Origin of the sequence: Lentzea sokolovensis (assembly GCF_033949975.1) — a bacterium.
Lineage (GTDB): Bacteria > Actinomycetota > Actinomycetes > Mycobacteriales > Pseudonocardiaceae > Lentzea > Lentzea sokolovensis.
In genome coordinates this window covers 222862-280532 of the sequence record NZ_JAXAVU010000010.1, presented here as the reverse complement: position 1 = coordinate 280532, position 57671 = coordinate 222862, and the positions used below count along the sequence as shown (strand labels likewise).

43 protein-coding genes, 1 tRNA gene and 1 pseudogene (2 of these 45 only partly in view) are annotated in these 57671 nt (G+C 65.6%); 13 read left to right on the top strand and 32 right to left on the bottom strand.

Annotated elements, in window-relative coordinates; all coding sequences use genetic code 11:
* Positions 1 to 747: the 5' portion of a type III PLP-dependent enzyme gene (locus tag SK854_RS23270; RefSeq protein WP_319977203.1), read on the bottom strand. It extends 420 nt beyond the left edge of the window; 747 of the gene's 1167 nt are visible here — the first part of the coding sequence; its start codon is at positions 745 to 747; its stop codon lies off the left edge, out of view.
* Positions 748 to 855: 108 nt separating this feature from the next.
* Positions 856 to 2034, bottom strand: coding sequence for a metallophosphoesterase (locus tag SK854_RS23265; protein WP_319977202.1), 1179 nt, complete (start codon positions 2032 to 2034; stop codon positions 856 to 858).
* Positions 2035 to 2124: 90 nt separating this feature from the next.
* On the opposite strand from SK854_RS23265, the gene SK854_RS23260 reads away from it, so the two are divergent.
* The 3 genes from SK854_RS23260 to pabB all read left to right on the top strand — a co-directional run bounded on the left by SK854_RS23260 (position 2125) and on the right by pabB (position 5559).
* Positions 2125 to 2622, top strand: a complete 498-nt coding sequence (locus SK854_RS23260) for a SigE family RNA polymerase sigma factor (protein ID WP_319977201.1) — start codon at positions 2125 to 2127, stop codon at positions 2620 to 2622.
* On the top strand, positions 2619 to 3479 hold the full coding sequence (locus tag SK854_RS23255) for a hypothetical protein (RefSeq protein WP_319977200.1): 861 nt from the start codon (positions 2619 to 2621) through the stop codon (positions 3477 to 3479). Before SK854_RS23260 ends, SK854_RS23255 begins: the two co-directional genes overlap by 4 nt.
* 94 nt (positions 3480 to 3573) lie before the next feature.
* Complete coding sequence (pabB, locus tag SK854_RS23250; RefSeq protein ID WP_319977199.1) at positions 3574 to 5559, top strand: aminodeoxychorismate synthase component I; 1986 nt, start codon at positions 3574 to 3576, stop codon at positions 5557 to 5559.
* A gap of 110 nt (positions 5560 to 5669) precedes the next feature.
* Here the strand turns inward: pabB and SK854_RS23245 are convergent, their stop codons facing one another.
* Positions 5670 to 6011 (bottom strand): histone-like nucleoid-structuring protein Lsr2, encoded by a 342-nt coding sequence (locus tag SK854_RS23245; protein ID WP_030476951.1) that lies wholly within the window; start codon positions 6009 to 6011, stop codon positions 5670 to 5672.
* Between the two features lie 324 nt (positions 6012 to 6335).
* Between SK854_RS23245 and SK854_RS23240 the strand changes: the two genes are divergently transcribed.
* Both SK854_RS23240 and SK854_RS23235 read left to right on the top strand, forming a co-directional pair.
* Positions 6336 to 6617: a metal-sensitive transcriptional regulator gene (locus SK854_RS23240; RefSeq protein WP_319977198.1), complete on the top strand. Its 282-nt coding sequence runs from the start codon at positions 6336 to 6338 to the stop codon at positions 6615 to 6617.
* Positions 6618 to 6670: 53 nt separating this feature from the next.
* Positions 6671 to 6744, top strand: a tRNA-Leu gene (locus SK854_RS23235).
* Between the two features lie 875 nt (positions 6745 to 7619).
* Here the strand turns inward: SK854_RS23235 and SK854_RS48265 are convergent.
* From SK854_RS48265 to SK854_RS23210, 5 genes and pseudogenes are all read right to left on the bottom strand, one after another.
* Positions 7620 to 8363, bottom strand: a pseudogene (locus SK854_RS48265) (recombinase family protein); the annotation flags it as partial.
* A 299-nt stretch (positions 8364 to 8662) separates the two neighbouring features.
* The gene (locus tag SK854_RS23225; RefSeq protein ID WP_319977196.1) at positions 8663 to 8950 is read right to left on the bottom strand and encodes a hypothetical protein; all 288 of its coding nucleotides are present in this window, start codon (positions 8948 to 8950) and stop codon (positions 8663 to 8665) included.
* Positions 8951 to 9298: 348 nt separating this feature from the next.
* Positions 9299 to 10165, bottom strand: a complete 867-nt coding sequence (locus SK854_RS23220; RefSeq protein ID WP_319977195.1) for a replication-relaxation family protein — start codon at positions 10163 to 10165, stop codon at positions 9299 to 9301.
* Positions 10166 to 10292: 127 nt separating this feature from the next.
* A complete protein-coding gene (locus SK854_RS23215; RefSeq protein WP_319977194.1) occupies positions 10293 to 11726 on the bottom strand; it encodes a type IV secretory system conjugative DNA transfer family protein in 1434 nt (477 codons plus the stop codon).
* A gap of 88 nt (positions 11727 to 11814) precedes the next feature.
* Positions 11815 to 12927, bottom strand: a complete 1113-nt coding sequence (locus SK854_RS23210; RefSeq protein ID WP_319977193.1) for a hypothetical protein — start codon at positions 12925 to 12927, stop codon at positions 11815 to 11817.
* 937 nt (positions 12928 to 13864) lie between these two features.
* Here SK854_RS23210 and SK854_RS23205 point away from each other — a divergent pair.
* Positions 13865 to 14668, top strand: a complete 804-nt coding sequence (locus SK854_RS23205; protein WP_319977192.1) for a hypothetical protein — start codon at positions 13865 to 13867, stop codon at positions 14666 to 14668.
* A 56-nt stretch (positions 14669 to 14724) separates the two neighbouring features.
* Here SK854_RS23205 and SK854_RS23200 read toward each other — a convergent pair whose 3' ends face one another.
* The 14 genes from SK854_RS23200 to SK854_RS23140 all read right to left on the bottom strand — a co-directional run bounded on the left by SK854_RS23200 (position 14725) and on the right by SK854_RS23140 (position 24691).
* On the bottom strand, positions 14725 to 15642 hold the full coding sequence (locus SK854_RS23200) for a DUF6346 domain-containing protein (protein WP_319977191.1): 918 nt from the start codon (positions 15640 to 15642) through the stop codon (positions 14725 to 14727).
* Positions 15639 to 16733 carry a WXG100 family type VII secretion target gene (locus SK854_RS23195; RefSeq protein ID WP_319977190.1) on the bottom strand — a complete coding sequence of 365 codons (1095 nt, stop codon included), beginning with the start codon at positions 16731 to 16733 and terminating at the stop codon, positions 15639 to 15641. The genes SK854_RS23200 and SK854_RS23195 overlap by 4 nt, the downstream gene beginning before the upstream one ends.
* The gene (locus SK854_RS23190; protein WP_319977189.1) at positions 16730 to 17032 is read right to left on the bottom strand and encodes a hypothetical protein; all 303 of its coding nucleotides are present in this window, start codon (positions 17030 to 17032) and stop codon (positions 16730 to 16732) included. Before SK854_RS23190 ends, SK854_RS23195 begins: the two co-directional genes overlap by 4 nt.
* Positions 17029 to 17556 (bottom strand): YbaB/EbfC family nucleoid-associated protein, encoded by a 528-nt coding sequence (locus tag SK854_RS23185; protein ID WP_319977188.1) that lies wholly within the window; start codon positions 17554 to 17556, stop codon positions 17029 to 17031. The genes SK854_RS23190 and SK854_RS23185 overlap by 4 nt, the downstream gene beginning before the upstream one ends.
* 100 nt (positions 17557 to 17656) lie before the next feature.
* Positions 17657 to 19039: a hypothetical protein gene (locus tag SK854_RS23180; RefSeq protein ID WP_319977187.1), complete on the bottom strand. Its 1383-nt coding sequence runs from the start codon at positions 19037 to 19039 to the stop codon at positions 17657 to 17659.
* A 93-nt stretch (positions 19040 to 19132) separates the two neighbouring features.
* Positions 19133 to 19681: a DUF3558 domain-containing protein gene (locus SK854_RS23175; RefSeq protein WP_319977186.1), complete on the bottom strand. Its 549-nt coding sequence runs from the start codon at positions 19679 to 19681 to the stop codon at positions 19133 to 19135.
* Between the two features lie 19 nt (positions 19682 to 19700).
* Positions 19701 to 20105 (bottom strand): hypothetical protein, encoded by a 405-nt coding sequence (locus SK854_RS23170; RefSeq protein ID WP_319977185.1) that lies wholly within the window; start codon positions 20103 to 20105, stop codon positions 19701 to 19703.
* A 101-nt stretch (positions 20106 to 20206) separates the two neighbouring features.
* The gene (locus SK854_RS23165; RefSeq protein WP_319977184.1) at positions 20207 to 20986 is read right to left on the bottom strand and encodes an ESX secretion-associated protein EspG; all 780 of its coding nucleotides are present in this window, start codon (positions 20984 to 20986) and stop codon (positions 20207 to 20209) included.
* Positions 20987 to 21354: 368 nt separating this feature from the next.
* Positions 21355 to 22257: a DUF5753 domain-containing protein gene (locus tag SK854_RS23160; protein WP_319977183.1), complete on the bottom strand. Its 903-nt coding sequence runs from the start codon at positions 22255 to 22257 to the stop codon at positions 21355 to 21357.
* Positions 22258 to 22259: 2 nt separating this feature from the next.
* Positions 22260 to 23219 carry a Scr1 family TA system antitoxin-like transcriptional regulator gene (locus SK854_RS23155; protein ID WP_319977182.1) on the bottom strand — a complete coding sequence of 320 codons (960 nt, stop codon included), beginning with the start codon at positions 23217 to 23219 and terminating at the stop codon, positions 22260 to 22262.
* Between the two features lie 42 nt (positions 23220 to 23261).
* On the bottom strand, positions 23262 to 23546 hold the full coding sequence (locus SK854_RS48260; RefSeq protein WP_406601809.1) for a zinc finger protein: 285 nt from the start codon (positions 23544 to 23546) through the stop codon (positions 23262 to 23264).
* Between the two features lie 22 nt (positions 23547 to 23568).
* Entirely contained in the window at positions 23569 to 24027 is a 459-nt protein-coding gene (locus tag SK854_RS23150; protein ID WP_319977181.1) for a hypothetical protein, read from the bottom strand.
* Between the two features lie 2 nt (positions 24028 to 24029).
* On the bottom strand, positions 24030 to 24347 hold the full coding sequence (locus SK854_RS23145; RefSeq protein WP_319977180.1) for a hypothetical protein: 318 nt from the start codon (positions 24345 to 24347) through the stop codon (positions 24030 to 24032).
* A 29-nt stretch (positions 24348 to 24376) separates the two neighbouring features.
* On the bottom strand, positions 24377 to 24691 hold the full coding sequence (locus SK854_RS23140; protein WP_319977179.1) for a hypothetical protein: 315 nt from the start codon (positions 24689 to 24691) through the stop codon (positions 24377 to 24379).
* 224 nt (positions 24692 to 24915) lie between these two features.
* Here SK854_RS23140 and SK854_RS23135 point away from each other — a divergent pair, with 224 nt between their 5' ends.
* The gene (locus tag SK854_RS23135; RefSeq protein WP_319977178.1) at positions 24916 to 25770 is read left to right on the top strand and encodes a helix-turn-helix domain-containing protein; all 855 of its coding nucleotides are present in this window, start codon (positions 24916 to 24918) and stop codon (positions 25768 to 25770) included.
* Positions 25767 to 25961: a DUF397 domain-containing protein gene (locus SK854_RS23130; RefSeq protein ID WP_319977176.1), complete on the top strand. Its 195-nt coding sequence runs from the start codon at positions 25767 to 25769 to the stop codon at positions 25959 to 25961. Before SK854_RS23135 ends, SK854_RS23130 begins: the two co-directional genes overlap by 4 nt.
* A 660-nt stretch (positions 25962 to 26621) precedes the next feature.
* On the opposite strand, the gene SK854_RS23125 is transcribed toward SK854_RS23130, so the two are convergent.
* The 3 genes from SK854_RS23125 to SK854_RS23115 all read right to left on the bottom strand — a co-directional run bounded on the left by SK854_RS23125 (position 26622) and on the right by SK854_RS23115 (position 36069).
* Complete coding sequence (locus SK854_RS23125; RefSeq protein WP_319977175.1) at positions 26622 to 28835, bottom strand: 3'-5' exonuclease; 2214 nt, start codon at positions 28833 to 28835, stop codon at positions 26622 to 26624.
* Entirely contained in the window at positions 28835 to 35164 is a 6330-nt protein-coding gene (locus SK854_RS23120; protein ID WP_319977174.1) for a DEAD/DEAH box helicase, read from the bottom strand. Before SK854_RS23120 ends, SK854_RS23125 begins: the two co-directional genes overlap by 1 nt.
* 62 nt (positions 35165 to 35226) lie before the next feature.
* Entirely contained in the window at positions 35227 to 36069 is an 843-nt protein-coding gene (locus SK854_RS23115; RefSeq protein ID WP_319977173.1) for a tyrosine-type recombinase/integrase, read from the bottom strand.
* A 43-nt stretch (positions 36070 to 36112) separates the two neighbouring features.
* Between SK854_RS23115 and SK854_RS23110 the strand changes: the two genes are divergently transcribed.
* The gene (locus SK854_RS23110) at positions 36113 to 37690 is read left to right on the top strand and encodes a hypothetical protein (RefSeq protein ID WP_319977172.1); all 1578 of its coding nucleotides are present in this window, start codon (positions 36113 to 36115) and stop codon (positions 37688 to 37690) included.
* Here SK854_RS23110 and SK854_RS23105 read toward each other — a convergent pair.
* Both SK854_RS23105 and SK854_RS23100 read right to left on the bottom strand, forming a co-directional pair.
* A complete protein-coding gene (locus SK854_RS23105; protein ID WP_319977171.1) occupies positions 37651 to 42300 on the bottom strand; it encodes a class I SAM-dependent DNA methyltransferase in 4650 nt (1549 codons plus the stop codon). The genes SK854_RS23110 and SK854_RS23105 overlap by 40 nt on opposite strands.
* Positions 42297 to 45140: a DEAD/DEAH box helicase gene (locus SK854_RS23100; RefSeq protein WP_319977170.1), complete on the bottom strand. Its 2844-nt coding sequence runs from the start codon at positions 45138 to 45140 to the stop codon at positions 42297 to 42299. Before SK854_RS23100 ends, SK854_RS23105 begins: the two co-directional genes overlap by 4 nt.
* An 822-nt stretch (positions 45141 to 45962) precedes the next feature.
* On the opposite strand from SK854_RS23100, the gene SK854_RS23095 reads away from it, so the two are divergent.
* The 3 genes from SK854_RS23095 (at position 45963) to SK854_RS23085 (ending at position 52273) form a co-directional block, all read left to right on the top strand.
* Positions 45963 to 48194, top strand: coding sequence for a DEAD/DEAH box helicase (locus SK854_RS23095; RefSeq protein ID WP_319977169.1), 2232 nt, complete (start codon positions 45963 to 45965; stop codon positions 48192 to 48194).
* A 67-nt stretch (positions 48195 to 48261) separates the two neighbouring features.
* Positions 48262 to 49668, top strand: a complete 1407-nt coding sequence (locus SK854_RS23090) for a hypothetical protein (RefSeq protein WP_319977168.1) — start codon at positions 48262 to 48264, stop codon at positions 49666 to 49668.
* Entirely contained in the window at positions 49661 to 52273 is a 2613-nt protein-coding gene (locus SK854_RS23085; RefSeq protein WP_319977167.1) for a phospholipase D-like domain-containing protein, read from the top strand. Before SK854_RS23090 ends, SK854_RS23085 begins: the two co-directional genes overlap by 8 nt.
* A gap of 54 nt (positions 52274 to 52327) precedes the next feature.
* Here the strand turns inward: SK854_RS23085 and SK854_RS23080 are convergent, their stop codons facing one another.
* The 5 genes from SK854_RS23080 to SK854_RS23060 form a co-directional block, all read right to left on the bottom strand.
* Positions 52328 to 52867, bottom strand: coding sequence for a hypothetical protein (locus tag SK854_RS23080; RefSeq protein ID WP_319977166.1), 540 nt, complete (start codon positions 52865 to 52867; stop codon positions 52328 to 52330).
* Between the two features lie 35 nt (positions 52868 to 52902).
* Entirely contained in the window at positions 52903 to 54012 is a 1110-nt protein-coding gene (locus SK854_RS23075) for a nucleotidyl cyclase domain-containing protein (RefSeq protein ID WP_319977165.1), read from the bottom strand.
* Between the two features lie 93 nt (positions 54013 to 54105).
* On the bottom strand, positions 54106 to 56337 hold the full coding sequence (locus tag SK854_RS23070; protein WP_319977164.1) for an ATP-binding protein: 2232 nt from the start codon (positions 56335 to 56337) through the stop codon (positions 54106 to 54108).
* The gene (locus tag SK854_RS23065; RefSeq protein ID WP_319977163.1) at positions 56334 to 56984 is read right to left on the bottom strand and encodes a response regulator transcription factor; all 651 of its coding nucleotides are present in this window, start codon (positions 56982 to 56984) and stop codon (positions 56334 to 56336) included. Before SK854_RS23065 ends, SK854_RS23070 begins: the two co-directional genes overlap by 4 nt.
* A gap of 253 nt (positions 56985 to 57237) precedes the next feature.
* On the bottom strand, positions 57238 to 57474 hold the full coding sequence (locus SK854_RS23060) for a hypothetical protein (RefSeq protein WP_319977162.1): 237 nt from the start codon (positions 57472 to 57474) through the stop codon (positions 57238 to 57240).
* Between the two features lie 105 nt (positions 57475 to 57579).
* On the opposite strand from SK854_RS23060, the gene SK854_RS23055 reads away from it, so the two are divergent.
* Positions 57580 to 57671, top strand: partial view of a helix-turn-helix domain-containing protein gene (locus tag SK854_RS23055; protein ID WP_319977839.1) — the 5' end (the start) only. Its footprint extends 592 nt past the window's final position; 92 of the gene's 684 nt are visible here — the first part of the coding sequence; it begins with the start codon at positions 57580 to 57582; its stop codon lies beyond the right edge, outside the window.

Genomic DNA, 57671 nt, shown 5'->3' with positions numbered 1-57671 from the left:
CGAGGCCTCGATGGCGACGGCGAAATCGTCGAGGGAAGGCGTGGAAGCCTGGTACACGGCGGGAAGCCCGCCGCCCAGGTTCACCGTCGACGTCTCGATGCCTTCCGCGCGCAGCTTCGCGGCGATCAGCGCGGCGTCGGCGATGCCGGAGTCCCAGCCCTCGACGGAGAGTTGCTGCGAGCCCGCGTGGAACGCGATGCCGAGAGGAACGAGTCCCAGCTGGTGCGCGAGCCGCAAGAGATCCGTCGCCATCTCCGGATCGCAACCGAACTTGTTGCCGAACGGGTAGGTGGAACCCTTGCTGTGGACAAGAATCCGCACCAGGACGGACGAACCGGGCGCGTGCTCGGCGACGAACCGCACGTCCTGCTCGCTGTCCGACACGAACATCCGCACGCCACGTGAGTGGGCGTACGCGATGTCAGCGGCCTTCTTGATGGGGTTGCTGTAGGAGATCGACGACGGCGCGGCGCCGCGCGCCAGGCACAGGTCGATCTCCGCGGGTGACGCCACGTCGAAGTGCGAACCCTCCGCGACCAGCGTGGCGACCACGTCGGACTCCGGGTTCGACTTGACCGCGTAGAAGATGTCGATGGACGGCAGTGCCGCGCGAATCGCCTGGTAGCGCGCGCGAATCGTCTCGAGGTCGATCACCAGACACGGTGTCGACGGGTTCTCCTGGTCCAGGAAACGCCGAATACGAGCCTCTGCCTCGTAACGCCGGTCGACGGCGAAGCTCTCGGTCATTTCCCCAGGGTTCCCCCTTCATCCGCCTCGCGGTCCGTACGCGGGCACGGCCGTCCACTCTACGGCCTTGACACCGCAATCGCGCAATCCAGTACAGCCGAGTGTGATTTAGCCAGCAGAACGCAGCTCGATCATCGTGATGTCCGGGGGCGCGCCCACGCGCACCGGCGGACCCCAGAAACCCGCGCCACGACTGGTGTAGAGCCAGGTGTCGTCCACCTTCGACAACCCTGCGGTGCTGGGTTGCTGCAGCGGCACAAGGAAGTTGAACGGCGCCATCTGTCCACCGTGTGTATGACCGGACAACTGGAGGTCGACGCCGTGTGAAGACGCGTCGGCGACCTGGACGGGCTGGTGTGACAACAGGACTACGGGGTTGTTTCGGTTTCGTCCCGCGAGCGCGCGGCCGAAGTCCGGGCCGTCGTCGTAGGACTTCCCGGTCACGTCGTTCACGCCCACGACCTCGATGCCGCCGGCGATGGTCAAACCCTCGTTGCGCAACGGGTTCACGCCGAGCCTGTCCAGCTCCGCGATCCACTGCTCGTGCCCGGAGAAGTACTCGTGGTTACCGGTCACGAAGAAGCTGCCGTGCTTCGACACCAGGTCTCGCAACGGTGCCGCCGCCTCGCCCAGCTCGGCGACGGTGCCGTCCACCAGGTCGCCGACGATCGCGACCATGTCGGCCTGCTGCTCGTTGATCATCCGCACGATCCGTTCGGTGTGCGAACGCCCGAGCAGCGGCCCGAGGTGGATGTCGCTCACGACCGCGATCCGGAAGCCCGACAACGACGACCGCAGCTTGTTCAGCGTCACCGGCACGTTCAGCAACTGCGGGTCGCCCAGCGCCTGCGTCATGCCGTACCCGACGACACCGCCCGCCGCGACGCCGGAACCGATCGCCACCGAGCGCGCGATGAAGAGCCGCCGCGACGGGTCCGGCACGACCTCCACGGGCTCGACGGGAGCGGCGCCGGCGGCCACCGGCGTGAGCGTGGCCCGCTTGAGCAGGATCCGGCGCGGAATCTCCGCGACGCCGAGTGCGATCGCCAGGTAGAACAGCACGGCCAGCCACACGAACCCCGGCCAGGCGAAGAACTTCCCGTACTCCGGCGGCACCCTGCGCGTCACGACCAGGGCGCTCATCAGCATCACGAACGCGCCGATGATCGCCACGGTGCCGATGCGGCGCCCGAGCGTGCGGGGGAGCGTCGTGTTCACGACCAGCCGCCGCCACAGGTACAAATGGCCCAGCGCGACCGGGACGCCGAGGAGCAAAAGGAAAATCACGACATCAGTATGCGTTTCGAGAACTTCGTGCAACCCGCCAGGCCCCAGGTGGCGTGACTAACCCGGCACCGCAGATTAGGGGGAAACCTGATGAGTGATCGGGACGCCGCGTTCCAGGAGTACTTCGCGGCCCGTTCCGACGTCATGCGCGGCACGGCGTACCTGCTGTGCGGCGATTGGCATCGCGCGGAAGACCTCGTGCAGCAGGCCTTCACCAAGCTGTACCTGGCTTGGCGGCGGATCGAGCGGCACGAGGCGTTGGACGCCTACACCAGGCAGATCGTGGTGCGGACGTTCCTGTCCGAGCGACGGCGCGGGTGGTTCCGGTTCGAGTCGGCGAGTGACGACCTGACCGACTCGGCGGCTCCGCCGGGCGCCTACCCCGAGGAACGGATGGTGCTGCTGGAGGCGCTGGCGAAGGTGCCTCCGAAGCAACGTGCGTGCCTCGTCCTGCGGTACTGGGAGGACATGTCCGTCGAACAGACGGCCTCCGTTCTCAAGTGTTCGGAAGGAACCGTAAAGAGTCAGGCCGCGCGGGGGCTGCAGACGCTGCGCGGCCTGCTCTCACAGCAGGAGAGGGTTCGATGAACGAACAGGACCTCAAGCGAGCTTTTCAGGATGTGGTGGTGGCGAGCAGCCCGCCGCCGTCGATGGATCCGGGCATCGCGCTCGACAGGGCGCACAAGGCCCGGTCCAAGCGGCGGGCGTCGATCACGGGGGCCGCGGTCGCCGTGCTCGTGGTCGGTGTCGGGCTCGGGTCGGCGTTCGCGCTGAACCCGCAGAGCACGAAGGACTACCTGATCGGCGCGGGGCAGAGCAGCAGCTCCAATCCCGGCAAACCCGGCATGCCGGACACGCAGTGGGGCGAGCAGTGGCCGGTCGGGCAGTCCGACCGGACGGCCACCAACGGGCCGCAGGCCGACCGCGGCACGCAGCTGCTGAACCTGGCCAAGGCGTCCTTGCCCGCCGGGTACGACGCGCCGGATCTGAAGTACAAGGATCCCTCCATGTACGGCGGCATGCTCCGCGCCCAGGCGCAGGTCTCGAGCAACAAGGGTGAGACGCCCGAGATCTGGGAGTACACGGCGTACGTGCCGGTGCGCAAGGACGACAAGGTCGGTCAGCTGACCGTCATCGTGACCATGCCGAATCCGAAGCGCCCGACGAATCCGTGTGCGGTGCCCAACGGTGTGCACGGCATTGCGGGCTCCGACTGCAAGATCTACGAAGTCGCAGGGAACCAGGTCGGGGTCGCCTCTCCCGTGAACCCCGCCCAGGGCAATGCGACGACGGCGTCCTACCGGGCGGCCAACGGCTGGACGGTGACGATCACGCAGGAGGAGGAGTACTCCTACAGCGGGTATCCGAAGCTGGACAGGCAGCCGTTCTTCGCGCCGGAACTGGCGGCGCTCACGGCGGATCCGAAGTTCCTGCTCGGTAGCTGAGTTCGCGTTCGAGTCCAGAGGGCGGTCACGATTTGTGGCCGCCCTCTCTCGTTGCTCCGATCGGGTGTTTTGCCAGGTAGAGTGCCGTCCTGGAATGCGAACCCTGCTCATCGACAACTACGACTCGTTCACGTTCAACCTCTTTCAGCACCTGGCTGAGGTGAACGGCGCCGAGCCCGTGGTCGTCCACAACGACGACCCGCGCTTCCGGCTTGCCTCACTGCGGTCGTTCGACAACGTGGTGATCTCTCCCGGACCCGGCCGGCCCGGCAATCCCGCCGACTTCGGCATTTGCCGCGCGGTGATCGACCACGCCACGATTCCCTTGCTGGGCGTGTGCCTGGGACACCAGGGCCTGTGTCAGTCGTACGGCGCTGTCGTGGGGCCTGCGCCCGTGCCGCGCCATGGGATCGTTTCCGCTGTTACGCACACGGGCGTCAACGTGTTCGCCGGGCTGCCCTCGCCGTTCGACGTCGTGCGGTATCACTCGCTGGCTGTCACGGATCTGCCTTCTTCTTTGGAAGCCATCGCGTGGAGCGAAGACTCCGTGCTGATGGGTGTGCGCGCTCTCGACAGACCTGCGTGGGGTGTGCAGTTCCATCCCGAATCGATCTGCACCGAATTCGGTCGCGAGATGCTCGCGAACTTCGCCGCGCTGACCCCGACCAGGACGGCCGCGGTGCCGGAACCGGCGCTGGTTCGTTCAACGCCTCAGAAGCGTCCTGTGCACGTCCGGAAGCTCGCCGTGGCCGTGGACGCGGAAGAGGTGTTCGCGGCGCTCCACGGGGCCTCTGAGGCCGCGTTCTGGCTGGACAGCGGGTCAGGCGGGCGGTTCTCGTTCATGGGGAATGCCTCCGGGCCCCTCGCCCGCGTCGCCCAGTACTCCGTGCAGGACCAGGTGCTCACCCTCGACGGAGTGCCACGGCCCTGTCCTTCTTTCTTCTCCTGGCTGGACGACGACCTGACGGCGTGGGGTGTCGAGCAGCCCGATGTGCCGTTCGACTTCGCCCTCGGGTGGGTCGGGTATCTCGGTTACGAGCTGAAAGCGGAGTGCGGCGGCGACTTCACGCACCGCGCGGAGCAGCCCGACGCGTCGTTCGTCTTCGCGGACCGTGCCGTGGTCATCGATCACGTTGATGATTGCGTCTATTTGCTCTCGCTGACCGATGACACCTGGTTCGGCGAGGTTTCGGCTGTTCTGCGACAGCTCAGGCCATTGCCGGAGCCTTCCCGGCCGGTCGTGTCGGAGGTGACGTTGCGCCATCCGCGCGCGCACTACCTGAAGCTGATCAGCGCGTGCCAGGAAGCGATCACGGCGGGGGAGACCTACGAGGCGTGCCTGACGAACATGATGTCGTGGCGTGCGACGCTCGACCCGTGGGACACATATCGGCTGCTTCGCGCCGCTAATCCCGTTCCGTTCGGGGCGTTGATGCGTTTCGGTGACCTCTCCGTGCTCAGCACGTCACCCGAACGATTTATCCGGGTGGGCCGAGATCGCGTCGTGGAGTCATCGCCGATCAAGGGGACGCGGCCGCGAGGTGTTGATGCGGCGGACGACGAGATGTTGCGCACAACGTTGGCGCGATCGGTCAAGGACCGCGCGGAGAACCTGATGATCGTGGACCTCGTCCGCAACGATCTCGGCACGTGCGCGGAAGTGGGTTCGGTCGAGGTGACGCGGTTGTTCGACGTCGAGACCTATGCGACCGTACACCAATTGGTGAGCACCGTGCGGGCCAGGCTTCGGCCGGACAGTTCTGCCGTCCGATGTGTTCGAGCCGCGTTTCCCGGCGGTTCCATGACCGGTGCGCCGAAGATCCGGACCATGCAGATCCTTGATGGCTTGGAAGCCGGTCCACGTGGGGTGTACTCGGGAGCGCTCGGTTACTTCTCGCTCAACGGAGCCGCGGACTTCAGCATCGTCATCCGAACGCTGGTCGCGAACGGGGACCAGGTGAGTTTCGGAGTCGGCGGAGCGGTCATCTCACTGTCCGACCCTGACGAGGAATTCGAGGAGACAGCGGTCAAGGCCGCCGCGGTGTCACGCCTGTTCGGAGCACACTTTCCAGGTCGTTGATCCCGCGTTCCGGGGATAGTGTGAACGAACCGGGATGTGTTAGATCTTTGGGGTTAACACGTCGGCCGGCGACCCGGCCGACGTGTGGAAACCTCGCTTGTTCACGCAGGTCAGGAGGCGTGCGCTTCCTGGAACTGCACGACCAGGTTCTGCGGAATACGACCGCGGTCCGAGATCTGGTGCCCCTGCGCGCGAGCCCAGTCACGAATGCGCTGCGCCTCAGCCTTGTCGGTGGCCTTGACCGTGGACTTGCCGGTGCCCTTGCGCTGCTTGCGGCCACCCGCACGACGGGCCTTGCCGACGAAGTCCGCCAGCGACTCGCGAAGCCGCTCCGCATTTCCCTTCGACAGGTCGATGGCGTACTCGACACCGTCAAGTGCGAAGGTCACGGTCTCGTCGGCTTCTCCGCCGTCGAGGTCGTCGATGAGTTGGACGACGGTCTGCTGTGCCACTGTTCCTCCGTTGGGTACTCACATAGCACGCGGATCCTCGACGTAACCACGTGCTTCGACAACACCATAGTCCACACGAGGAAAAACGGCGAACCTTTCGCCGCTAAAATGTGACCGCAACCGCCCGGTCGGGGCATTTACCCGGTAAACCACACGGGTGTTATGGGTCCAAAATGTGGTGCTACTCGTCTCACTTCGGCCCGTTGCTGGGCTTGCCGGACGCTTCCCCATTCCAGCCGACGGAGCAGCGTCGCACATAACGCACCCCCATCCGGTGCGGGTATCCTCGACATACCCGCCAGGGGTAGGGAAGGTCAGGGGCCGATGCACGGGTACACCGCGGACAAGGACGCATACCTCAAGCGACTGCGCCGCATCGAGGGACAGATCCGTGGTCTCCAGCGCATGGTCGAGAACGACGAATACTGCATCGACGTCCTCACCCAGATCTCCGCGGCCACGAAGGCGCTGCAGGCGGTGTCGCTGGGGTTGCTCGACGAGCACCTGAAGCATTGTGTGGCCCAGGCCGCCGCGGAAGGTGGTCCGGTGGCCGAGCAGAAGCTGGCGGAGGCGTCGGCGGCGATCGGCCGACTCGTTAAGTCCTAGGGGTCCCCAGCAAGAAACTCGGTTGGGTGATCCGCTACAGTTCACCCAGCTACGCCCCCGTAGCCCAATCGGCAGAGGCAGCGGACTCAAAATCCGTCCAGTGTGCGTTCGAGTCGCACCGGGGGCACGTACAACGTCCACACAGGAGCCCGTGACCATGCTGGTCACGGGTTTCTGTGCGTCTTGGGACATTTCGCCGATCCTTTCCGCAGCTCCGGCGATGATGGTGAGCCGGTCGGCCGGCAGTTTGATGGTCAGAGTCACGTAGTTGCTGTCCGGATGTAGCCGGATGGTCAGCTGGGTGGTGTCGAACAGCTTCCGCAGCAGCTTCTCGGGTGCTTTGGCCAGGTCAATCCGCAGCTGTGGGAGTGCGTCGATCAGGTTGACGTCCTCTTCACTGGGTTTGGTGGGCTCGGCCTCGTCGATGGCGTCGAGTTCCGTGACGGCGGCCAGAGAGGCCTGTTTCTCGGTTTCGAGGTCGTTGTACCTCTGGCGCAGTCCTCGGCTGAACGGGTCATCGGGATCGCCGCTCTGTGCCTGCCGCAGGATGGTGTCCTGGCGGCGAGCGATCTCGGCAATGCCGCGTTGCAGTCGCTCTCGCTGGGCCTGTCGTTCCTGGGTCTGCCGGTCGTCGACTGTGGCGAGTTCGGCGGCGAGGATCGCTCGGCGGTGTGGGCCGAAGACCCTGTCGGCGTAGAACGCGGCAATCGCGTCGAGCAGCTTGCTCTCGCGGATGTAGACCGTCTTGGCGTGGTTGGGGTAGTTGTCGGGGCGGCCGCGGTTGTTGTTGCGTGGCCAGCACAGGTAGTAGGCGCGCTCACCGCGCTGGCTGCCGAACATCCGACGCCCGCAGGAGTCGAACACCATGCCGCGAAATACGTACGTACGGGTGGTCTCGGGGTGGCTGTTCAACTCGTTGCCGTCGCGCGAGCCCCGCTTGACCTGCCTCCGAGCGTTGAGCTCGTCGAACATCCACTTCGGAATCAGCGGTTCGTGCGCGGGCTCGGTGGACCACACCCACTTCACCGGATCGTTGATCTTGCCGTGCCGAGAGCGGGAGGCGCGGCGGTTGAACACCTGATAGCCGGTGTACTTGGGATTGCGCAGGATCTCGTAGACGCTGGTCTTGCCCCAGGCCCCGCGTGCCCGGACCTTGCCGGGCGGCACTGGTGGCGGGTACTTGGCGGGTTCGGCATTCAGACGGTCGGCGATGGTGTCGTAGCCGAGACCTTCGTGATAGCGCCACGCGGCCATCTGCGTGACAGTCTCGCCCTGCAGGCCGTCGGGCTCGAGCCGTGTCTTGGTCTGACCCTTGACGGCCTTGGTGGGGTTGGGGTGGCGGTAGATCTTGGCCTTGTAGCCATACGGCGGTTTGCCGATGTTCCAGCCTTCGCGCACGTGCGTGCACAGTCCACCCCAGGACTGTTCGAGGGTGTTGAGGACCTCGTACTCGGCCACCGACTGGTTGATCCGCCGCTGCAGAATTCGCTGCGCCCGACTCCCTGCCAGTGTGATCGGTTCGTTGGAGGCGAACAGCGGGACCTCGACTCGCTCCAACTCCCGTTCGATCGAGAGGCCCTCGAAAGTGCGGCGGGCGACTCGCGAGACGCTCTCGCAGATCACGACATCGAACCGGCGGCCTGGATGCGTGGCTTCGTCGAGAAGGTCGGCGACTCCACCGTCACGAGCGATCGGGATGTCGTAGCGCTCGTAGTTCTCGCCACGGCCACGTTGGTCGAGTTCCATGCGACCTGACTCGACGTCGTAGAAGTGAGCGACGATCACCCACGACTCAGGGATGGCGGCCTTGCAGTTTCCGAGCTGCCGCAACATGGACTGGCGCGGATCCTGCTGGTCGTCTGTGGACGTTCGAGCAAGGAAGGCGACTCGGACTTCGTTGCGCAGCAAGGCTGTCGGCATGCCGAGTGGTGAGACCGCGTAGTCCGACAACCCTGACGGCCCGGACGGCACCACAGTGAGCGCCGCGGGGAACCGTGCGGCCAGTGCCGGTGCGGGCGGGTCTATTTCGGGGTTGTTCGGGGTGTTCATGCAGCCTCCCGCTCGTCGGGCTGTTCGGCGCGTTCCTGGGTCATAGCCCAGTCGAGAAGATCGTGGATCACGGCGTTCAGCTCGCCGCGCAAACGATCGCCTTCGGCGCCACTCATGTAGCGCACGTGACCGGAGAAAGTCCAGTTCTTCGTGCGCTTCCCTGTCCCATCATACCGCCAAACCACCTGTTCAGGGATGGCATGGGGTGGGATCTCGATGTCACCATCGGGTGCTTTTCGAGGCAGGGGAACAACAATTGCCTCGTCGTGCGGTTGGGGGTCCATCGTCGGCACCTCCAGATGCCGTGAGCACGCTCCTGGTGCGCGTGATGTCACGGGCGGTTGTTCGGCAGGCCAGGTTGTGGCGTCGAACAGGAAAGCCAACTGGTGGGCCTCGACTCCCCGACTGCACTTCGGCACCCGTCGGGGCCGGCGATCACCGGCTGTGTGGTCGCGCTCCGGACGTTGTTGCCCTTGGTACAGCGAGACAAGCTGCGAGACTGGCCGAGACCAGCGAGACTCGGTGTCTCGCTGCGATCTCGGCGTCGTCTCGCTGTCTCAGTGCTGGTCTCACCTGAGGCGAGACAGGCGGGCGTTCGACGCGAGTCCGGAACATGTTGTGGGAGAAGAGTTTCAGGCGGAACGAAGGTGGCAGTCTCGAACATCCTCCAACGGTTGCGTGCGGCGTGACATGAGGTTGGAGAGCGAGCGGCGGCGTCCATGCCCAGCTGGTAGCCAGAGCTCGTCCACGATGGATGGTGTGGCGGGCGTGATGCGGTGGTTGGGCGGGGCGAGTTGGTCGGTGGGCAAGGTCGCCACGGGCACGGGTGTCTTGTGCGGCCAGCGCTGTGCGAGGCCGACGTGGAAGTTGTGTTCGCGGCTCGTGCTCGGGAGCTGGAACAGGACGGGCTTGCGGATGCCGGCGTCGGCCAGCTCGGCGTACTTGCCGACTTTCTCCACCAGGGTCGTGATGGGTTCGGTTCCGGTGTCGTGTTCGTAGAAGAACGCGAGTGTGCCGTCGGCAGCGGTGTATTCACCGTAGGCATCAGGGCGGACGATGCCTGCGCAGGTTTCGGCGATCTCGTTTTCCGGCCACCACTCGCGCAGTGCGCACTCGGAGTGGTCTCGGGTGTGTCCAGCCAGGGTGGCGAAGAAGTCGTTAACCCCGAGCCGGTGTTCGGTATGAGTGGAGTGCGCGAGCCGAAGCACGGTTTCGGTGACCGTAGCGGGACGCGGCAGTGCGGCTCCGGTGGCGGCTGCGTGCACGACCGTGCCCACGGGGCCGAGGGTGTAGCGCCACGGCTGGGAGCCGGGCCAGATGTCACGGCGGAAGCGGGCGAGCACGCCGCGCTCGTGGAGTACAGCGAGCCGGGAGCGGGCGTGGGAGTAGGAGCCGAACACCAGCCGCGCGAGCTGCAGTGCGGTGAGCACCCGATGCCGCGCCAGGTAGGAGATCACCTCGGCATCGCGGGCGGTGAGCCCGCGCGAGTGCGTGAGCATGTCGGCCCGGCTTGCCGGGCGGATCTCCACCCTTGGGGGTGTGTGCGGATGTATCGATGAATGTCGGGAGACGCGCACTGTTCCTCCACTTCTGCCGTGAGCTGCGGAAAGGCCGGTGCCGGGGCGGTCAGTCAGTGGGCCAGTCATAGGTGACCTGTTGAGTGGCCGGTGGCTGGCCCGCTGAGTAGCCCGCTGACTGACTGGGCAGATCGGCACCCAGTCGGGAGGCACGCGGCGCGGTGCCGACGTGCCGGCGGCGGGCGGAGCGGGCGCGTTGCTCGGCGGACAGGCCGCTCCGTTTGCGTGCCGTGGCCCGGAGCTGTTCAGCACGCCCTGGGACAGCAGGCGGCAGCGGTTCCGTAGCGAGCGTGAAAGGTGGCACGTCGTGTCCGTGGTGGACGGTGCGGGCCAGGACCTCGAAGGCGGGGCGCCGGGCGAGGTCACGTTCGTCGAAATAGGGTGCCACGTGCCGGACGAGTTTGGTTGCGTCGTTCGGGGAGATGGTGAACAGGATTTTGTTGCGGGCGTTGGCATCCACCGCCTCCCGCACATCCGGCGGTAACTGGGCGAGGTGCTGGTGCGCCAACACGAGCGAGAGCCGGTAGCCGCGTGCTTCGGCCAGCGCGTCGTCCACGCCGATCGGCATGTGCAGGAAGTTGTGGCACTCGTCGACAACGATCGTGGCGTCCCTGCGGTCTTCCGGCGCCAGGGTCGCGCGGCGAGTGGCCGCGGACCACAGCCCAGACAGCAGCAACGACCCGACCAGCTGGGCGGCGTGCTCGCCGATCTCGCCCTTCGGTAGCCGGGCGATGAGAATGCCGCCGTCGAGGATGTCAGTGAGGTTGATCGTGGAGGCCGCGGTGCCGAGCAGGTCGCGGGCGAACCGGCGGGACAGCACCGACCGCAGCCGCGACAGCACCGGCCCGGCGAGTTGGTTGCGCTGCCCCGCGGACAGGGCGTCGTAGCCCTCCCAGAACCCGTCCAGTCCCTCCGGCTCCCCGTACTTCGCGAGGATGGCGTGGCGGAACTCCGGCCGCGTCAGTACCGGGATCACCTCGGCCAGCGTGGAACCTGGTCGCCGCACCAATGTCAGGCAGGCGGCGCGGAGCACGTCGTCCATCCGTGGCCCCCACCATGCGGCGTACAGGCGGCGGAACACACCGACCACGCTCTCGGCGGCCCACTCCCGCCCGGCCTCGCCGTCTCGTAGCGCCGTTTCGCGGTCTCGCTGGGCAGTCTCGGTGTCTCGTCTCGCCGTCTCGCCGGGGTGGTCGAGCGGGGCGAGCACGTTCCAAGCTGGCGGTGCCTCGGTTTCGGTGGGATCGAGGATCACCAGACGGTTCCCGCATGACGCGGGGAGCCGGTCGAGCACGTGGCGGGCCAGATCTCCTTGGCAGTCCAGCAGCACCACGCCCCGCCCGGCGTCGGCCTCGGCGAGCACGTGGTTGGCCAGCCAGGTGGACTTGCCCACCCCGGTCACACCCTGCACGTGGACGTGGTGGCGGGCGTCGGCGACCCGCAGCCCGATCACGTCGGGCGGGCCGTCGTTGGCGACTCCCAACAGCTTCGGTGTCTGCCGGTTCGGATGATTCGCGGGAACGAGCCGCAGGCGCGTCGACCTGTGTCGACCTGCGGATGCTTCGTCGCGTTCAGGCTGCGGCATCTTGGCCTCCCTCGGGCTGTTCAGGCCGACGGCGGGGATGGAAACGGGGCAGGTCGCGGCGGGGCCGCCGGACACGGGCGGTGGCATCGGCGATGCCGTACTGCGCCGGCTGGTCGGGCAGATGCCACAGCGCGGCGGCCTCGTCGAGGGTGACCAGGAACCGGTCCTGGCGGCGTCCGGGCAGCCGCTGCACCAGCTGCCGTTCCGCGCGGTGGACAGGGCGAGTCCCCAGGATCGCCGCAGGGGCGGCGAGGTCGTAGCCGTTGACGAGCGTGTTCACCGCGCGCCGCCGCAGCCGTCGCGACACCGGAGAGCACACCGCCAGGCGCAAGGTCGCCTGCAGATGCGGGCCGTGTGCCTGCTTGGTCGCGATCGCCTTGCGGTACGCGGCCACCGCCGGATCCTCCGGCGTGCTGGTGGCCGCGGCAGTCTGGTGACTGGCGGCCGAGCCCTTGCCGAGGAATACGTCCGCGATAGCGAGGATGATCACGAACGGTGCTTTCAGGAAGCCGAGTGCGATCCGCGCCCACCACGGCCGGCTCCGGTCGCCCCGGGGGCGGCCGGTGCGGGCCACGGACACGATGAGCTGCACGCACGCGCTGTCCGTCTCACCGCGGTCGGCCAGCGCGGCCAGCACGCTGTGCAGCCCGTCCACGTCGGCGGCCTGTCGCCGTGTGGCGCGCGTGGGGTCCAGCAGCGGCGCCCACGGGCCACCGCGCGGCAGCACGTGCGCGGCCGTCACTCGCCCCGCACCATCACGGTGCGCCGTGGGTGGGGTGTTGGTGATGGTGGCTCGGGCGCCGGGCCAGCAGCGGCTGATCACCTCGGCAACCGACGATGCCGACAACGTCGGAGGCACCCATACTCCTGCACGCATTCCGGTGGCGTCGGCGACGAACTCCACGGCCAGATGCCGCGGCGCCAGCCCACGGCGGGTACGGGACAGCAGACCTGCCAGCGCCCGCCACAGTCCGCGCGCACCGTCGGCGGGCATCACCGCGGGTGGGGTGATCTCCACCCACGATGCCTGCGCTGCCGCCTCTGTACGGGCTCGTCGCACCGCCACGGCGAGCAGCGCGCCCACCGTCAGCGCCGCCACGGCCGCCACTACCAACAGCGGCCACCAGACTTGGATAGTGCGCCAAGCCCAGCCCGAGGCGTAGGACAACCATGCCCACAGGTTTGGCGGATCGCACAGAAATGACCCCACTGGCGAGTCCACATCCGTGCACCCGTCCGATGTGGACGGGGCAGGGGGCGGCCCGGCTTGATGATCAATGATTCGTAGATCGCGTGATGACATGGCGTCTCCACCTCCACGGTGCGCGAGGATGCGTCGTGTTCGCTGGGCAGCCGTTCGCGCGACGGTGCGCCGCGATGCAGAGAGCCCCGCACGGATTCGTGGCGCGGGCATGTCGCAGCGGCGCGGTGTCGGCGGACGAACACGAAAAGATCAGGAGCGCAGCCAGATTCGGCAGGGACTCCACGGTCCTCGAGGAGGGCCGGCTCCAGATAGCCGGGGCATGAACTCCTCTACCGTGTCTGGCGTCACGCCCGATCAGGCGTGACGCCGCATCCCTGCGCCTACCGTGGCGCTCCGCGTCACCGGGACACTCGACTCCAAGCGCCCCTACAGCGGGGGCCGCCCGGCCGGTCCATCGGCGACGCCTACCTTGTGATCACTTGCCCTGTGCGATAAAATCCTCTCGGCGGAACCTGCACATCAAGCGATCTGAGCTAGGACCTTCTAAGGTAACCTGGGATCGGAGCAGTGTTCAATACCCCATTCGGGTGAATGCTGGGCGCAGCTGCCTGCGTCATGGGTGTCGCACGCCGACCATCGCATCGGCCCGTGTCGAGGCGGTCGAAATCTCAGGGTCTGCGCTCAGCGGCACGGCGTCGACGATTCGGGGATCTGCCTCCAGTTGGCCGCCCGCCCAGTCCTTTGCGTCCCTGCCTGATTCAAGCGCAAGAGCTGGTTCTGGCCGCTCGGGTGCGAGACTGGTCGAGGACGTTACGACTCAAAGGAGTTCGGCGTGGCCTCTGATGCCCTCGAAGGACCGATCCCGGCGTCGAGCGGACGGGGCCAGTCGATCCTCGACCTGCTGGATAAGGCCATCGGCCTGCAGACACCGCTGGTGCGCAAGAACATCGCCCGTGCCCGCCAGCGCAACCCAGAGGCGACACCGGCCGAGGTCATCCGCACCCTGGAGAAGATGTACGTCAGCGCCCTGGCGAGCACGGGGGCCGCGGTCGGGGCCACCGCAGCCGCACCTGCCGTCGGCACCGGGGTCGCGCTGGCGCTGTCGGCGGGCGAGTTCTTCACCTCGCTCGAACTGAGCACCCTGTTCGCGCTCTCGGTCGCCGAGGTCCACGGCGTCCAGATCGACGAGATCGAACGCCGCCGCACACTCGTCATGGGGATCCTGCTCGGCGAGTCCGGCTCCGCGACCATCGGCAAGGTCGCCGAGCGCACCGGCCAGCACTGGGCCCGCCAGCTCGTCACCAAGGTGCCCATGACGACGCTGAAGCAGATCAACCGCGTCCTGGGCAAGAACTTCATCACCAAGTACGGCACCAAGCAGGGGATCATCGTGCTCGGCCGGGTAGTGCCGTTCGGCATCGGCGCGGTCATCGGCGGCGGCGCCAACGCCACCGTCGCTGCCCTGGCTGTCAGAGCCGCCCGGCGCGCGTTCGGCCCGGCACCGCAGTCATGGCCCGAGACAGGGCCGGAGCCCACACCCGAGTCCCCGCACGAGACACCGCCGGAAGTTGTCCCAGGGATCGTGCTGGAGCCTGAACTGGAGTCGAACCCAGGATCAAGACCGCAGACCGGCTGAGACCCCGTCCAGACCGGCAGGCTCCTGCCACCCGTGCTCGTCACACCCAAGAGTGTTCACGCGCTGCTGGTGCTCTCGCGGGCGTACGTCGCCTGGCTGAATTGCCCCATGGCCACATGGATGCGGGTGGCCTCCTCCGTGCTGAATCCACCGATCTTCACGACTTCGCCGTTGCGAGGCTGGATGATCAGAGCCTGGCGGCGAGTCAGCTGCACCTCCTGAATCTCAGCCCAGCTGAGCTGCGCGCCGCGCCACTCCAGGCCCTCGGGCGAGATCGCGATCATCGGTCCTCGCACAAGCCGCCACGCGACGTTGGCGATCACGAGGACAACCACTGCCCAGGACCCGATCGCTACACCTGTAGCGACGGCGTCGTCCTGGAACGCCGACGAGTTGTACACGAAAACACCAACACACCCGAGCAGAAAGACGAAGAACAACCACACCCGTCGGCGCCCGGCAAAGACACGAACCGTGCGATCGGGTTCCGTGGGGTTGTCAGGACGTTGATAGCGCACCGGCTTGCGGCGGGACTTGCGCCGCTCCGGCAACAGCCGCCACGCGACCGCGATGTACACGTAGAACCAGAGAATGCCGAACGGCAGAAGCAGGACCATGCCCCACCCCGCGTACGGGCGCACCGGATACAGGTCACCGCGGTTGAACCCTTCACCGGCCACCTGCTTGCCGATGAGATCGGGCCGGAGGAAGCCTCGCGCCGTCGTGGTGACGACGTTGCCGTTGACCTTGTTCGTGACCGTGGCGCGGCACTCGTACACGTAGCCGAAGCCGCGCAGCGTCACCGGACCGTGCCGGTCGCACGACGTGGCGACGATGATGTGACTGGCGTCGCTCAGGTCTTCGGTCTCGACCTTGTCCGAGAAGTAGTTGAAGATCGTCGCGCCGAGCAGGTACCCGAGAACGGGGATGACCAGGAACGCGAAGATCCGGTGCAGGATGCGGACGGCTTTCATCCGCCCCGAGCTTCCTTGCGGTTCTCTTCCTGCTTCTTCTCTTCCTCGGCCCGCAGGTCGCGCCACGTTCTCCAGCCACCGCCGTCCTTCGCTTCGTCCTCCCAATCACGGAACTTCGTGGACTCCTTGGTCGCCTCGATTCCCAGCTTGGGCAGGAACTCGGCGGGAGCGGTCTTGACGCCGTCTACCGCGACCTTCTTGGCCTCTCCGTACGCGTCCTTGGCCATGTCGGTGACGGAGAAGTCGGTCATGCTTCGCCGGATGTCAGCGTCGATGCCCTTCTTGAGCACGTTGACGAAGTCGTCGCCGCTCTTGGAGAGCGAGGTCTTGGCGTTGACCAGGATGTCGTCGAGCTTCTTGAACAGCCCACCGGCGTTGCTGAACGCCTTGGTGAGCCTGCGGCAGGCCTCCAGAGCCTTGTTCGCCCACTTGACAGCGACGGGGACGCACTCGGCGATCGCGCCCGCGAGGCCCGCGCCGGCCGCTGCGACGGCGGGTGCCCATCGGAGGCAGATCGAGATCAGCTTGCCGATGGCGTCGGAGATGATGTCGCGCACGATGTCACGGACGACCTTGAGCACGATCTTGCACGTCCGGACGAGGCTGGCAATCCCTCCGGCGGCGGTCGCGACGCCCGCGTAGGTGTCGGCGCGATCGACACCGAAACCCCGATACTGATCGCTGTCCTTGCCGGTCCACCCGGTGGTGTCGTTGTTGACCCAGTTCCTGAGGTCGTCCGAGGTGTCCTTCAGGTGGTCGGACACGGACTCCCAGGTCTTCGCCATGCCGTCCAGGGCTTCCTGGTCACCGATGAGCCAGTCCAGTGGCTCCTTCAGAAACCAGACGTGCTCGACCAGCCATCCGAAGCCCGCGCTGAACAGCGCCGCCAACGGATCGACGAGAACACCCGCCACTCCGGCGACCGTCGCGCCCGCGTTGATCAGGCCTTCTGCCCAGTTGCCGCTGGAGAAGCCCTTCACCGTCTCGGTGGCATCATGGAAAATCCCCGCGCCCTCCGTGAACGGCGTCTTCTCGCCGGTGTTCACGAGGTAGTTCTGGCCTGGCGTGGGCGCCGGTCCCATCGTGGTCATCGGTCGTGCATCCCGTCGAAGATGTCGGACTGCGCCTGCTCGTGTTCCTCGATGTGCTTACGCCACCCGTCGAACCGCTTGACGTGGTCGCCCGAGGCGTCCGCTGCCTGGCGCATGGTGTCCATCGCAGCGTTCTGCGCGCCGGTGCAGAGAGCCGCGAGTGGGAAGCCGAGCTTGCCGAAGGCCTCCATGTTGGACACGACCTGCGCTGCGCTCAGCGCGTAGTTCACCTGCTGGCCGACGTTGTTGAGCTTCGTCGCGTGGGCCTGCATCTCAACCAGGTCGATTCGGTAGGTCATCGCAGGAACCCCTTGTTGCTGAAGTCGTCGTCGTCATCCTGCGGCGGACGGGGCCGCTGCGAGCGAGGCGGCACTGGTGGGGGAGGAGGCGGTGGCGCGTCGTCCTCGATCGCACCGAGCCGCGGTGGGCCCTCGCCGTACCCGCCACCTCCCGGCATGTACTGCGGCGGAGGTGGCGGCTGGGCACTGCGCAGTTTGTCCATCATGAAGTGCATCGCCTCGGAGTCGGCGCCGAGCATCGGCGACATCGCCTCCTGCACCGTCGCGGCCACCCGGCTCTGCGCGGCCTGCAGCACACGCAGCACCTCCTGGGCGACGATGTCGCCTTCCTTGCGCTGCAACGAGTTACCCAGCTTCAGATCCACGAGGTTGCCGGCATCGTTGACCGTGACGACGATCTGACCATCAGCGCTGCGTTCCATGACACGCAGGTTCGCCAAGGTTTCGCGTATCGCGTCGCTTTTGCGCTGGGCTTCAGCCAGCTTGCCCTCGTACTGGTTGAGGATCTGATCCGGGTCAGTCATCGGCCCACTCGGTCCTTCTCGTTGTTCTTCTCATCCAAAGGCGCCTGAACGCTCTACTTTGGACAGTAATCGGAGGTAGGTCGCAGCGCCTGCGACGATGTCATTCTCCGAGTACCGGAGGGGCGACGAGCGTGTCGTTGCCGAAGATCTCGTCCGGATCAGGTTCCAGCAAGTAGGACGGAGTCGTTCGCTCGAGATCCTCATCACCCTTGCCTTTGGCGCCGCCGGCTCCCATGCCGCCCATCGCGCCGCCAGCGGCACCGCCGCGGCCGGCCGCTCCAGCTGAAGTGCCGCCGCCACGCCCAGCGGCGCTTTCGTTTCCCGGCATCACACCAGCCGAACCGCCGGGGCCGAACCCCTTGGCAGCGTTGGGATTACCGAGGGCGGCACCGCCTCCCGGCAGTCGGCCGCTGCCCACGCCTCCGCCACCGCTACGACCACCAGGCCCGCCACCTGGCCCGCCACCAGTTCGGGCGTTAGGACCACTCTGGGAGCTCTTGTTACCAAGCAAGGGGCCGCCGCCGAGATTGACGTTGTTGCCGCCAAGCTGGTTGTTGCCGCCCTGGTTACCCAGGTTCGGGCTGTTGCCCCCGAGATTGTTGTTGAGACCGCTGGTGTTCGTGGTGCCAGGGTTCTGCGTCGGCGGCGCCGTCCAGGACGTGTTGGTGGTGTCGTTGCTGAGCTGTGGGGGTGGCGTGTTGCCCTGACCGGTGAAGCCTGGGTTCGGCGCGATCGGTGGCCTGCCAGGGTCACCCGGATCCTTCGGCGGGGTGGGCGGCGCGGGCGCGAAAGCCGGCTGAGCCGCGGCGGTCTGCGCGACCGTGCGGTCGTAGGTCTCCACCGCCCTCGCGGCCTGTTCGTGATCCTTCTGCTGTTGCTGGAACGCGGCGTTGTCCGCCGCTGCCTGCTGGACGAACTGAATCGGATCGGTGATCGACATCAACCGCTCCCGCGACGCCGCCGCGTTGTACGGCTGTGCGGGTGGTGGCGGCACGTTGTTCTTCGCATCACCAAGTGCCCGCGACTGCTGCGTGAACAGCGTCCCCGCCAACTGCGCGGCGGTACCGGTCTCACCAGCGCGGTTGCCCATGTTCGCCAGGGCCTGCCGCGCACCGTCACCGGCCTTGCCAGTCCAGTTCGTCTCGCTGTCCCCGATCGCGGCGGCGACATCGTTGTTGAACGTCGTCAGCTCGTTGCCGATCTGGGTCCAGATGTCGCCGATCTCGCCGATCGCACCGGGATCGACCCCGTTGTTGACCGAGTCGTGCAACTGCTGGTGCGGAATGCCGATGTAGTGCGCGTCCGGCTGAGAGGGAGCGGAGCGAGTCAGTACCTGGCCCTTGAGCTGCGCTGCCTGCGCGTCCAGCATGTCGTCCACCCGGCCCGACGCCTGCACCAGACCAACGACCACACCTATCAACGGGCCGTAGCGCACCTGCATCTCGGCATTGACCTGCTCCTGCACCTGCTGACCGGTCTGCACCTCCGAGTGCCGCTGCACGCCGTAGCGCGAGTGCACATCGGACGGTCTTCCTGGCGCTCCCTCGTTCATCCCCCGCACCCCTCTCAGCAGCCGCTACGGCAGCTTCGGCTCAACAAGCTCAGCAATCTGCAACGCGCGCGGACATGGGTCGCCTTGACCGTTCAGCACTACATCGACACGCGACGACGACGACACACCTATGGCAACGATGCAACTACCGCCGGCCGCAACGAACTTCTTGGCCTGATGGCCGCCGATGGTCAAATCGGCAACCTCACCCGGTGCCTGAACCCCTGCCAGACCGACATTCGTCCGAGTCCCGACGGAGAGGCTGGCTAGCTTCGGTGAGAACCCGCAAGTCTGCGAGGAACCAAGTTTCTCCGGTTTGGGGTCCTCCTTTAGCGGACCCATCACCTGCTCGGCCTCACTCCGGGTGAGCAGGCTGCAGGGATCGGTTTCCGCCAGCGAGCCGCTCGGCTTGGTCGAGGTTGGCGAACTCGTCGTGTCCTGGCTGTTCGTGCTGGAAGCCGAATCACCGGTGCCCGGCGTTGGCTTGGGGTCACCTGTGGTTGACCCGGTGCATGCGCTGACAGCGACCAGGACGGCGGCGGCCAGGCTGATCAGGACGATCCGAGAGTTCACGAGTTGCTTTCCTGGTTGATCAGGCCGACAGGGTGGGGCCAGCGGCCTTGCTGATGCCTTGCTTGGCATCCTGGTCGGCGGTCTGGTATGCGGCCATTGCCTTTTCCACGTCGGAGCGCATCTGCTCCAGGTCTTGCTTGAACTTCGTCGCCGCAGTGATAAACCCTTGCGCAGGGTCGGTGGCGACGCTGGCCAGAAATGGTTTGTACACCTGCGCGGCTGGAGTGGTGCCCAGCGGCGGCTCCTGACTGAGGTAGTCAGACTTCGAGAGGGCATTCGTCACGCCCTCGTACATTTTGTCAATAGCCTTGATCAGGGCCTGGCCACCGGACTCGTTGACACCGACGCCCGCGGCGACCGAGGCTGAGAAACTGGCCGCCGAGTCTCTGATCCCCTGCATACCGGCAAAGAACGCCTCCGGCATGACCAATCCCCTTCCTAACGCTGCGTCGCCTCACGGTAACAAGTAGTCGCAGCCCTGTCCGGCGAATCTGACGCATCGCGCACGCCGTCGGTTCCTCTGAGTTACCGGTGCGAACTGATGATCCTGTTGAGGTGGCGATCGAGCGCGGCCTGGTCAGCGGGGGTGTAGGTGGCTGTCAGTCGTCCGTCCGGGCCGGTGGCGGGGATCACCGCGTACCTCCCGACATCGGTGTCCAGGTAGCTGATCGTCCCCAGTTCGGTCTCCTGCCCGTTGCGGCCACGTGCCGAAACCTGCAGGTAGCCGGCGCCAAGCCGTGGGCGGCGCAGAATCTCCTCAGCAGCCGCCCGCTGCCCGCCCGGCGACGGCGCGGCCGCCTTCACCGGGGTTCTGAAGGTGTGTTCGGAGAAGTCCTCTTCCACCCGCCGTCGACCAGCTGGCGTCGAGGTGTCGGCCACGGTGACCGAGACTCCCGGACCGGGGCGCATCGGAGGTAGCAACCGCACCAGACGAGGCACGGCCGCGTCGGGCTGGCAGATCCGGAAGACGATCGTGTTGTCCCGCTGCTCCGCGACCACGCCCGTGCGGTCGTCGGTGACCGCGAGTGCCACAGGCTGCGTGTCGCCGGCAGTGCCTACCAGCGCGGTCACAAGGTGCCCACGGGCGAATACGTGCAACGCTTCCACCAGCTCCGGCACAAACTCGCCGTCGCGGACCAGTCCCCGGTCGATCAGGTCCCGGTGCACAGCCTCGACCAGCCGGACCCGATCCTCACGCGTCGCGCCGTGATGCGGTATGGCGAACGGGAACCGCCGCAGATTGATCCGCAACGCCTCGCTGAGCACATCCAGCGCTGCGAACGAACAGACGATCTCCCCCGACACTCCTGTAACCACCTCTCGCTGGCCGCTCCGCTCCCCACGGTGCGTGACCGCGCGACATACTGCCAGTTGAACACTCATCAGCAGAGTGTTACCGCACCGATCTTGTTGAAGATCTCACCCAGTCGGCGCAGCCGCTCCGCTCCGCGACCGCCCAGGGCCAATAGCCACCTACATGAGCTTGTGGTCTGCAAATCGACATGATCCGCTTCAGCCATTCACCCGATTCGGGGCTTGCGGGCCTCGTCGCGTGTCGCTGGACCAATGGACCCGCTTACTGGGACGCGCCTACCTAATTACCCGCAGTCTCAAAGACCTGGACATCAAGGCCGATGATGCGATGCCTGTTGCCAGACCAACACCTCGATTTTCTAAGCCGGCGGCGGAAACGGCTCAGTCGAGGGTGCTTCTGCGGTTGCTGCCAGGTCGCGACCAGGATGCAAGGCCTCGTACAGACGGGTAATCAACGCCGTCGAATCGGCCTCGTTCAAGCTCTGTGCCTCGAGCGCACGGACGACCGTCGCGTAGCCGTCGATCGCGTCTCTCGCCTCGGCGAGGAGGCTGGAGTTCTCGGTCTCCACCCACACCAGCGACTCGTACTTCGCGAAGGTCAACTGCGTGAACGGCCCCGCCAGTCCGGCATGCGCACCGTGTGCCGCAGGCACGATCCGAATCCTGATGTTCGGCCGGTTCGCCATGAACATGAGGTGCAGCAGTTGCCCGGCGTGTACCTCGGCGCCGCCGACTCGGAGGTGCAACGCCAACTCGTGGATGAAGACCGTGCACTTCACGTTGCGCCGGACCATTTCCTGCATCGCGAGCTGCGCCTGCACCCGCTCCGCCAGCTCGTCTGCCGGCGCCGTGGAGGATGCCCGTAGCACCTCACGCATGTAGTCAGCCGTCTGCACAAACACCGGCACCATGTGCGTGTGCCAGCTGATCAGCGTCTTGGCCACCTTCAGGTGCTCGATGACCGTGCGCAGTCGGATGGGCGAGCACGTGCCGTGCTGCTGCCACCAGCCGCGGATGTGAGTCTCGCCGTAGAGCGACAACAGGTGGACGATTTCATCGGCGTTCACGCGGCAGACACCCAGTAGCACGGCGACCTCAAGCTGGGTGGCGCCACCCTTGCCGTTCACCACGTCCGAGACCTTGGCCTCGTCCCAGTCCACGATGTCGGCAGCAGCGCGCGAGGTCAGGCCTGCGCTCGTGATGGCTGCCCGCAGGCCAGTACCGAACTCACGACCACGCGCGGTGGAGAACCGCTTCGGCATGTTTAGTTCCCCGCCCGATCGGCAACCAACTGCAAGTGTCGCTGCTGATCTCCAGAGTCGTTATCTGGCAATGGATCCCGAAGTCGCAGTGAAGCTTCGTTGAGCAGGCGCGCGGACTCTTCCTCGGATCGCAGAACGCCATCGAGTACAAGCAGTGCGCGCTCATAAGGGTCGCGTTCGGCCGCGGACTCAAGCCAGGTGTCACCGCCGTGCAGAGTGCGCAGGAGGACGACATCGTCGAAACGCTTCTCGACGAACCGCATCATCGTGAACGACGCGCCTTGGCCGAAGTACAGCCCTGCGTCACCGTCCACAACTCCGAACTCGAACCCAGGCAGTTCGCTCAGCTCTTCCAAGCGCTCCAGCTGGTCCGCCATCACCTGCGCGCCACCGACGCCGCCCTCAAGTAGCGACTCGGGCACGATCAGCCGCACATGCAACCGCCTCGGGCTGCCCGGCCGCGCAACGTCCTTGGCGTCCATCCCCAGGCGTTTCAGGACCTCGTGCTGCAGCGCAAGATCAAGTTCGTTGACAGCAGCCCCGGACTCCAGCAAAGTCGCGTGGTAGGAGTCGACGCGCACCAGCTCAGGCAGCACGTCGTCCGCCACGATCACCAGCTCGCTTGCCTCGGCCATGACATCCCAGGGCGTCCACGACAGCCGCGCCCACGCGTCACCGTTGATCCGATCCCACATGCCAGGGTCGACGGCCCGCTGCGCCACGCGAACACAGAGCTCGACTTCCTCGTCGGACGCGCCGCACACGGCGCCGATCGCCACCACTTCGAGAGGAGACATACGCAAAACGGCCCTGCAGAGTTGTGACAGCTTGGCCGCCGAGAAGCCGACTAGCTCACCCAGCTCTGCGAGTGACCAACCACGTTTCGTCCGCCAGCCCAGCACGGTCCGGCTCAACGCCCGGACTTCCAGACTTGCTCTCCCGGCGACCAGATTCAACGCCACGTGCCATCAACCTGTTCTTGATTCGTGAATCCATTTTGACGTTCATGTCTGGTGGCGTTGGGCTGCCCAGGGCCGCTGCGCCAGACCTGTCTGCCGCCGCCACTGTCGATCGCATTGCGGGCACTCGCTCCACAACCCGTCCGGGTACTTGGGCGGCGTCTTCTCCGGAACCACAACCTCAGCACCGCACAGCGCCTCTCCGCGTGCACCCGGAGCCGCCAATGCCCGCGGGATCGCATGTCGTGCGCCGAGGTACGGCAGCCAGCGGAAGGGGCGGGGCGGCGTAAGACCTTTCACCGCAATGACTTTGCGTTCCGGCGGTGTCATTTCCGGTCGGGTGCACACACGATCACCACTCCTGGAGGGCCGCGTGTGCCACGGTCGTGAAGTCAGGAACTTGCACACCACCTGGTTCGGTGATCCACCGCAACCGATGCGTCCCGAACTGGCTGGGTGGCAGATCGACGCACCGCCCGGCCAGGACATGATCGATGCCCTGTTCGGCTATCTCCGGTAGAGGGGGACCGGCGTGCGACAGGACGAGGAACACCCAGCGCACACCGTGGTCGTCAGGCGACTCGAACAGCGGGACCGTGTCTCCCAGCGCGGTTCGCACTTGCTCGCCGAGTTTCTTGGGCATATCCAGCGCGTCGATCCCGCATCCGGACACCAGCCACACGCCAGCGCGGAATACACCCACCGTCCATCCGTACTCGTCCTGATAGGACTGTGCGGCGGCCTCGAACTCGGTCTGAGGTCCCTCTCGGACGCCGATGCCGAGACGAATTGCATTGCGGGGCAAGGACATGGTCACCTTACGATCGCGGGTAGGAGAAGACGGGGAGCCAGCCGCGACATCGGTAGTGGCAGGTCGTCCAGGCCGTCCAGCACGTCGGCGAGCGTGCCCGTGGCCAGCCAGCACGCCCGAGGACAACCCCCGCCGACCATCGACTCGGTGAGGAACCGCCCAGCCTGGGCGTCGGTGTCTGACCTGACCCGCAGCACGTCGAGCCACAGGCCGTGGCAGAACGAATAGATCAGCTCCACCAGCTCATGCGGCGGGTCGGGTGAGTGGACCGGGTCGAAGGACCAGCCCCGCACTTGGTGCAGATGCCGCAGGCGCTGCATCTGCGTGACCGCATCAAGAGCGCGGGCGTTCACAACTCGGCCCTCGTCAGGGCGTGACGGCCATGGCTGGTGGGATGGAACAGGGCGATCTGGGCTTGTAGGAACACCCGGCATGGCACCCGGCGTCGCCGCCACCACCGGCCCGCTCGGTGGCACTGGCGGCAGTGACCGTTGTCGTCCGGGATGTGCCCGCCGAACAGTGCGTCGAAGGCGTCGACGATCAACGGCAGGTCGTCGCGAGCGATGACCAGTGCGGCCTCGTCGCCGCCGCCGGCGGCCACGTTCTTCACGGTCGCCAGGTAGCTCTTCACCCTGCGGTGTAGCTCGTCGAACACCACGTCCATCGCCCTGACACTCCTTCCGTCGAGCCTGGGTGCCCATGGCGGGCACTTCTGCTGGGGCCGACGGGACTGCAGGGGCGCTTCACCACCACGTGACGGCCCGGCCATCGAGGCCAGCAGTCCCGCCGACCCATGCAACATATATCGTGCAATAGCACGATTTCTATCGCCCAATCGGGTCGCTGTAGAACTGTTGCATGGGAGCGTGCAGCGTTAGTCTCGCCTGCATGGCAGCACCAACTCGGGCGAAGAAGCGTCTCGGCGATCACCTCGCGCGATTGCGAGACAGCGCTGGCAGATCTCTCGCGCAGACGGCAAAGGAACTCAAGACGTCAGACAGCACCATCAGCCGGTACGAGTCAGGACACGTGCTGCCGAACTGGGCGAGCGTCGCCGCCCTGTGCGCGTCCTACGACGCCAGCGACGAGGACCTCGACGCCGCGGCCCGGCTGTGGGAGAACGCGAGCGATGAACCTCCGCGCGTGCGCCTGCCCGCAGGCTCGACCAAGGCGTTCCGCACGTTCGTCCGCGCCGAGCTCGAAGCCGACAAGGTGCGCACCGTTCAGTCGCTGGCCGTGCCCGGCCTGATCCAGGTGAAGTCCTATGCCCGTGCTATCGAGGCGGCTGCTCACCGGTTCTACAAGCAGGATGTGCGGCTCGACAGCCACGTCACCACACGACTCAACCGCCAGAAACGGCTGGAGAACGGCGAACTGCAGCTGCACGCGCTGATCGACGAGGCGGTTATCGAGCGCGAGGTCGGTGGTCCGGATGTGATGGAGGAACAGCTTCACCGCCTGCTGACCGTGGGCGCACGAGCAAACGTCATTTTGCAGATCATCCCCAAGACCGCCGGTGCCTACGGCAGCATGTCCGGGCCGTGCACGATCATCAGCTTCCCGAGTCCGGTCGATCCGCCGGGCGTTTACCTGGAATACCCGGCCGGAGGCGCGTGGGTGGACAATGAGGCTGACGTAGTCCGCTTCACCACCATGTTCGACGACGTGAGCCTGGTCGCGTTGTCGCCCACCGAGACGGCAGCGCGCATCGGCCGACAGATAGGGGCGCTTGGCAGACAATGAGCAGCAGCAACTCCATGTGGCGCAAGAGCAGCTACTCGGGAGGAGCCGGCAACGAGTGCGTGGAACTCGCCGTCAGTACCGACGACGTCGGCGTCCGCGACTCCAAGAACCCGCACGCAGCAACGCTGCGGTTCCAGCGCAAAGCGTTCGGCAGCTTCATCAACGATCTGCGGAACGGAACAGGCCCTTAGTAACAACCGCACAGGACGGACGGCCGGTGGGCAGTCCGTCCTGTGCTTGGGTTGCAGCTGTCACTGAACTCCGTCTTCGACCGCTCCGCGACCTGTCGCGCCCTGCTCCCAGGTGCGCTCCACGACCGTGACTTGTCAGGGCCGGCCGCCCAACGCACGACTGTGCGGGCTCCTCGTCACGCTCGACCGTCTTGCCTGTCGCCTCCGTGGCTGGTGCCCGCCTCAAGGGTGTCTTGCTGATCCCGCGCCGCCGGACGACTGCCTTGATCGACACCCATAAATCCAGCCGAGACGATGCATCTCTGCCCAGTACTCCTCTCCCGCTGTGCGCTTTCTTCAGTCAGCAGGTCTCTTTCATGCTCGTCGACAGACGCACTATTGGATGTGCGACCACAACTGGGTCAGCAACGCCAGAGACCGGCGTCCGAAACACCATCTTGATAGTCGACCTCAGCGCAACACTTGACGAGTTCCATCGCCAATCAGGTACGCACTAACCTCAAATAGTCGGGCCAGGGGTACTCGCGAACGCTCAGCAGGCGGCGTCGTGGCGCATTCGGCTCACGCTGTCCGCGCGAAACCCGGCCGTACGAAAGCTTTAGATTGAGGACGCGTTGGGATAACAGTCCCCGCGGGTCGCAAAGACGACTTCGCAGACACTTAGCGAGGAGCACTGCTAGGTAGCAGTTTGCTCGGATCACCCGCCCAGAGGATCACGAGCTCATCGCGTGCACGGGTGGCAGCCACGTAGAGGAGCGACTTCTCGCGCTGAAGGATGTCCTGGCGATCGGCGTCGGTGACGTTCTTCAACGCGAACGGAGCAGGTAGCGCGGCAGCGTCCACCCCGAAGATCAATACCCGGGTGAACTCCATCCCCTTTGCCCGGTGCATTGTCATCACGACGGGTTTACCCGATGGGACGGCCTTGTCAGACACGAAGCGCGCTGGCACCAGCCGCTCGTCGAGCGCCCGCACCAGTTGCTCCCCGGCCTGCTCGGTCCGAACCAAGATGCCAATCGTCTCCGGGCCCTCTCCGTCCTTGAGTTCCTTGAGCCAGTTGCCGACCACTGTTGCCGCTTGATCGAGTTCGTCGGTGAGATTCGATGCCGATATCCGTCGTGGGGCCGGGCCGAGGCGAGCGGAGCGGTATTCGCTGGTGTCCTCAGCTCCGTCTTCAAGATCGGCGAAGTCGGTGCCGGTCAGAACACTCACGGCGTAGCGGAGGTTCTGCTGTGTCGTGCGGTAGTTGAGCCGCAGCCGCTGTGAGCGCCCAACGATCTTGATGCCGTAGTGGCCGAGGACGACACGGCTGCGGTAGATGCGCTGGTGGGAGTCCTCCGCGATGAACAGGTCGTCGGGGCCGTCAGCCACGAGGGCTCGGAGGAACTGCCAATGGGCTGGGCTCAGGTCCTGACCCTCGTCCACGAGAACGTGGTCGGCCGGCCGCGCTCCGGAAGCGTTGAGAATCCAGGCGGCGATCGAGGCCGTCTCGATGAAGTCGACGCTTCCATGGATTCCTGCATTGAGCCGATAAGCGCTTATCACGCTCCACACAGCGGTGCGCGCGTTCCGATCCAAGGGAACGCCCCGGCCCGGCCTGCGAACCTTCGCATATCCCTCAAGATTCGTGACCCGGTTGGGAAGGACAACGAGGTCGTACTCGGCCTGGAAGAACACCGGGCTCTTCAGCTGACTAGGGAGCTCGTCCCCGTTGGACGCGATGGCGTCCCGCCACGCGTTGCGGTCCGTGACCCGCGCGATCTGACTGGTACGAGCCCCGAGGACCGCCTCGACGGCCGGTGCGACGCCGGACCCACCTGATTGGACAACCGCTCGCGCCGCCGCATCGACTCCACGAACAAAAATGCCGGGATCGCCTAGCTTCTCCGCGATGGGCAGCGTGGGATCGAGGATCTTCAGGTCGCGCTGCATGGCGTCGGCAAGCGTCTTGTTGAACGTGGTGAGCACGACACGCGCCTGGGGGTTCTTCCTCGCGAGGTTGCGCGCGCGGTGGAGGAGTACGACGGTCTTGCCGGTACCGGCGCCTCCGGACAACCGGAACGGACCACGCCAGGACCGCTCCGCGTACTTGCGCTGCTCGGGGTGCAGGAACACCCGCCAGGCGGCGAAGTTGGTGTCCTCGATCGCCCGTCGCAGTTCCTCGTTGTCCTCGATGAAAGCGAACTGGAGGCGAGCTGCGGGGTGGTGTAGTGCGGTCGCGAGAGCGCTGTCCGAATCTTCCGCGAGTGCGCTGTCCTCCTCGCCGATCGCCAGTGTCTCCTTCACGGCTGTGATGGACAGGCCCGCACTCAGGTCGATGAGCGCCACTCCCTGCCAGCCGGGGACCTGCTGGGCGAGGTCTGTGATGTCCTCCGCCTCGCGGCACTCCATTGCCAACTCGGCGATGTGAGGCGCGAGGCCCAATTCGTCGATGAGGGCGTCGACGGTGAGACCCCGACGAGCGAAGAGCGGTTCGACAGATTCGGCGTTCGGTTCAGCTGTCCCGACGCTCGGCGGTGTCACGGGTACGACCGGAGTATCCGAGAACAGCAGTTCGGCGATGCCGTTTACGGGGTTGACCTGCAGCTTCGTCTTCATCGCGAAGTCGATGGCGGCGTCGTGCGGCCACACACCGAGGTAGACGTAGATAGCTGCTTGTTCATGCCCCTGCACCTTGAAGAGCACCGCACGCCAGAAGTCGTCGACCCGCCCTGTCCGCACGCGAGGATCGACCGCGCGGAGGATCGGCTCGATGTGCAGTCCTGGGAGGGAGTCGTTCTCAGCGAGCTTGGCGAGGAAGTTGTAGGCCCTCCCGCGCACTGAGCCGTCGATCTGGGGCGCGTGCTGCTGGGGGCCGAGAATGATCTGGGGCACTACCGACCTCCGACTGTTGCGAGCACGTGCAGGATGGCTTCCGGCTCCGCTTCGACGAGCGTCCAGCCGTCTTCGGCGAGTTCGTCGCGATCTTCCTGCTCGAGGTGGAGGTTCACCGCGACGCGGAGGGCGGGCCACGAAATGTCGATCGGCAGGCCGGAGGCCGTCTCGAACCCGAGCTCTGGTGCTGGGGCGTCGGTCTTGGCGAGTTGCGCGATCATCGACTTCTCGGCCTCACTCACCGCGGATCGGTAGAGCGCACTCCACGGCTCAGGCAGTTCGACACTGCCAGAAGCGGTCTTCGCCGTGGGTGCGGTCGCGAGCGAGTACGCCGTGACCTCGTAGGGCTGGTCGCGGCGATTGAGCAGGTTGGCCAACCTGATCCACTCCCGCCATGCGTGCTTGTGGTCCTGTCCCAGGCGATCGTCCCGGTCGTCGAGGATCACGACGACCTCGGTCCCGTTGCCCTGCGCCGCGATGTTGCGCGCGACTGCGGTTACCGTGTTGTGCCGCCACATCCAAACCCGACGATCACCGGCCATCGGCAGCACGGCGGTGTCGTGGGCCGACCTAGCGAGGTCCGCGAGGTTCTCCGCACCGGAGGCCTTTCCGACCTGCCCGGAGCCCGCCAGCAACAACGGCACGGCCTCGGCGAGGGCCGCGATCCCATCCGGATCGGGCCGGCTGATCCACTGCACCAGGAAGTCGATCGGACCGCCCCTGACGATGTCGAGCAGTCCCGGCTTGAGCTTCCCGTTCGTCGCGGTCACGACCTGGGGCCAGCGCGCCTCGGAAAACCATTGCGGTGGTGCGGAAGTACCAGCTTCGGCGTCGACCAGGTCCTGCCAGGTCAGCCCCAGCACGACGTAACCCTGATCACGAAGAGCCGCCCGTTTGGCCGCATCGTCGGCAATCCGGTTGATGACCGGGCTCGCGTGGAACTGCCACCCGTCGCAGAAGAGAGCGAGGCGGGGGACGTTCTGGTCGTTGCTGTAGAACACGAAGTCAGGCTTGACGGCGCCCAGAGCCAGCTGTGGCTCCATCACCCAGGTGCGGTCACCACCGGGGTTGATCGTCCACCTGTTGCCGTTGGGGCCGGGCTGCTCCAGCACGCTGGCCCCGAGCCCCTCGATGAGTCGCTTGTGGAGCAGCTTGCGGAACTTCTGCTCGATGTGTGTTTCGGGATCGTAGGCGGAAGTCTGCTTCTCGGTGACTTCCCAGCTGAGACGCCCAGCAGGTGCGCCTTCGGACGCCCCGGCGAGCAGAATGGTCCTGAGGTGACGCTCAGCGGCCACGCGCGAGACGTGCTTCTGGGTGAAGCTGTTGATGAACGGGGAGAGGCAGCGGTGACATGACGCCCGCCCTTCGTCCTTGCACGGGCAGTCCCGGACCAGGATCCAGGCGCGGAAGAGCAAGGCATAGAACCGTGCGGGGTCAGCCAACTCAGCGAGGTATCCGGTGCCGCCGGGAACTGTGTCGTGGATGAGGATCGCGTCCCGGTTCTCGGTGCCGTCGCTGAGGTAAGGATCGACGATCTTCTCGAACGCCAGGTGGTCGGGGGCACCCCCGAGGTGCTCACGCAAACCGAGTTGCAGTGCGGCCAGAAGACTTGGAACGGCGAACCGGTCGCCGATCGAAATGGTCGCGGGCAGTTGGATCACGACCGCTTCGGTCCGAAGAGTGCGTGCCAGCGCTACCCGGCGAATACTCTCCTGGGTCGTGTTGCGGTAGCCACACCACGGCCTGTGCTCGGCTGCGGAGTTCTGGCCGGTGCGCGAATCGACCTTGCCGCAACCTGAGCACACCCGGAACAGTGGCGCGGCGTACTCCTCGCCCGACAACACACGAGGGCCTGCTCCAGGATCCGACAGCTTGCCGACATTGAGCCACCGGATGGTCATGTTGGTCAGGTGTTTGAGGCCGAAGGGATAGTTCTCGATGAACCACTGATGTCGCGGTTCGTCTACGTCTGCCGCCGTGACGATTTGGAAGCTGGTGCGCTCCCTCTCGTCGCGCCCGTCGTCAATGGCGGCTTCCTCCCGGCGCATCGCGGACGACACCCGCTCGAGCTCGACGACATCGATGATCTGCCGGACGTCAGAGATGGCAGGATCGCCGCAACGCGGACAAGCCGTGGGCCGACTACCCCCGTCGAGTGGGCGACCGTATCCGCAGGACGGGCAGAACACCCAGCTGTGGATGGCCTCTCCCTCGGAGCCGAGATCGACCGCGTCGATCTGGATCTTGTAGCCCCTGGCGTAGAACGTGGCGCCCGGAGCGAACTCTCGAAGAGCCGCCGACGCTCCCCGGTTGAAGGTCGCAGGTTCGGACATGTACTCCTGGGTGTCGGGGTCGATCCAGCTCAAGGTCACGTCGAGCGTGACGGAGTCATCGAGAAGGGTGTAGTTCGGGAAGATCCCTTGCTCTTCGAGTACGCCGATCCAGTAGTCGCCCTGCAGGTCGGCCAGCTGTTTGCGCGCCAGCCGGAGTGCGGCTCGCGCGGTTCTGAACGCGACTTTGTCGTCCTCGGTCGCGGCGGGCAGTGCAGCCCGTTCCTGAAGTTCGGGAAGACTTGTTTGAATCTCCCGAATGCGGTGCTTCAGGGTCTCGACCTCGCCGGCCCAGTGGTGGCGCCGTGCGTGGAGATGCACCGAGAGCTGGCTCGACAGCGGGCCTGATACAGGTGTGGCCCACTGTTTGAGCCTGGAGCGAGCCTGTTCAGTCAACGTGTCAAGAGACGAGAGGAACGCCTCCAGGCTGGCTGGCGACTCAGCTCCCTCGATCAGCGCCCGGAGGAAGCTTTCAGGGTCGACAGATCCGATGGCTTGCGTGGCTGAGGTCGGATGGGGCGCGTCGACGGAACGGGCAAGCTGGTCAGCGACCGAGGCGAGGTACTGCCTGCGGAGGATCTCCTCCGCGTCGATGTAGGTCGCGGGTGGGCGCACCTGCCCGTTGACGACGGACAGCGGGTCGCCAAGGCGGGGCAACTGTTCACCGCGGCCCGAGACGAAGGCCAGGTTGAGAGCACTGCCAGTGAGACGACCGGCGCGTCCCACTCGCTGGAGGTAGGAAGCGACGCTCCTGGGCAAGGAGGCCAGCATCACGGTCGACAGGTCGCCGATGTCGATGCCCATCTCCAACGTGGGGGTCGCGACCAGCACGTTGGGTGCTTGCGGGTTCCGTGAGCTCGACTTGAACTGTGTTTCGTAGTTGAGCCGGATCAGGTCGTCGAGCAGGCTGGTGTGCTCGCGGGCCACGACTCGCGTGATGTCGAAGGCTTGGTAGAGCTGCCGGTAGAAGTTGTCGGGCTGGCCTACGGCTCTGATGAGCGTTCCATTACAACGGGCGACGAAACAGGGAAGCCCATCGAGTTCCTCGACCACGCGATTCGTGCCCGGAACCTCGGCGCCGCACACATCGCAGGCCAGCAGGTAGCGGCCGCGCCGATACCCCTCGTCTTCGACGGGGCCGACCAGGACGCCGCTTTGCGGAAGCTCGTAGACCTGTCCACCCGAGTTGGTGTTCACCGTCTTGATGACATCGAGAGCAGCGAGCTGGTTCAGCAATGCGACCGAGAGCGAAGCACCCTCGTGGGGTGTGCAGGTCAGCACACGGGCAGTCCACACCGCGTACCAGCTCTGCGATGAGCCGACCGAAACAAGGTCGCTATCCCGGACACCACCACCGCCTCCTGCTCGGGGATAGGCAGGTGCACCCCGCCCGCGCGGAAAGGCGGGCATGCCGTCAGAACGGGGACGACCACCCCATATCGAGTAGCGACGGCCGTCCTCAACCTGGTACTTCCGGAACCACTCGTGCTCGATCGCGCCGTCGGTGCGCATGCGTTCCACCACACCTCGAACCCAGCCGATGCGCTGGTCGTCGGTCAGTCCCATGCCCTCGAAGTGCTCGGGCCCCACGGCCTTTTCGACCTCAGTGGCGACTTTGAGCATCACCGCACGCGAGATGTCGACTTCGGCAGCGAGGCTGCCTGTGAGCTCCAGGGTGCGGCCGACGCGGGACTGCAAGCCGAATTCGAGGACGGTGTCGAGCACCAGGCGGCGCTTCACGCGGCGCCGTACGGCGGCAGGAACCTGGCTCTGCTTCTCGCGTCGCCAGAAGGCCTCGAACTGCGTGCGATCGGCGAAGTCCGGCGGAATGAGGCGGTAGCGCAGGTGAGAGTCGTCCCCAGCCTGTTGCAGTGCCCGGTCGACGAGTACGTCGAGGCTGACGAGGGCGTCGCCTACGGCTCCTCTTAACACGGCGCGAAGGGTGAGGCTGTGGGAGCGGCTCTGAATGAACCCAGCTCGGTGGGCTGCATCTTGGACGCTGTCCGTGAAGATGAGCGCCTTCTTCTCGCCCTTGTCGAGCTCGTTGCTGCCGAAGATCGTCGACAGCGCAACTGACAGCAGCGTTGCGATCGCCGAGCCGAGAAACCGGATGCCGTCCTTCTGCATGCAGGACGGGCAAGTGTCATTGACGGACAGGGAGCCGGCCAGGGGTCCGGTGTGCGCAAGGACGGGAAGCACGCGACTGGCCGCGACCTCAGCGTCGTCCTCCGGGCGCTCCGCGAAGACGCGTCGCTCAGTGGTGTGGAACCAGCTGAGACGTGGCTCGTCGGGGTTGTGTTGGCCACTACGGTCGCCCGAATTGGCAGCTTCGGCCTCGGCTGGAGCGTGAATGAGGACGCGGAACTCCTGGTCGTCGGTGAGTCGCGCGAGCCTGATGTCGTTCGACTCGGCCGCAGTGAGGTCGAAACCTCCCACCGGCGCCCGCAGAACAGCCCATCCGGAGCGCCCGCAATGTCGGCAGAACACCGCAGGGAACGCAGGGGCGCCTATTCCTTCGGCATCGAGCGCGGAATCGCCGAGATGGGTGTCGTCTGACCAGAGGTACTGCGGCGAACCGACGGCGACCCGGTCGATGCGGGTGAGCTCGCGTACCCAGAGGTGCAGGTCAATCGAGAGCGCGGCGCGACCCGCGACCTTGCGCACATGGCTCAGCGCGGCACAGAAGAGCAGGACGAACGTCTCGGCGGTCTGGCGGGACTGCTCGTCGGTCACGAATGTGGGGAGCAGATGCTCGGCCAACTCGCTGATGGGGCAGGCCCGTTCGGCGAGTCCCGTGAGAGCGTGCGTGAAGGGATGGGCTTTCGCGAGTGTCAGCAGTTCCTCGGGCGTGGCCCTGGTGAGAACCGGAGATCCACCCGCCGTGGTGACGAAGAGCCTGCCCAGCACCGCCTCGGCGATCGCGCGACCATCGGTGAGTCCAGACGCGCGCTCGACGGCGTTCTTGACGGCTTCGTGATCGACGCGCGGCTCGATGCGAGCCGCATGTCCCTTCCACTCATCGACCGTGAGGCGCGCCTCGGTGACCACTGATGACTCGTCGAACTCCTCCCCGAACACCGTCCGGGCGAAATCCAGCATGGCTTCGGGGTCGCCCTTGTCGCCCAGGGTGGCCGAGGTCGCGACCGGGGTAATGATTCCCAGCGGACGCGCCCGCTCGATCTCGGTGAAGGCATCGGCGGACCAGTAGGACTTCAACGCCAGCCCGAGGCGCCGCAACAGCATCGACACATCGGTGCCCTGCGCGCCGTCGTAGGTGTGGAACTCGTCCAGCACGAGATACTGCAAACTCGTGGCGCTCTTCTCCCAGATCCTGGCGTCCGCTTCACGCAGCAACATCTGGTCGAGCATCTTGTAGTTGGTGAGCAGAATGTCGGGAGGATCGCTGCGGATCACCTCGCGGCGAGTGATCAGACCGTCCTTCGAGACCTTCGATCGTTGCGGCCCCTGCTCACCAGTGAAGATCGCAGCAGTCACTCCAGCAAGTTCTTCGTGTGCGCTCAGGAGGGCAGCGAGTCGTTGTGCCTGGTCGTTGGCGAGTGCGTTCATCGGGTAGAGGATCAGCGCCTTCGTTCCGGCGATGCCCCGACGCCTGGCCCGTACCACGTGATCGATGATCGGATACAGGAACGACTCGGTCTTGCCCGACCCTGTGCCTGTGGTGACCAGCGTGGGTAGCGGCCTTGACCTGGGCTCTCCGAGGTCGAAGCTGCTCAGGCGTGCGAACGCCGCCGCCTGATGGCCATACGGCGTGAATCCTTCGTACCACTCCAGCGTGTCGCGCCAGCCCTCGTCTGCGGCCTTGAACGGCAGTCGGACCCGCAGGTAGGGGCCTTTGAAGATGCCGTTCTCCCGATTGGCGAGGAAGTCGACCAGCGCGACGCGCGCTTCTTCGTCGGCAAGAGCGAACGTCGTCGACAGGTAATCCAAAATGCCGTCTTGAACTGCCGGCGCCTGGATACCTGGAAGAAGCTCGCTCATCGGCGGAAGTCTAATGGTGGGCCCGACAGTTCGGGCCCGTATGCACTCAATCGCAACACTGTTCAGCCGTCTCGCCACCGACGTGAGCGATCAGCTATCGCTTCCCGAACCTTGCTGTCGTCGACCGCTACGTACCGCTGTGTGGTTGCGAGCGACGAGTGACCCAGCAGGGTTTGCACCAGTCGGATGTCTCGGGTCTGCTGATGTACCTCCGTCGCACAGAGGTGGCGAAGTTGGTGCATGGTCGTGCCGTCGGCGAGAGCGCGGGTTGCCAAGGTCCCAACCCAGTGCGGCGACAGATGACCGCCATTTGGACTCGGGAACAGGTAGCCCGGTGGTGCCTCACGGAGCAGCTGAGCCAGGTCTTCCGGGAGCGGCAGCACCCGCTTGCGTGACCCTTTGCCGTGGACAACGAGCGCCCACCCGACGAGGTCTCGGACAAGGTCGTTCTCAGGGTGGACCTGCGCAACCTCGCCGCGGCGCATGCCAAGTTCGTTTGCGAGCCGGAGTATGAGGACGATCCGTTTGTCGGCAGCGCGCAACGCCGTGACGACGGTGGCTGGTGCGGCTGGCCGAGGCTGTGGCTGCTCAGGGCGGATCATCGGCAGTACGTCCGCGATGTTCTCAGTCGTCCGCCCGGTGCTGATGCCCCAGGCCCAGAATCGACGAAACGACGAGCGGACGGCGCGTGCCGTCTCCCGCCTCCAGTCGTGCCTCCCCGTCCATTCCAGCAGGTCGGAACGAGCGATCTGCCAGGGCTCGGCGGCGAGCTGTGCGCGTGCAAGGCGGCGCACGTGATAGCCGCGCAGCTCGATCGTCTGCGCCGACAGGCGCATCGCCTTCATCGCGACGCGCCAGGAATCGATCTCAGTCGCCCACGCGGGGCTGACGACGTTGTTGGTCACCCTGCAACTATCAATAGTCGACAGCGCGTAACCAACAGGTTCAGTGGGCCTGATCCACCTGGAGTCGCACTTCACCGACGAGAAGGCCGGCCTGCTGCGCGCCGAGACCTACCGCCGGCTGCGCCGCCACTGGCAGTTCATCAACGAGCTGATCCTGTTTGAGATCGAGCACCACAAGCGCTACGGGGTGAACATCTACTCGGCCAGTCGCGAGCCGCATTTCGTACAGGCAGCATCGCTGTATCACCCAGACATGGTCGAGCGGTCGCTCAGGCATGACGGTTCAGGCGTTGAGCCTGGCATCAAGGACCCCGACGGCAACTGGGACCAGCGACCGCATTCCTCACGGATTGTCCACGTCAACCGCGACACGCTGACCTCCTGGCACGCAGTCCTGGAGACTGACGAGATCCCAGTCGGCCAGACCCGCATGGTCTACGCCGTGAACCAGTCGACGGCCGACGTACTCGACAAGCTTGCACAAGCCCCCCGGATCGGGTCACTTGGACTGCAGTTCTCCCGCGGCTGGGACGAGAGCATCGACCGCAAGAAGGGTTTGTTCGATGCGGAGTGGGGAGTGCCTGAATTCTGGGGCGAGGTCATCCTCCAAGGTCCACACCTGCACGTCGCGACCCCGTTTTACAAGACTCCGAACCCAACGATGCTGCACAACCAGGACTGGACTACAACCGACTTCGAAGCACTCGCGACTGACGCGATCCCGGCAACTGCGTACAAGCCCCGGGGAGATCGCGGCAAGTACGATGCGGCCTACACCCACTGGACATCCAAACCAGAGGGGTCAGTGATCGCCGCCCGCGACCACTTCCGCCTCGCCTGGCGCAACATGGCCGCCAACACAGGCGAACGCACCCTCATACCCGCACTCATCCCTCCTGGCGCCGCGCACGTGGACGGCATCTACTCGCTCGCTGTGCCAGCTGACCCTCGGGTCCTCGTGAGCCTCGCAGCCTCCATGTCCTCTTTGATCTCTGACTTCGCCGTCAGGGTCGCGCCGAAGTCGACGATCCGGTCAGGGACCGCATCGCGGCTACCTCAGGGATTCACCGATCGCACGCGCTCGGAACTCCTCCTGCGAACCCTCCGCCTCAACTGCGTGAACTATGCCTACGCGAAGCTCTGGGAAGAGTGCTTCGATACCTCTTTTCGCACCGACGAGTGGGCACCGGGCAGCGCCGACTCGCTATCGACACGCATCGGTGAGGTCGGACCGGAGTGGACACCGGAGACTCCACTGCGAAGGGCTGTGGATCGTAGGCAAGCGATCCTGGAAGTTGATGCACTCGTCGCGCTGAGCCTCGGCATCACCGCCGACGAGCTGTGCACCATCTACCGCACCCAATTCCCCGTCCTGCATGGATACGACACCCGCAGCACCTACTACGACGGGAACGGGCGCCTCGTACCATCCGCTATCCTCACCCAGTGGCGTCGCCGAGGAATGAATGACGGGACTTACACGGACGACGAACTCGCGGAGAAACATCGGGGCAGCGGCATTGCTTACCAGTACGTCGTTCCTTTCATAAGGTTGGACCGCGAGCGCGATCTTCGAGCTGCCTATGCCGAATTCATGCGACGAGTCACGAGTCGATCCTGAAAATCTGCGAAAGCGACCTGCATGTCCGCCTCGCGGTCCAGAACGAGGAGAGGCGGCACGAACTCGTGCTCAACTCCCGAGCCTGCATGGCGTGCGCGCAGCAGCTCTGTCGACGAACGGGTTGCGCACTTGCGCCACTCACTCACGATGCTTGACGGCACGAGGCGTCCCATCGCGTCGTAGAACTGGGACCGCTGGTCATAGCCGTAGAGCACAGGGAACTGCGTGCGGTAGATCGTGCAGAGCTCCTTGATCTCGATGCCAAGCGACATGGCTACGAGCACGTCGAGCTCGAGCAGAGCCTGGCGACGATCCACCGCCCGGCGAAGAGGAACGCCGGCCGACCACAACACGTCCACCTGGGCAAGGTCGGGCCGTCCGGAATAATCGAGCCCGCCTGTCCACTTGTCGCCGAAGAATGCGTCATCGAAGCAATCGGACCAGAGATCCGCGTAGGCGTCAGTCAGGCAATTGAGTCTCAGTACTCGCAACAGGATGAGCGGGCGAAAAAAGTCGTTATTGGTAAAGGGCAGTCGGTTCAGCGTCGATGCTGAGATCGTCGACTTCGGAGCAGAGCGGACCGCGAAGTCGTGGATCAGCGAGGAAGTGAACCCGGCAGCCATCGTCAAGCTTCCAGCGTCACCCGGCAGCCCCACTGCGGAGACGGTGTGGATGTGCGCGGCGCCAGGAGGGATGAGTGCGGGTATGAGGGTGCGTTCGCCTGTGTTGGCGGCCATGTTGCGCCAGGCGAGGCGGAAGTGGTCGCGGGCGGCGATCACTGACCCCTCTGGTTTGGATGTCCAGTGGGTGTAGGCCGCATCGTATTTGCCGCGATCTCCCCGGGGCTTGTAGGAGGTCACGGGGACAGCGTCGGGTGCCAGGTCCTCCAGATCGACCTCGGTCCAGTCGGTGTTGTGGAGCATGGATTCGTTGGGCGTCTTGTAGAACGGCCTGGCCACGCCGAGGTGTGAGCCCTGGAGGACGACCTGATCCCACGATTCAGGCACACCCCACTCCGCATCGAAAAAGCCCTTCCCACGATCGTTCTTCTCATGCCAACCAGGCGAGAACTGGAGTGCCAGCGAGGAGAACCTCGGCGCCGCGGCCACCTTCTCCAAGACGGTGGCGGTCGACCGATTGACCGTGTAGACCATGCGAGTTTGGCGAACCGGCACGTCATCTGTTTCAAGGACAGCGTGCCACGACCCCAGGGTCTCCTGAGTCACGACGATGATTCGCGAGGCGTGAGGACGTACGTCCCAGTTGCCATCAAGGTCCTTGATACCGGGTTCGACGCCCGAACCATCATGCTTGATCGACCGCACGACGGTGTCCGGGTGGTACAGCGACGCCGCCTGAAGGAAGTACGGCTCCCGGCTCCCCCCATACACGTTGATGCCAAATCTCTTCTGATCCTGGATCTCGAAGAGCTTGAGTTCGTTGATGAACTGCCAGTGGCGGCGCAGCCGGCGGTAGGTCTCGGCGCGCAGCAGGCCGGCCTTCTCGTCGGTGAAGTGCGACTCCAGGTGGATCAGGCCCACTGAACCTGTTGGTTTGGCGGTCCTCCACGTGTGCTCCATGAAGCACCGGTAGAGATCGGGCTGCAAGCCGACGAGGTGGGGATAGTGCTGCGCAGCACCCACGAATGCCGCTGTCGCAGCGATGTCGGTTGTCCCATCGAGCACCAGCTCGCGCGCTCCGTCGATTGAGAGAGCGAACTCGCGATGCGTCTTGTCTTCATCGGCGGTCGACTTGGACTTGAGTTGCCACCACGGGTCGGCTTCAGCCAGCAGGGCTTCGACGTCGGAGCGGGGCCGGACCCACGGCGGGTTTCCGACCTGGAGGTCGAAGCCGCCCTGGGCGAAGATGGGCGCAAAGGTGAGCTCCCAGTGGAAGAAGCCCTGCTGGGCGGCGACGCGCTCGGCCGCGGCGAGCCAGGGGTGTTCGTCCAGGAGTTTGGTCACGTCGACGGCCATCGCGAAGCCCAGGTCGCTCTCCTCAGCCGTGCTGAGGTCCTTCCAGGTCGCGGCCGAAGCCAATGACAACTGGCTTTCCTGCGCCTTCTTCACCTTCCCGACTCGACCAAGCAGGCCTCGCAACGTCTCGATCCACTCGTCGAGCGACGGGGGCGCCGTCGCCTCGGTCAGCGGCCAGAACCACATCGCGCACCAGGCGTCCATGACGCGGCGCAGCCGTTGGTAGGCGCCATTCGGGTCAGCCAGACTTTCCTCGATCTGTTCGCGGGAGACGGCACCGCCGACGGTGAGGCCCTCCGCACCCCAGACGTCGATAGACCGGCGGATCTCACTCTCGGCGATCGTGAGGCGCCGCCACGCGAGCTGCCACAGCGCTTCGACACGGCGGCCCAGGCCGACAAGGGTGTCAATCTGAAGCTTGCTCGGCTTTACCAGGACCTCTTTGCGCCATCGCTTGAGCTTGTCGAGTGCCTCAGATCCAAGTTGCTTGGCTTCCTTGGCATTGATGGCCGATCCCCAACCGTCGGCCGGCAGCAGGAAGTGGTGGATCTGGCCGCCTGCCGCGCTTTCACGTCCCGCACGTACGTCGTCGGGAAGCTCAGTGAGTGAGATCGCGCGCGGCGCGTCCTTGAGCCACGTCTTCTTCTCCATCTGCAGGCGACTGAAAACGGCGTGCCGGGCACCGATGAGGGAGTTGCCGCGACGCAGGTGGAGGCCGAACCACGGGGCTTGCAGGCCCGCCGTCATCGTGTCCAGCCAGAGCGAGATCTCAGCTAGTTCGACCGCGGTGGAGTTGAGGTCGACTCCATATACGTTGTGCAGCGCGAGGTACGCCTTGACCTTCTGGAGTTCTTTCGGATAGTCCTCTGGTTCGATGCGTACGCCGAGTTCGTCCTGACGGCGGCTGAGGTATTCGGTGGCGAGCTGACGCACAGCCTCGATGGCGAAGGCTCCCGAGCCGAGCGCGGGCTCGCAGACCGTCAGCGAAAGGATCTCCTCGGCCGGCGTCGCGGTGTCGTCCTGGTCGAGCAGTTCTTCCAAAGCCTGGCCCACGGTGAACCGAGTCAGCACCTCAGGTGTGTAGTACGACGCAGATTGCTGTCGCTCACGCCCTGCCAGCCGGAACACGAAGGTGCCCTTGAGGTGCAGCACAGGCTTGCGTTCGCTGGTAATCGGGTCTTCGTAGCGGACGAAGTCCTTGTCGTCGATGCTGCTCGCGCGATCGACCGGCACCAGCCAGGATCCCTTGGCACCGTCACCGCCCTTGGCCACTTCGTACAGATCTGTCTCGGCGAACCGTCCGGTGTAGGACATTAGGCCTTCGTAGACCGCGCCGAGCTGATTGATGCCGAGTTCGGCGTACGAGATGAAGCCGCGGTCGCTGCCTTTTTTCTCCTTGCTCAGCAACAAGTGCTGGAGAACGCGCTGCAGGTTGGCGTTGCCGAGCTTGACCTCGTTGATGAGCGCGATGGCTTCAGGCCGGAAGAGATCGGCCTTCAGCGAACGGAAGGTGAGAGCTTGCAGCAGCCCCTCATCCTCTCGCACTTCGGCTGGTGTGTAGCCCTCGTCGACGAGCCTGAACAGGACGGCCAGCGATTCGTAGAGGTGCGTACCGATTTCCGCCCTGGGCGACGTCAGCGACGTCTGGATGAGGTCGCGAAGACGATCGAGGCTGTAGCCCTGCTCGTACTCCGGCGCGCCGGTCGGGAGTACGCCGAGTTCAGGCGAGGCCTCGGCATACAGCAGGAAGAGAATTCGGTACAGGAACCGCAACGACTGCTTGGCCAGCGGTTGTGCTTCCGCAGGCGGCAGCGGATCGAGCCCGAGGGACTTCCGACGGGTCACCACGTCGTTGGCAATGATCTCGATGGAGAGGCGCACACCTTCGCGGAGGTCCCGCGAGACACCCACCGTGTGTTTGATCGACTCGTCCAGCGCGGCATGCCACCAGATGGAGCCTTCGGCGTCCGGTGCGAGGGAGTCGGCCGACAAGCAGGTCAGCGCGAGGTCGGTCTCGCCGCCCTTCTTGTCGTCGTTGCGTTCACAAACCAGTTGCAGGTCGATGGTGAGATATCGGCCTTCGGGCCAGCGTTCACGTTCGGCGATCAGGGCAACACGACCGGCCAGAACAAGAGCGAAGTCTGGAGAGTCCTCGGACACGAACAACGTCGACAGCAACTTCGACACCGAGTGGAGTTGGGAAGTGTCGTCGACGTCGTACGGCTCGGCGAGCGTCGCTGTTTCCCTGTCGAGCAGCTGCTCGGCTGTCTCGATCGGCTTGGCCGCCACCAACGCGACTGTCGGCCCGTCCGGAAGGCTCACCTGCCGCACGAATGTCACCGGACCGCTAACGGTGCTAGTGAGGCCCAACGCGTTGAAGCCGAGGACGTCGATGAGGTCCTTGTGAATCTCGGTCGCCAGGCCGGCGTCGTCTTCGAGGGAGGTCATCCGCGACAGCAGGGAGCCACGAGTGGCGACAAAACGGGAACGGACCGAGCCAGTGTCCTGGTGGCTGTCCCACTCCTTGCGCCGGCCAAGGGCCTGGGCGCGGAACGACTGGGCGGTGGCGTCGGTCGTGAAGTAGTGCTCGCTGATCCAGTCTCCGCTGATCAGGATGGCATCGCTCGCGCTCACTGGGCACCTTCCTCCGGAACGACGACGAGCAGTGGTCGGACGAGGCGCTGGTCGGGAAGCAACGACTCCGCGATTTCCTTCTCGCCGGCGACGAGCGAGCGGCGCTCGCGGATCTCGGAGCGCTGCACAAGGGCGTCTGCCTCGTCATCCCACCTGTTGACCCGATCCGCCCAAGCTTCGACACGTGCGCGGGTCTGCTGTTCAGCGGCGTCAACCACCGCTGAGAGAGTCTCGCGAGCCTGCCTCACCGCAGGACCCACGTACCGGGTCAACGCCTCAAGGTCACTCGGCGCACCGGAGTTCACGTGAGCCTGGGCGATGCCCAGAGACTCAAGCGCACTGCGCAGACTCGAATGCGGTTCGCTCAATGCCAATCGGTCCGGTGCGCCCCCGACAAACTTTGTGAGCATGAACGACGAGGCGACGATTTGGCCGCGCCGGTTGCTCAGGGTGCCGTGCAACAGCACCGACACCTCCGCGACGGGACCGTGCACCGCGAAGACCTGATTCCGCCCCAACTGGGCAAGCGCGCGGTCGGCCGCCCATTCCAGAACCGGATGCAAGGGCGACAGGTAGTGCGCCTCTGGCCAGAGCGTGTGCTGACCGGCGCCCCGAGCCGCCTCCAGGGCCGCCTTCCCGCGGTGCGAGGTCGTCGCGAGGCGTAGCCGCTCGATGACCTGCCGGTCCTTGATGTAGGACTGCGGCAGCACTTCCAGGCGCTTGCGCAGGTCCGGTGATGGCGTCAGGTCGGCGATCTGGTGCGCGGCCTGTTCCTTCCACGACACTCCGTCGGGCCACGCTCGTCCTGGGGTTTCCAGCACCTCGTCAAGGGTGTCGCGGAGGAAGTCGAGGTCGGCGTCGTACACCGTGGTAGGCCCGTCGCCGTCGGGCCGGGTGTTGGTGTGGTCGGTGTCTGCGATGAGCCGGGCGAAGAGGTCGTCGAAGCTGTCGCCTGCGCCGACCTGGTCGACCTCCTTGATGGTGTCCTCGAAACTCTGCTGGCCGGCCAGGATCTTTCTGATCTCCTCCTCCTCGGTCTTGACGTCGTGCTTGCCCATGAGGGAGGCAGAGTCGCCGAGGACCTTGTGTGCCTCGTGTTCCCGCTCCATCAGCCTGGTGAGCACACGCAGGTCACCGATGGAACTCTTGACGTCGGGATCGAGGAGGAGCGTGGTGATCCGCGGCGGGTGCTTCTGTCCGTACCGGTCGATGCGGCCGTTGCGTTGTTGGATGCGGATGAGCGACCAGGGGATGTCGTAGTGGACCAGGTGGTGGCACTGGAGGTGCAGGTTCACCCCTTCGGAAGCGACGTCGCCGGTCACGAGGACACGGATCGGCGACGACTCCTGCTTGAAGGACTCGACCACCGCCTGCTGGTCGGTGTCCGTCAGGCCACCATGCAGTATCTCGACCGCGGCCCGTGTGAAGCCGAAGTCCTCGCACAGCCTGTCGCGCAGGAAGTACAGCGTGGGGACGCGCTCTGCGAAGATCACGACTCGCGTCGCCTTGCCCTTGCCAACGCCGATCTCGACGAGGTGGGCACGAATCGCGTCGTACTTGGCTGTTGGTTCGTGCAGACCCCGCTGTGCAAGGTTTTCCAGGCGCTTCAGCGCCATCTCCTCCGCCCGTGCGGCTTCCGACAGGTCGGAGCCGAGCCGCTTCCGGCGTTCAGACGCCGAAGCCAGCAGCGCGGCCGGCGAGGACAGCGATGCCTTGACGAGCGTCCAAGGGAATAGCGAGGAGTTCGGACCCGAGTAAGGACTCCTGCCACCCGCCGGATGGAGCCAGACCTCGTCGAGTTCGCGAGCGATCTCGTTCTCGATCGCGGAAGCTTTGACGATCTTGTTGTCGGGCGGGAGACGTTCGGCCCAGTCGCCACCCACGTAGCTCGCGACTTCTTCACTGTGGCGGTGACGCCGAATCACCAGACGCTTGACCTCGTCTTCCACCAGGTCACCGTCCGGTGTCACCGCGCTCGGCTCCAACATGCGGATGAGCTCGGCGAACGACTCCTTGCGACCGTTGTGTGGAGTGGCCGAAGCCAGGACGAGGGCATCTGTTCGGCTCGACAGCAACCGAGCGAGGCGGTTGTTCTGCGAGGCACCGGTCACGTTGTGACTCTCGTCGATGACAACGGCGTCCCAGTGCTGCTTGCGCAGATGGCTGATGTAACGGTCGCTCTTGAGAGTGTCGATCGAGACGATCACACGCTTGAAATAGGCGAAGGGGTTGCGGTTCCCAGGCAGCTTCTGCCGGATGCGCTGGATACCCAAGGAGTCAAGTCGCACGAACGGGAGCGCAAAGCGCGTCCACAACTCGAACTGCATCTGCTCGAGGACATGGCGAGGCGTGACAACCAAGATGCGCTCTCCACGGCCCCGACGGACGAGTTCCGAAAGGATCATGCCGATCTCGAGCGTCTTGCCCAGACCTACAGCGTCGGCAAGCAGGATCCTGGGACGCAGGTTCTCGGGTGACAGCGCCTTGCGCACTGCTGCGAGCTGATAGGGCAAGGTGTCAGCAAGAGCCTGGGTCGCGACCGTCAGGGTCGGGTCGGTGATAGGGACCGCGGTCTTGCGCGCCATCGCCTCCAGCCATAGGCGGGAACGGCGATGACCAGGCGAGTCGTCAGCGACGACCTTGGCTTCCTCTGGTTGCAGCAGCTGGATCTCGGGGTCAAGTGCCGTCGAGAAGGTAGCCGAGGTGTCCCGGACCAGTTCGGAGACTCCCTGCACGGTCACGAACCAGTTGCCATCGTTGGCGCGCTCCGCCCGCGTGACAAGCCACTCCTCGTCCCGAATGAGCAGCACCGAACCGGGCGCGGGAAACGTGTCACCCATTGTGGCTCATCCGTCCTGCGCTCCTCATACGAGTTGAATCCAAATAACGTGCTAACTCTATCGAGCGACTTGAGGCAAGCCGCAGCTGGAAACGCTGGGCGCCTCAAGTTGGCAGCGACGCTGCCAGGTTGTCGGTGACGTTGAGTAACGCCCTTGATGTGTCGGCCCTCAACTATGAGATCAAGAACCTGGTCAGCCTGGTGTCCAAGTGGCTACGCGCGACATTTCCGAAGTACAAGGCGTTACAGAGGTACGCCGAGCAAGGGCAATTCCTGCGCCGATCAGGTGTACACGGTGATGGTGGGCATCGCTACGGGCCTCGTAACGACTACACCGACACGAGCACGCCCCTCGGTCGTCTGCCTCACTGCATGAAGGGCGACGAGGTACTGAGCGTGAACGACGGCTCAGCTCGCGTCGTTCTGGAGACGGCAGATCTGGGGCTCATAGTGGCTGGACCTGGTGCTTCGATGAAGCGGAACGCAACTGGGACGCGGTCGCGTCGCTCGGGCTCGTCTGCACCGTCGTCATGCTCCTGCGAACCACGGCCATTGCCACTTTGACCGGCGGGGAGGGGGAATCCACGAGCTTGCCACCGTGGCGCGTTGGCTGGGGCCACGGGTACCGAACCTACGCAGCGCCGCGGACGTACACGGCGCTGCGTAACAAGGTCGGGCGAGCAGACCCGCCAGACGGAGGCGGCGTGATCTGAGGCCGCAACTGGCTCGTCGATGACGGTGGGCTGCGGCATATGCGTTGTAACACCGCGTAACGAATGGTCGATGCTCTTTCTCGACGACGGGTGCGTCGGGGAGGGGACAAATGGGAGACGACGTTGACCTCGTTGCTGCCAAGCGCAAGGTCGGTGGCGCCGCTCGTCAGATGCTGGAGCACGCACGGGCGCTGACGGACCTGGTCGATCGCGCTGCCGCGGCGCCGGCCGAGGTGGAACAAGCGGTTCGCCATCGCGTCGGCGAGTTGCTGAATCAGCAAGCCACGAACAACCTCCGTCAGCTTCCCGCGGCGAAACTGCGGGAGGCCGTCCGCAAGGGCGTGCGGTTCGGGGAGTTGGAGAAGCACTTTCAGACGGTGGCCGACGTGGTGGCGGTGCCGCCGTCGGTACTGCAGACCGTGCCAGGCATCGGTCCGTCGTCCGCCCAAGAGATCCACCAGGCATCTCGGCAGCTGGCCGCGCAGATACGGGGCGAGGTGTCTGTTCGATTCGACCCTGATCGGCCTGGCCGGGGCGAGACCCACCTTCTGGGGTTGCTCGTGGCATGGCGTGACACGCGAGTCGCCGCCACCGCGCTGCATGCGTTGGCCACCAACCTTCGACCGCACCTGCACGGGCTCTCTGCCGCCGCGGAGCCGACCGGCTCGCGGGCGAAGATGCTCTTCTCCGGCAAAACCGCGCGCACTGCTGCTCTTACAGACCTTGCACGGCTGGAACAGCTTCTTGCCAGCAGTAGCGCGACGGGTCTGCATCAGCGCGCGAGCGCGGTGCTGCACCTCGCGCAGTCCGGCAATCGCCAGGCCTCTGAGGTGTGGCGCGAGTACGAACGCGACGCAGCGGCCATCAACGCTCTGCTGGCCACCGTCCCAGGCGCTATCCGCGCGGCCGACGACGACGCGTCGCACGGCTATGCGCCGGCCGAGCTGGTCAAGAAGATCCAGGCGGTCCCGCTCAACACCGACCGGCTCAAGACCATGCTGCGGGGCTACCAGGTCTTTGGCGCGCAGTACGCGATCCTGCAGGAACGGACGATCGTCGGTGACGAGATGGGCCTGGGTAAGACGATCCAGGCGCTCGCGACCGCTGCTCATCTCGCGGCGAACGGACGTACGCGGTTTCTGGTCGTCTGCCCGGCCAGCGTGCTGATCAACTGGATCAACGAGATCGGCAAACACACGACGCTGACCGCGCACGCGTTGCATGGCGCGGACCGAGACGGAGCGACGCGAGTGTGGTTGCGCCGAGGCGGGGTCGCCGTCACGACGTTCGGAACCGTCTCCAAGTTGCCGCTCCCCGACGAGCACGGAATCCAGCTGCTGATCGTCGACGAAGCGCACTACATCAAGAACAAGGAATCTCAACGCTCACAGGCCGTTGCCACGCTGGCAACCGATGCCGAGCGGGCTCTGTTCCTGACAGGAACGCCGATGGAGAACCGGGTCGAGGAGTTCCAGTCGCTCGTCGACCACCTGCGGCCGGGCATCGCCTCCTCGCTTGACCGGTTCGGACGGATCACGAGCGCGACGACCTTCCGGCGGGCTGTCGCGCCGGTGTACCTGCGCCGCAACCAGGAGGACGTGCTGCAGGAGCTGCCGGAGTGCCTGGAGATGGAGGACTGGGTCCAACTGTCCGACGCAGACGAGCGCGTCTATCGAGTGGCTGTCGAGTCGCGGAACTTCATGGCGATGCGGCAGGCCGCCTACGCCACGCCGAACCACCGCGATTCGGCGAAGATGGTGCGGTTGCTCGAGATCATCGAGGAGTCGAAGGACAACGGGTGGAAGGTCATCGTTTTCTCTTACTTCCGCGGTGTCCTCGAAGCGGTGCAGCAAGCGCTCGCCGGCAACACGGCGGGCGTGCTAACCGGGTCAGTGGCAGCGGGCAAGCGACAAGAGATGGTCGACGAGTTCTCCCGGATCGACGGGCATGCGGTGTTGCTGAGCCAGATCGAGGCGGGCGGAGTGGGGCTCAACGTGCAGGCCGCCTCGGTGGTGATTCTTGCCGAGCCGCAGTGGAAACCCAGTACCGAGGCACAGGCGATCGCACGTGCTCACCGCATGGGGCAGACCAGGAAGGTGCATGTGCATCGGCTGCTGGCCAAGGGTTCCGTGGACGAGCGGATGCTTGAGATCATCGAGACGAAGCAGCAGTTGTTCGATGAGTACGCCCGCAAGAGTGCGGCCAAGGAGGCCGATGCTCGCGCGATCGATCGTTCTCTGCATCAACCGGTCGACGTGACACGAGACGAGGCGGTTCCCGCTGAGCAGCGGATCATTGCCTCCGAACGTCAGCGGCTCGGCCTCGACCCGAGCGCTCGGTGATCGCATGACCGTGGAAGGGCCGGCTTGGACCGCGCCAGGTCTACGTACTGGAGCGGGCAAGTACCCCATGGCCGTCGAGCAGCACGTCATGGCCCTGGCGGCGCGTCTGGTACCGGGAGTGACCACCGTGACTCCGCATGCGCGGTACTACGCGTTGCACACGCTGGCCGCGGCGGAAGCCGAAGAGCGTGCGCTCGATCGCCACCAAGCACAGGACTTGTTGCGGCGTATGGAGGTCGCACTCGCAGCCGTGTCGTTCGTCCACCACGACGGGAAGGACACTAGCCTCGGACGTGCCCACGGTACCGACTCGTTGGCGGACCGCTTGCGGTCACGGACGTTGTCCATGCCGGAAGCCGCAGTGGCGGGCAAGGGCGGCTACGTCCAGGCCAGTTGGGGATTCTCCGGCGCGTACTTCGGGTCCGAGCTCATTTTGGGCCTGCTCGACGAGAAGCGAGGTCCCGGTCCGGCATGCGACGTGGACGTGTTGCGATCGGCCTTGGGCGAGATGGTGGACATCGCCGGGCGAGACGAGATCGTCTTGAGTGATCTGGCCGACTACGGTCACCTGTGCATGTGCTCAGCGGTCGGTGCGCCGGATGGACGCTGGCTGGCGCGACTCCTCACCGGCAGCGATTCCCGCACGCCAGATCAGGAGCAGACACAGGCGCGGAGAGACACAATCCGACTGATCGCACGCATCGTCGACACCCACTCGGTTGCGTATCTGACGCGCGACGTGGGCGACGTTCTTGCGTTCGGTGACTTCCTCGTACAAGACGAAGAGACCACGCGCAGCCCTGTTTCCGCGGTCTGGCGTGGACTCGTCCTGCGCAACCACGCGGTGGGAGCGTGGCGGCGCCTGTGGGCCTGGCTGGTCGACGAAGTGGAGGGACTCACGCACATCTCAGATGTTGCTGACGCGTTCGCCGACCGTCTGCCGACTGGTTCACTCGGTTCCTTCCTGGACAGCCTGCCGGCCACCACCCTTCCCTCGAGTCAGCCGGCCGACGCCGAGCGGCAGCTGTGGAACGGCTATGACGCGCCTGACCGTGACCTGGCGATCTTGGCCGTCGGTGCGCACAGGGTTGACGAGCTGACCGGCGACTCGCGTGACGTGTTCGCGGGGCGTCGGGATCAGGAGCTCACACCCGCTTGGTTCGCCGCATTGCTCGCCGATGCCCGGTCGATCTCGGCCAAGGATTTCGGCGTCAGGCTGACCGAGATCTTGGTAGCACGCAGTGAGCGCGTAGCGCTGGCGAAGACCCGGCGTCGTGCCGACGGCACTCTGTGGTTTCCAGCGCGGCTGCGTGTACTGGAGGACGGCTGGCTCTACCGGGTGGGCGAGGAGGGGCGCGGAGACGTGAACATGCGGCTCGACCGGTTGGGCAACGTGCTGGCCGGTGCCGGCGTACTTGCGTGGAAAGACGGCACGTGCACCGTGACAGCCCTGGGGAGGGAGTTGCTTGCCTGAGCGCGACGATCCGCAGGAGTTCGGCGCCGCATCACCGCTTACCTGGCTGTTCGCCGAGGAAGGTCACGGAGATCGACAGCTCGAGCACGCGCTCTTCCTCAGCTTCACCCTCGATCTCGGCTTCTTCGAGGCCATGGCGCTCGGACCTCTCCGAGCCTCAGGCGCCCGCGTCACAGTCGTCGGCGATGCGGGGATGAGCCGACCCGATCCGCGCGCGGTTCGGCAAGCCGGGCGCTCCTATCTGGCGGGGCTTGCGCAGTGCCCAGGCGCCTTCCATCCGAAACTGGTCGTCCTGGTGGGGCAGCAGCGATGCCTCACCGCGATCGGCTCGGGCAACACCACCCTCGCGGGATGGCAGAACAACGCCGACCTGTGGACGGTGTTTCACGGCACGCCCGAAGGCGCACCGAGGGCGATCTCGCAAGTTTCCCGTTGGATGCGCGACCTTCCGAAACATGTGAGATTGTCGGCAGGGGTCGCGGATGCCCTCTCTGCCGCCGCATCTCATCTTGAGATCTTTCCCTCCGCGGATGGCCCGCTGGTACTGGATAACCTCGACCGTCCGTTGCTGGACCAGATTCCTGAAGGGCCAGTCGACGAACTGCGCGTGTCCGCACCCTTTCACGACCCTGGCGCTGTCGCGCTCACGGCGCTGGTCGAACGGTTGGCACCGGCGAGCTTGAAGGTCGCCTTTCAGCCTGGCATGACCGTCCTCGACGGCTCCGCGTTGTCGCGGGTGCTGCATGACAACAACGGCGAGCTGATCGTTGATGACGAGGCCAGATACCGGCATGGGAAGCTGGTCGAATGGTCGATCGGTGACAGGACCTTCACGTTCACCGGCAGCGCGAACTTGTCCTCGGCGGCGTTGTGCAGAACACCTGCTGCAGGCGGAAACTGTGAGCTGGCGGTACTTTCCGAAGTACCGCGATCGAAGATGCCGGAAGGGCGCTCGGCCCTTCCTTCCGAGGTGGCATCGCAGCGGTTCGCAATCCGTGCGACGCGGAAGGAGGGACCAGCCCTTTTCGGCGTAACCCTGATCGACGGAGGAGTTCACGTCGAGCTCGTCCGGTCTCTGAGGGCACCGGGTGTGCTGGAACTGTCGCCGGCGCACCTGCCACCGGATGACTGGAATCAAGTGGTTGACGTGCCAGCTGGAGTATTGGAGCTGGTGGTTCATGGCGAAATTGCGCCGGGCAGCAGGTGCAGACTCGTTACCGTCGACGACGAAGGCGCGCGGGCTGTGAGCGAGGTTGTCTTCGTCGTTGATCCGCAGACGGCCTCACAACGACCCGCTCACGTTCGGACACAGAAGCGCACGACAAAGCCGGACGAGCTTCTTGCGGACAACGCCCTGCTCGAACAACTCATCGCGGACCTCGTGAGCCTGCGCGTCGGCCTGGTCGGCAATCCACCACGAATGGCCTCTGCGACGCGCACGCCAGGTCGCTCATCCTCCGAGACTGCTGGAGAAGCTGAGTCCTGGCGCTCCTACGTGGACAGATGCAGTGGCCGCCTTGGACTGCCGTTGGTCAATTTTGCATTGGGGCGCCGCCTCGATGAGGAGACAAGTGCTCCTGGCCCCAAGGCCGTGTGGTCGGAGAACCTCTCTGGCGACGACGAGGAACCTGGCCTTGAGGACGACAGCGCTGAGGATCTTGCCGATCAGGCCGCAGACCACTCCGAGAACGAGCAGCTACACGAAAACCCTGGAAGCCCCGATCCGGCCAGACGACGGTGGCTTCGCAGGTCAGCGAAGGAACTCGTCGAAGTCGTCGACAGCCTCGGCCCCATCGAACGGCTGCTCGCCACTCGCCTGTTGCTCACGATCACAACCATGGGAGCCTGGCGATCTGACGAACTTGAGTGGTTCCCCTTCGTTGCGACGACACTGACCGCACTGGGCCGAGGCGAGGCTCCGCCAGCCGATGTCGAAGCGCAGACAGGCAGTTTGGTCGCCGTTGGCCTGGCGCTGTTGCGGATGCATGCGCCGCGGCACGAGCAGACTGATGAAGCGATGCGGTACCGCGAGTCAGCCGAGTCGATCGCACACCTTCTGCCTGCCGCAGAACCCGACCTGGTCACCGAATACTCGGCGAGGCTGACGATGCGATTCGGAGGACTGGTCGACACCGAATCCGTTCTGGCACTTGCCGACGAGATCGTGCAAGCCGATCCGATGTCGGACGCAGTGCTGGCCCTTCACGAGCAAGGCCGGCAGGCACACGTGGACAGTCCTCTCGTTCTGCACGTGACCGGCGACCTCGGCAACCCGGCTATTGCAGCTCTCGACGCCATCGCGGCCGTGGCCAGTGACGAAGTCGTCGGAGCATGGGCCAGCAACAGCGAGGGACGCTGGACCCTGTTGGTATGGCGTAAGCCGGATCTTTACCGAGTGGAGCGAGACAAGAGCGGACTGGTGTTATGGCGGCAGTACCGCCTCGATCGACGCCTCTCTCCGGCTGCGCTCGCCCGCGCTCGGGACTTCGACCTCGCGCAGAAAGTACCTCGCCGTGCGCTGATACAACCGATCCCAGACGCCGTAGAACTGATTCGTATGCTGGGCCTCGATCCGACGACGCCGCCAGTCTGTCCAATGGTGTGAGGTCCTGTCCTGTGACAGGTTGCTCGACAGTTCCGGGTCTGCGGGCCTGTCAGGTCAGTTCTCCAGCCAGGCATCGAGCGCGTCCGACTCGTCGAGCAACGTGAGTCCTGGCGTATGCGCAGCGAGGCTTCTCGCTAGATCGGTGGGGAGGGTCAGGCTGACTACCACGAGCTCTGGGATGCCTGCGCGTTTGGCTTCCGTGTGCAGTCTGCGCACGGTTGCCGAGTCGAGGGCGAACGGAGTCCGTTTGATCGCGACGGCGACTCGGCGGTTTTCGTTCTCCAGCACGAGGTCGAACGTCGCGCGTTCGGCTCGGACGGCATGCCAAGAGCTATTGCCGCTGAGCCGGTCCAGCAGGTGGGTGCGGATGCGGGTGACGTCGTCGGGGTGAGCTGAGCTGGCCGTGCCGTTCAACGCCTCGGCGAGGCTATCGGACACCTGTCGCCTGATCTGGCCTGACAGCGCGCGTTCCGCCCAGACCAGCGGGGCGAGTAGCAGCACCGCCGCACCGAGCTCGAGCGCGACCGACTGGGCGTACCCGTCGACGATCCCTCCCGTTACGACGGCGACCCCGCCCGCGATGGACAGCGCCATCGCGAAGCGGGTGCCGTTCCGGCGTTGCCGGGTGTTCATGCGGACAAGGCCTGCGGCTCAGCTGGCACGATCGCGCCGACCGGGCCCCTGGAGTTCTGCTCGATCTGGACGTAGACCTGCTGACCGGTCCTGAAGCGGGTTTGCGCGTCCGCACCGAGGTGGATGAACAGACCCTGGCTGAAGCCGCGGGAGTCGGTCAGCTGGTGGAAGCCGTACGTCGAACAGACCCGGTCCACCGTCACCGTGAGCTCGGAGCCGAAGAGCAGCACACACACGGCCCTCGCGTGCTTGCCGTCACCACGTGCCTCCTCTTTGAGGAAGAACACCGTGGTCCCTGTGGCCGGCTTCGTATTCTGCCCCGCGATGTGCGAGCAGTGCAGGAAGTAGGTCGTGCCGTCCACGGCGGTGATAAAGCCGTGGTCCTCGGCCCACCGGGTCACTGTCCCCCGCAACCACTCCCGGCGCTGCGGGGGACCCTGGACCTGCTGGATCTGAGGCGCGGGGTGGTCCACGATCTTGGTGACCTCGCGGGCCCGGACGCTGAACGGCTGGGCAGCCCACAGGATCTCGCGGTACTTGATCCGCTCCGGGAAGTCCGTTGCGGGCAGCTCCTCGATCTGCGCCAGGTACTGGCCGCCTTCGCGGTTGATCACGTTGCCGTAGTTGGAGAACACTCGCATCATGTTCGACGCGTCGACGGTGCCTGTGTCCACGAAGATCGCTCCGGCGTTGGCCGCGTTGGCCAGCCGCGCCGACCGGTCGACGACGGTGCCGATGTAGTCGGCGTAGACGCCGTTGCTGAACTCGACGACCTTGCCCGCGCCGATGCCAATGGCACAGTTGCATCTGTAGGTGTTTTCGCGCTGAGCGTCCGCGATCCGTTCCTGCACCTGGATCGCGGCGTTGATGGCCTCCGCGCCGAGGTCCAAGGAGAACGTCGCGACGATGCCGTCGTTGAGGAACTTGCAGATCACGCCGCCCTGCCCGGCGACGGCGTCGCCGACCTGGTCGTAGAACCACCCCATGGTCGGCAGCCAGTGCGCGTCGCTGAGCTTCTTCATCGCCGCAGCGTCGGTCAGCGTCACGTGCATGACGAGCTTGCCCACGTGCTGCGGGCTGGTGAAGGCCTCTCGCAAGGAATCCATTGTGTCCACTCCTGATGAGTCTCGGTGTCCGGTCCTGGTGGGCCGGTGACACCAGCGTGACTCGGCAGGGGCGTCCAGCGCTGTCCGTAAAAGTCAGGACACCGCTGCGGGAACCACGGCCAGCTCGACGTTCATCGCATCATCGGCGTACTCGGTGAGATCGGCATCGGGCACGGCGGTTCGCACCGCAGCCGCGCGTGCCCTGTCGTTGGGCTGGCAAAGCAGGTTGACCGTGACGAGCGAGTCCTTCGAGGACAGGGAGAGGGTCAACTCCTTCGGCAACGGGCTGGTCGACAACGCGGCGGCCAGGATCGTGCGCACGATCTCTGGTGGGTCGATCGTGTCGGTGTCCGCCTGCACGACCACGACGCAACCGTCGGCTCTGGCGTCCATCATGCGGTGCCGGAGATCGGAGTCCAGCACACCGGGGATGTGCAGTTCGTCGCGCGCCATCCACTCCAGCCTGCGGGCGTGCGTGCGGGTGGACTCGGCGGCGATCAGGCCGTCGTCACCCACGGCGAGCTGACGCAGGAACGGAAGAATCTCCGCGCCGATGTCGGCGATTCTGCTGGTGTGCAAGGAGGTTCTGGCCTCGCGCGCCGCCGCGGCCGTGGCGATCGCGGTGCGTTCTGCCGCTGACCTGAGCACGATCCCGCCCAGCCTCGCGATGGTGTTGGCGATCACCAACCCCATCGCGAGCGCGAGCACTGGCGCGGTGATCGCAGGCGCCGCGTCGGTGAACGCCTCGGTGACGAACCTGCCGCGCAAGACGAGCGTGATCAGCACGGCCTCTTCGACGAGCAACGTCAGCACCGCCAACGGCCACCGCCACAACGTAGCCAGCACGACGAGCATCGGGCCCGGTGCACCGATGGGCCACGAGACGAACGTCGTGAGGCTGTCCGCAGGGATGACCAACACTCCGGCCACCGCGCCGCCCGCCGTCCAGACGGCGGCGAGCACCCCGGCCCAGAGCGGAGGAGGCCTGCGCGCTTCCAGGATCAGCCATACGGTGGCTGCGCCCATCACTGCGTACCAGGCGGCGAGCCAGTTCATGCCAGGCGCGGCGTCGAGGTTGCGCACCACCGGCAAGGCCATGCTGAACAGATAGGGAAGGCAGACCGCGGCGAGCGGTTGCCGGAGATCGTCCACTGCGGAGCGCATGTCCTGCATCCGTGAGTACCCAGGTCGTGCCGGCCCGCCGGAGGGTCGATGCCACCGCAGTTCTGCGGTGGTGCCCTGCCCCGGTTGCGAGCTGATGTCGGCACTGCCGCCGATCTCGGCGAGCCGCCCGACCACAGACCGGCGGAGTCCTAGCGAAGTGGCGCGCACCGATCTGGTTTGAAAGCCGACGCCGTCATCGCGGATCCGCAACGTGAACCCGCTGTCATCGCTGGAAAGCGTGATCCAGACGTTCGAGGCACGGGCGTGCTTGCTGATGTTGCGCAGCAGTTCGGCCGCAGCGTCAGTCACTTCCCGCACGACGTGAGCGGGCGCGAACACCGCGCTCTCCCACTTGCGGATGATTCGCGCACCACCGGGTTCGGGCAGGTGATCGAGACGCGCGCGCAGGTCCTCCCACTCTCCTGACGGCGGTGCGGGCGAGGCTTCGGCCCGGCTGATTGCATCTACGCAGACGTTGCGGACCTCGGCCGGAGCGACGCCTGCGACGGCGGCGGCACGCAACGCGGACGCCACGTCGTCGTGCAAGGTGCGCTGGAACTGCTTGTGCGCGGCCCGTTTCGCTTCGTCCTCCGCAGCCTGGACCTGCGCCTCGTGCACCGCCAGACGTGCTCCGTCGGCTTTGGCAGCGGTCTGCCTGAGCACCTTGCTCACAGCTCCAGCGGCGAGCGGTGCGGCCAGCAACGGCCACGTTCCCAGCAGGGCGCCCCCGAGGCCGTCCACTCGCACTGCGGCCAGGACGTAGACCACGACGAGGCTTGTGCAGATTCCGGCGGCGGGTTTGGTGCGCTGATAACCGGCAGCCAGAATGCCGGCCACGACCATTGCGTTGCTCCTGGTCGCCATCGGCAGCACCTGCTCAGCCGGCAGCGAGTAGGTGAACGCGCTGACCACCGACAGCATGGCTGCGGCAACGCTGTCCGTGGGCGAGAGCCGGACCTGCCACGCTCGCACGGCCGTCACCGCCAGAAACACGACGAACGCACCGGACATCACCAGCACTAGCACCGGCAGCCGTTCGCGCGTCGGCAAGATGGTGCCGAGATGCGATCCCACCAGGAGGACGGCGAGCGCGGCGAACGACCGCTGCATGCCTCGTTCGACGCTGTAGCGGTAGGTGTCGGTCAGAACGGGGTGCGTCATTGACGGTGCCGGTACGGCAGCTCTATGTGCCCGTCTTCGAGCGCGAACGCGATGGTCTCGCCAGGACTGGGCGGAACGGGAATGTCGAGGGCGTCCCGGTAGCGTTCGCGGGCGCGGTTCAGATAGGTCGGAACCGTCTTCTCGCTGATCCCCAGTTCCTTCGCGACCAGCCTGTGCGGCAGGCCCTTGGCGATGAGCGACAGCACGTCCCGTTCCTGCTGGGAGAACTTGATGAACGCCCGGCGGTCTTCCATGATCGCGTGCGCCAGCCGGCTCGAACACGAGCTTTGGCCTTCCGCCGCAGCACGGATGGCCTCGACCAGCCGCTCTTCGGGATCGCCCTTCAGCACCAGTCCCACTGCACCTGCCTTCAACGCCAGGTGCACGTAGCCGGGACGCGATTCCGATGTGTAGACGACGACCTGGGCGCCTGCATCGCGCAGCCGCCGGACGTTGTCCTCGACCGGCTCGTTGTCCGGGAGCAGCAGGTCCAGCAGGACCACCGCAGGAACGGGCTGGACCTCCAGCAACGCCGACACCGACGGGCACACAGTCGCCAGCCGCACGTCCGGTGCGTGCTCGGCCAGGTAGGCACGTAGGCCGTGCAACATCATCGGATGATCGTCGATCGCCCCGGTCGTGATCATGTTCGCTGCCCCTCACTTGCCCAACACCGAGGACGTCGGGGCTGCGGGCGGGAACGTGAGCGGCTTCGGCCAACTACACCCGTTTGGACCACAAGTCAACACGACCGCAGGAGTGCCCAGCTGTATATCGCGTCGCGCGGCCAGTGCCGGAGCGGTATTTGAAGCTGGGCCGGGCGGCCTCCGTCTGCTCACCTGCGGCGTTGCGAAGGAGGTCGTCGTTGACGCGCCAGCACAACTGTGAGCAAGGTCAGGGCTAACCGGCGTCCGCTTGACCGAGGATGTACCTGACGGCGTCCAGCGGCACGTTCTTGCGGTCTTCGTACAGCTGGCGCTGGACGCGTTCCGCGTTCCAGCCGGGTTTCCGCCCCAACTTGACGATCTCGCGTCGCAGCTCGGGTGAAGGAAGTTGGGCCGGGCGTGGAGCAGGTGCTCCGCGGTCGTCACCGACGTCGTACTGAGCGCCTCCGCCGGTCTCGTCGTCGTAGGTCATCGAGCCCCCTCATGCGCACTGCCAAGGGTTAACGACCTTAGGAACGACCGTCGTCGCTGATCTATGACCTGTTGCCGGCAGGGCACTGACATCGACGGCGTGTTCATGACCACCTGTACGCCCGACGTCGGCAGCGGAGGGATGATCTCGGGGCGGTACTGGAAAACAGAGGAAGGGTCTGTTCCGCAAGTGACCGT

Bases quoted from the DNA above. Each gene is read 5' to 3' on its own strand.
- SK854_RS23260 (WP_319977201.1), top strand. From the start codon at position 2,125: ATGAGTGATCGGGACGCCGCGTTCCAGGAGTACTTCGCGGCCCGTTCC.
- SK854_RS23255 (WP_319977200.1), top strand. From the start codon at position 2,619: ATGAACGAACAGGACCTCAAGCGAGCTTTTCAGGATGTGGTGGTGGCG.
- pabB (WP_319977199.1), top strand. From the start codon at position 3,574: ATGCGAACCCTGCTCATCGACAACTACGACTCGTTCACGTTCAACCTC.
- SK854_RS23240 (WP_319977198.1), top strand. From the start codon at position 6,336: ATGCACGGGTACACCGCGGACAAGGACGCATACCTCAAGCGACTGCGC.
- SK854_RS23225 (WP_319977196.1), bottom strand. From the start codon at position 8,950: ATGGACCCCCAACCGCACGACGAGGCAATTGTTGTTCCCCTGCCTCGA.
- SK854_RS23220 (WP_319977195.1), bottom strand. From the start codon at position 10,165: ATGCTCACGCACTCGCGCGGGCTCACCGCCCGCGATGCCGAGGTGATC.
- SK854_RS23200 (WP_319977191.1), bottom strand. From the start codon at position 15,642: ATGAAAGCCGTCCGCATCCTGCACCGGATCTTCGCGTTCCTGGTCATC.
- SK854_RS23195 (WP_319977190.1), bottom strand. From the start codon at position 16,733: ATGACCACGATGGGACCGGCGCCCACGCCAGGCCAGAACTACCTCGTG.
- SK854_RS23190 (WP_319977189.1), bottom strand. From the start codon at position 17,032: ATGACCTACCGAATCGACCTGGTTGAGATGCAGGCCCACGCGACGAAG.
- SK854_RS23185 (WP_319977188.1), bottom strand. From the start codon at position 17,556: ATGACTGACCCGGATCAGATCCTCAACCAGTACGAGGGCAAGCTGGCT.
- SK854_RS23170 (WP_319977185.1), bottom strand. From the start codon at position 20,105: ATGCCGGAGGCGTTCTTTGCCGGTATGCAGGGGATCAGAGACTCGGCG.
- SK854_RS23160 (WP_319977183.1), bottom strand. From the start codon at position 22,257: ATGCCGAAGCGGTTCTCCACCGCGCGTGGTCGTGAGTTCGGTACTGGC.
- SK854_RS48260 (WP_406601809.1), bottom strand. From the start codon at position 23,546: ATGACACCGCCGGAACGCAAAGTCATTGCGGTGAAAGGTCTTACGCCG.
- SK854_RS23150 (WP_319977181.1), bottom strand. From the start codon at position 24,027: ATGTCCTTGCCCCGCAATGCAATTCGTCTCGGCATCGGCGTCCGAGAG.
- SK854_RS23145 (WP_319977180.1), bottom strand. From the start codon at position 24,347: ATGCAGCGCCTGCGGCATCTGCACCAAGTGCGGGGCTGGTCCTTCGAC.
- SK854_RS23140 (WP_319977179.1), bottom strand. From the start codon at position 24,691: ATGGACGTGGTGTTCGACGAGCTACACCGCAGGGTGAAGAGCTACCTG.
- SK854_RS23135 (WP_319977178.1), top strand. From the start codon at position 24,916: ATGGCAGCACCAACTCGGGCGAAGAAGCGTCTCGGCGATCACCTCGCG.
- SK854_RS23130 (WP_319977176.1), top strand. From the start codon at position 25,767: ATGAGCAGCAGCAACTCCATGTGGCGCAAGAGCAGCTACTCGGGAGGA.
- SK854_RS23120 (WP_319977174.1), bottom strand. From the start codon at position 35,164: ATGAGCGAGCTTCTTCCAGGTATCCAGGCGCCGGCAGTTCAAGACGGC.
- SK854_RS23100 (WP_319977170.1), bottom strand. From the start codon at position 45,140: ATGGGTGACACGTTTCCCGCGCCCGGTTCGGTGCTGCTCATTCGGGAC.
- SK854_RS23095 (WP_319977169.1), top strand. From the start codon at position 45,963: ATGGGAGACGACGTTGACCTCGTTGCTGCCAAGCGCAAGGTCGGTGGC.
- SK854_RS23090 (WP_319977168.1), top strand. From the start codon at position 48,262: ATGGCCGTCGAGCAGCACGTCATGGCCCTGGCGGCGCGTCTGGTACCG.
- SK854_RS23080 (WP_319977166.1), bottom strand. From the start codon at position 52,867: ATGGCGCTGTCCATCGCGGGCGGGGTCGCCGTCGTAACGGGAGGGATC.
- SK854_RS23075 (WP_319977165.1), bottom strand. From the start codon at position 54,012: ATGGATTCCTTGCGAGAGGCCTTCACCAGCCCGCAGCACGTGGGCAAG.
- SK854_RS23070 (WP_319977164.1), bottom strand. From the start codon at position 56,337: ATGACGCACCCCGTTCTGACCGACACCTACCGCTACAGCGTCGAACGA.
- SK854_RS23065 (WP_319977163.1), bottom strand. From the start codon at position 56,984: ATGATCACGACCGGGGCGATCGACGATCATCCGATGATGTTGCACGGC.
- SK854_RS23060 (WP_319977162.1), bottom strand. From the start codon at position 57,474: ATGACCTACGACGACGAGACCGGCGGAGGCGCTCAGTACGACGTCGGT.